General features: G+C 66.0%; 52 protein-coding genes and 1 tRNA gene (2 of these 53 only partly in view). 27 read left to right on the plus strand and 26 right to left on the minus strand.

The features are described from left to right. The 3 genes from GTK09_RS06780 to GTK09_RS06790 all read left to right on the plus strand — a co-directional run. On the plus strand, positions 1–225 hold the 3' portion of the coding sequence (locus tag GTK09_RS06780; RefSeq protein ID WP_163461992.1) for a hypothetical protein. It extends 27 nt beyond the left edge of the window; only the last 225 of its 252 coding nucleotides appear in the window; its start codon lies beyond the left edge, outside the window; it ends in the stop codon at positions 223–225. 247 nt (positions 226–472) lie between these two features. After that, positions 473–1,750, plus strand: coding sequence for a 5-aminolevulinate synthase (hemA, locus tag GTK09_RS06785; protein ID WP_163462397.1), 1,278 nt, complete (start codon positions 473–475; stop codon positions 1,748–1,750). A gap of 53 nt (positions 1,751–1,803) precedes the next feature. Further along, positions 1,804–2,181, plus strand: coding sequence for a cupin domain-containing protein (locus GTK09_RS06790; RefSeq protein ID WP_163462181.1), 378 nt, complete (start codon positions 1,804–1,806; stop codon positions 2,179–2,181). A 28-nt stretch (positions 2,182–2,209) separates the two neighbouring features. Here GTK09_RS06790 and GTK09_RS06795 read toward each other — a convergent pair whose 3' ends face one another. The 6 genes from GTK09_RS06795 to GTK09_RS06820 all read right to left on the minus strand — a co-directional run bounded on the left by GTK09_RS06795 (position 2,210) and on the right by GTK09_RS06820 (position 8,715). Then, positions 2,210–3,322 (minus strand): AbrB family protein, encoded by a 1,113-nt coding sequence (locus GTK09_RS06795; protein ID WP_163462182.1) that lies wholly within the window; start codon positions 3,320–3,322, stop codon positions 2,210–2,212. Continuing rightward, positions 3,319–4,488, minus strand: coding sequence for a pyridoxal phosphate-dependent aminotransferase (locus GTK09_RS06800; protein WP_163462183.1), 1,170 nt, complete (start codon positions 4,486–4,488; stop codon positions 3,319–3,321). The genes GTK09_RS06795 and GTK09_RS06800 overlap by 4 nt, the downstream gene beginning before the upstream one ends. A 299-nt stretch (positions 4,489–4,787) precedes the next feature. Further along, positions 4,788–6,923 carry a polyribonucleotide nucleotidyltransferase gene (gene pnp, locus GTK09_RS06805; RefSeq protein ID WP_163462184.1) on the minus strand — a complete coding sequence of 712 codons (2,136 nt, stop codon included), beginning with the start codon at positions 6,921–6,923 and terminating at the stop codon, positions 4,788–4,790. Between the two features lie 295 nt (positions 6,924–7,218). Continuing rightward, positions 7,219–7,488, minus strand: coding sequence for a 30S ribosomal protein S15 (gene rpsO, locus GTK09_RS06810; RefSeq protein ID WP_163462185.1), 270 nt, complete (start codon positions 7,486–7,488; stop codon positions 7,219–7,221). A gap of 327 nt (positions 7,489–7,815) precedes the next feature. After that, entirely contained in the window at positions 7,816–8,160 is a 345-nt protein-coding gene (locus GTK09_RS06815; RefSeq protein ID WP_163462187.1) for a DUF2147 domain-containing protein, read from the minus strand. A 216-nt stretch (positions 8,161–8,376) separates the two neighbouring features. Next, on the minus strand, positions 8,377–8,715 hold the full coding sequence (locus GTK09_RS06820) for a DUF2147 domain-containing protein (RefSeq protein WP_246217750.1): 339 nt from the start codon (positions 8,713–8,715) through the stop codon (positions 8,377–8,379). Positions 8,716–9,196: 481 nt separating this feature from the next. On the opposite strand from GTK09_RS06820, the gene GTK09_RS06825 reads away from it, so the two are divergent. After that, positions 9,197–9,469 carry a hypothetical protein gene (locus GTK09_RS06825; protein ID WP_163462191.1) on the plus strand — a complete coding sequence of 91 codons (273 nt, stop codon included), beginning with the start codon at positions 9,197–9,199 and terminating at the stop codon, positions 9,467–9,469. 55 nt (positions 9,470–9,524) lie between these two features. On the opposite strand, the gene GTK09_RS06830 is transcribed toward GTK09_RS06825, so the two are convergent. Further along, positions 9,525–10,637: a pyridoxal phosphate-dependent aminotransferase gene (locus tag GTK09_RS06830; protein ID WP_163462193.1), complete on the minus strand. Its 1,113-nt coding sequence runs from the start codon at positions 10,635–10,637 to the stop codon at positions 9,525–9,527. A gap of 253 nt (positions 10,638–10,890) precedes the next feature. Further along, a complete protein-coding gene (locus GTK09_RS06835; protein WP_163462195.1) occupies positions 10,891–11,418 on the minus strand; it encodes a gamma carbonic anhydrase family protein in 528 nt (175 codons plus the stop codon). Positions 11,419–11,668: 250 nt separating this feature from the next. Between GTK09_RS06835 and GTK09_RS06840 the strand changes: the two genes are divergently transcribed. The 3 genes from GTK09_RS06840 (at position 11,669) to GTK09_RS06850 (ending at position 17,111) form a co-directional block, all read left to right on the plus strand. Further along, complete coding sequence (locus tag GTK09_RS06840; protein WP_163462197.1) at positions 11,669–12,805, plus strand: metallophosphoesterase family protein; 1,137 nt, start codon at positions 11,669–11,671, stop codon at positions 12,803–12,805. 4 nt (positions 12,806–12,809) lie between these two features. Further along, entirely contained in the window at positions 12,810–15,479 is a 2,670-nt protein-coding gene (locus tag GTK09_RS27760; RefSeq protein WP_163462199.1) for an AAA family ATPase, read from the plus strand. A 417-nt stretch (positions 15,480–15,896) separates the two neighbouring features. Further along, positions 15,897–17,111, plus strand: a complete 1,215-nt coding sequence (locus GTK09_RS06850; RefSeq protein WP_163462201.1) for a porin — start codon at positions 15,897–15,899, stop codon at positions 17,109–17,111. A 521-nt stretch (positions 17,112–17,632) separates the two neighbouring features. On the opposite strand, the gene GTK09_RS06855 is transcribed toward GTK09_RS06850, so the two are convergent. Together GTK09_RS06855 and mepA are read right to left on the minus strand one after the other, a co-directional pair. Further along, positions 17,633–18,658 (minus strand): glucokinase, encoded by a 1,026-nt coding sequence (locus GTK09_RS06855; protein WP_163462203.1) that lies wholly within the window; start codon positions 18,656–18,658, stop codon positions 17,633–17,635. A gap of 150 nt (positions 18,659–18,808) precedes the next feature. Beyond that, the gene (gene mepA / locus GTK09_RS06860) at positions 18,809–19,804 is read right to left on the minus strand and encodes a penicillin-insensitive murein endopeptidase (RefSeq protein ID WP_163462205.1); all 996 of its coding nucleotides are present in this window, start codon (positions 19,802–19,804) and stop codon (positions 18,809–18,811) included. Between the two features lie 233 nt (positions 19,805–20,037). Between mepA and GTK09_RS06865 the strand changes: the two genes are divergently transcribed. Then, a complete protein-coding gene (locus GTK09_RS06865) occupies positions 20,038–20,769 on the plus strand; it encodes a glutathione S-transferase (RefSeq protein ID WP_163462207.1) in 732 nt (243 codons plus the stop codon). Positions 20,770–20,788: 19 nt separating this feature from the next. Here GTK09_RS06865 and GTK09_RS06870 read toward each other — a convergent pair whose 3' ends face one another. The 7 genes from GTK09_RS06870 to GTK09_RS06900 are packed head-to-tail and all read right to left on the minus strand — an operon-like array spanning position 20,789 to position 26,924. Further along, the gene (locus tag GTK09_RS06870; RefSeq protein WP_163462208.1) at positions 20,789–22,036 is read right to left on the minus strand and encodes a BatD family protein; all 1,248 of its coding nucleotides are present in this window, start codon (positions 22,034–22,036) and stop codon (positions 20,789–20,791) included. After that, entirely contained in the window at positions 22,030–22,686 is a 657-nt protein-coding gene (locus tag GTK09_RS06875) for a hypothetical protein (protein ID WP_163462209.1), read from the minus strand. The genes GTK09_RS06870 and GTK09_RS06875 overlap by 7 nt, the downstream gene beginning before the upstream one ends. Before the next feature lies 1 nt (position 22,687). After that, positions 22,688–23,614 carry a VWA domain-containing protein gene (locus tag GTK09_RS06880; protein WP_163462210.1) on the minus strand — a complete coding sequence of 309 codons (927 nt, stop codon included), beginning with the start codon at positions 23,612–23,614 and terminating at the stop codon, positions 22,688–22,690. Then, the gene (locus tag GTK09_RS06885; protein ID WP_163462211.1) at positions 23,614–24,567 is read right to left on the minus strand and encodes a VWA domain-containing protein; all 954 of its coding nucleotides are present in this window, start codon (positions 24,565–24,567) and stop codon (positions 23,614–23,616) included. The genes GTK09_RS06880 and GTK09_RS06885 overlap by 1 nt, the downstream gene beginning before the upstream one ends. Next, positions 24,564–24,992, minus strand: coding sequence for a hypothetical protein (locus GTK09_RS06890; RefSeq protein WP_163462212.1), 429 nt, complete (start codon positions 24,990–24,992; stop codon positions 24,564–24,566). The genes GTK09_RS06885 and GTK09_RS06890 overlap by 4 nt, the downstream gene beginning before the upstream one ends. Beyond that, positions 24,979–25,932 (minus strand): DUF58 domain-containing protein, encoded by a 954-nt coding sequence (locus GTK09_RS06895; protein WP_163462213.1) that lies wholly within the window; start codon positions 25,930–25,932, stop codon positions 24,979–24,981. Before GTK09_RS06895 ends, GTK09_RS06890 begins: the two co-directional genes overlap by 14 nt. Beyond that, complete coding sequence (locus GTK09_RS06900) at positions 25,932–26,924, minus strand: AAA family ATPase (protein ID WP_163462214.1); 993 nt, start codon at positions 26,922–26,924, stop codon at positions 25,932–25,934. Before GTK09_RS06900 ends, GTK09_RS06895 begins: the two co-directional genes overlap by 1 nt. A gap of 340 nt (positions 26,925–27,264) precedes the next feature. On the opposite strand from GTK09_RS06900, the gene GTK09_RS06905 reads away from it, so the two are divergent. From GTK09_RS06905 to GTK09_RS06915, 3 genes are read left to right on the plus strand one after another with little or no spacing between them, the layout of a single operon-like run. Beyond that, a complete protein-coding gene (locus GTK09_RS06905; protein ID WP_163462215.1) occupies positions 27,265–27,891 on the plus strand; it encodes a hypothetical protein in 627 nt (208 codons plus the stop codon). A gap of 17 nt (positions 27,892–27,908) precedes the next feature. Next, positions 27,909–28,538, plus strand: a complete 630-nt coding sequence (locus tag GTK09_RS06910) for a hypothetical protein (RefSeq protein ID WP_163462217.1) — start codon at positions 27,909–27,911, stop codon at positions 28,536–28,538. Positions 28,539–28,576: 38 nt separating this feature from the next. Continuing rightward, complete coding sequence (locus tag GTK09_RS06915) at positions 28,577–29,212, plus strand: HEAT repeat domain-containing protein (protein WP_163462219.1); 636 nt, start codon at positions 28,577–28,579, stop codon at positions 29,210–29,212. Positions 29,213–29,230: 18 nt separating this feature from the next. Here the strand turns inward: GTK09_RS06915 and GTK09_RS06920 are convergent, their stop codons facing one another. After that, positions 29,231–30,097 carry a hypothetical protein gene (locus GTK09_RS06920; protein ID WP_163462221.1) on the minus strand — a complete coding sequence of 289 codons (867 nt, stop codon included), beginning with the start codon at positions 30,095–30,097 and terminating at the stop codon, positions 29,231–29,233. Between the two features lie 430 nt (positions 30,098–30,527). Between GTK09_RS06920 and GTK09_RS06925 the strand changes: the two genes are divergently transcribed. Next, the gene (locus GTK09_RS06925; RefSeq protein WP_163462223.1) at positions 30,528–31,175 is read left to right on the plus strand and encodes a hypothetical protein; all 648 of its coding nucleotides are present in this window, start codon (positions 30,528–30,530) and stop codon (positions 31,173–31,175) included. Positions 31,176–31,184: 9 nt separating this feature from the next. Further along, a complete protein-coding gene (locus GTK09_RS06930; RefSeq protein WP_163462225.1) occupies positions 31,185–32,318 on the plus strand; it encodes a hypothetical protein in 1,134 nt (377 codons plus the stop codon). A gap of 45 nt (positions 32,319–32,363) precedes the next feature. Here GTK09_RS06930 and GTK09_RS28120 read toward each other — a convergent pair whose 3' ends face one another. Then, positions 32,364–32,816, minus strand: a complete 453-nt coding sequence (locus tag GTK09_RS28120; protein ID WP_163462399.1) for an Arm DNA-binding domain-containing protein — start codon at positions 32,814–32,816, stop codon at positions 32,364–32,366. Between the two features lie 281 nt (positions 32,817–33,097). Continuing rightward, positions 33,098–33,173 (minus strand) — tRNA-Thr (locus GTK09_RS06940). Positions 33,174–33,438: 265 nt separating this feature from the next. On the opposite strand from GTK09_RS06940, the gene GTK09_RS06945 reads away from it, so the two are divergent. The 3 genes from GTK09_RS06945 (at position 33,439) to GTK09_RS06955 (ending at position 36,589) form a co-directional block, all read left to right on the plus strand. After that, positions 33,439–34,239 (plus strand): exonuclease domain-containing protein, encoded by an 801-nt coding sequence (locus GTK09_RS06945; protein ID WP_163462227.1) that lies wholly within the window; start codon positions 33,439–33,441, stop codon positions 34,237–34,239. A 69-nt stretch (positions 34,240–34,308) separates the two neighbouring features. Next, positions 34,309–34,662 (plus strand): DUF2147 domain-containing protein, encoded by a 354-nt coding sequence (locus tag GTK09_RS06950; RefSeq protein ID WP_163462228.1) that lies wholly within the window; start codon positions 34,309–34,311, stop codon positions 34,660–34,662. Positions 34,663–34,762: 100 nt separating this feature from the next. Then, positions 34,763–36,589 carry a cisplatin damage response ATP-dependent DNA ligase gene (locus GTK09_RS06955; protein ID WP_163462229.1) on the plus strand — a complete coding sequence of 609 codons (1,827 nt, stop codon included), beginning with the start codon at positions 34,763–34,765 and terminating at the stop codon, positions 36,587–36,589. A 25-nt stretch (positions 36,590–36,614) separates the two neighbouring features. Here the strand turns inward: GTK09_RS06955 and GTK09_RS06960 are convergent, their stop codons facing one another. Then, a complete protein-coding gene (locus tag GTK09_RS06960; protein ID WP_203560914.1) occupies positions 36,615–37,511 on the minus strand; it encodes a LysR family transcriptional regulator in 897 nt (298 codons plus the stop codon). Between the two features lie 116 nt (positions 37,512–37,627). Here GTK09_RS06960 and GTK09_RS06965 point away from each other — a divergent pair, with 116 nt between their 5' ends. Together GTK09_RS06965 and GTK09_RS06970 are read left to right on the plus strand one after the other, a co-directional pair. Next, positions 37,628–38,287, plus strand: coding sequence for an NADPH-dependent F420 reductase (locus GTK09_RS06965; RefSeq protein ID WP_163462230.1), 660 nt, complete (start codon positions 37,628–37,630; stop codon positions 38,285–38,287). Positions 38,288–38,415: 128 nt separating this feature from the next. Continuing rightward, positions 38,416–38,685 carry a DUF6460 domain-containing protein gene (locus GTK09_RS06970; protein WP_163462231.1) on the plus strand — a complete coding sequence of 90 codons (270 nt, stop codon included), beginning with the start codon at positions 38,416–38,418 and terminating at the stop codon, positions 38,683–38,685. 92 nt (positions 38,686–38,777) lie between these two features. On the opposite strand, the gene GTK09_RS06975 is transcribed toward GTK09_RS06970, so the two are convergent. Both GTK09_RS06975 and GTK09_RS06980 read right to left on the minus strand, forming a co-directional pair. Beyond that, positions 38,778–41,093 carry an FdhF/YdeP family oxidoreductase gene (locus tag GTK09_RS06975; protein ID WP_163462232.1) on the minus strand — a complete coding sequence of 772 codons (2,316 nt, stop codon included), beginning with the start codon at positions 41,091–41,093 and terminating at the stop codon, positions 38,778–38,780. Positions 41,094–41,302: 209 nt separating this feature from the next. Continuing rightward, positions 41,303–41,863, minus strand: a complete 561-nt coding sequence (locus GTK09_RS06980; protein ID WP_203560915.1) for a L,D-transpeptidase family protein — start codon at positions 41,861–41,863, stop codon at positions 41,303–41,305. Positions 41,864–41,964: 101 nt separating this feature from the next. Here GTK09_RS06980 and GTK09_RS06985 point away from each other — a divergent pair, with 101 nt between their 5' ends. Then, a complete protein-coding gene (locus GTK09_RS06985; RefSeq protein ID WP_163462233.1) occupies positions 41,965–42,648 on the plus strand; it encodes a response regulator transcription factor in 684 nt (227 codons plus the stop codon). Between the two features lie 310 nt (positions 42,649–42,958). Next, the gene (locus GTK09_RS06990; protein ID WP_163462234.1) at positions 42,959–43,411 is read left to right on the plus strand and encodes a cyclic nucleotide-binding domain-containing protein; all 453 of its coding nucleotides are present in this window, start codon (positions 42,959–42,961) and stop codon (positions 43,409–43,411) included. Between the two features lie 37 nt (positions 43,412–43,448). Here the strand turns inward: GTK09_RS06990 and GTK09_RS06995 are convergent, their stop codons facing one another. Beyond that, complete coding sequence (locus tag GTK09_RS06995; protein ID WP_163462236.1) at positions 43,449–44,252, minus strand: exodeoxyribonuclease III; 804 nt, start codon at positions 44,250–44,252, stop codon at positions 43,449–43,451. Positions 44,253–44,520: 268 nt separating this feature from the next. Here GTK09_RS06995 and GTK09_RS07000 point away from each other — a divergent pair, with 268 nt between their 5' ends. Then, on the plus strand, positions 44,521–45,408 hold the full coding sequence (locus GTK09_RS07000) for an alpha/beta fold hydrolase (RefSeq protein ID WP_163462238.1): 888 nt from the start codon (positions 44,521–44,523) through the stop codon (positions 45,406–45,408). 31 nt (positions 45,409–45,439) lie between these two features. Here GTK09_RS07000 and GTK09_RS07005 read toward each other — a convergent pair whose 3' ends face one another. Next, complete coding sequence (locus tag GTK09_RS07005) at positions 45,440–46,087, minus strand: outer-membrane lipoprotein carrier protein LolA (RefSeq protein WP_163462240.1); 648 nt, start codon at positions 46,085–46,087, stop codon at positions 45,440–45,442. Between the two features lie 163 nt (positions 46,088–46,250). Further along, positions 46,251–47,387 carry a cystathionine beta-lyase gene (gene metC, locus GTK09_RS07010; protein ID WP_281353345.1) on the minus strand — a complete coding sequence of 379 codons (1,137 nt, stop codon included), beginning with the start codon at positions 47,385–47,387 and terminating at the stop codon, positions 46,251–46,253. A gap of 264 nt (positions 47,388–47,651) precedes the next feature. On the opposite strand from metC, the gene GTK09_RS07015 reads away from it, so the two are divergent. The 6 genes from GTK09_RS07015 to GTK09_RS07040 form a co-directional block, all read left to right on the plus strand. Next, a complete protein-coding gene (locus GTK09_RS07015) occupies positions 47,652–48,671 on the plus strand; it encodes an amino acid ABC transporter substrate-binding protein (protein ID WP_163462244.1) in 1,020 nt (339 codons plus the stop codon). A gap of 166 nt (positions 48,672–48,837) precedes the next feature. Continuing rightward, positions 48,838–50,028, plus strand: coding sequence for an amino acid ABC transporter permease (locus GTK09_RS07020; protein ID WP_163462246.1), 1,191 nt, complete (start codon positions 48,838–48,840; stop codon positions 50,026–50,028). Positions 50,029–50,038: 10 nt separating this feature from the next. Beyond that, entirely contained in the window at positions 50,039–51,538 is a 1,500-nt protein-coding gene (locus GTK09_RS07025; protein ID WP_163462248.1) for an amino acid ABC transporter permease, read from the plus strand. Between the two features lie 23 nt (positions 51,539–51,561). Continuing rightward, on the plus strand, positions 51,562–52,368 hold the full coding sequence (locus tag GTK09_RS07030; RefSeq protein ID WP_163462250.1) for an amino acid ABC transporter ATP-binding protein: 807 nt from the start codon (positions 51,562–51,564) through the stop codon (positions 52,366–52,368). Between the two features lie 208 nt (positions 52,369–52,576). Next, positions 52,577–55,564 carry a cytochrome P460 family protein gene (locus GTK09_RS07035; RefSeq protein ID WP_203560916.1) on the plus strand — a complete coding sequence of 996 codons (2,988 nt, stop codon included), beginning with the start codon at positions 52,577–52,579 and terminating at the stop codon, positions 55,562–55,564. A gap of 221 nt (positions 55,565–55,785) precedes the next feature. Beyond that, on the plus strand, positions 55,786–56,065 hold the start of the coding sequence (locus GTK09_RS07040) for an AI-2E family transporter (protein WP_246217753.1). It continues 899 nt past the right edge of the window; the window shows 280 of its 1,179 coding nt (coding positions 1–280); it begins with the start codon at positions 55,786–55,788; its stop codon lies beyond the right edge, outside the window.

A 56,065-nucleotide genomic window follows, 5' to 3' on the forward strand; every position in this document is an offset into this window, starting at 1 on the left:
AGACCCGGTCGCGAAGCGCGCCTGCAGCAGGCGCTGCGCGAGAACCTGATGCGTCGCAAGGAGCAGATGCGGGCTCGCCGCGTCACTGCCGATTCACGGGCGCAGAACCATTGCGATGACTTGTCGCAAGATCCTGTCGGCTCGCAGGACGGGGTCGGCGGCGTCGAGGACGAAGGCGGCCATCTCGCTCCCGCCCCGGCGCCCGGCGAGTTTGAGGAACGATAGGAAGGGCGCCCCGACCGATCAGGGCGGATTGCGCGACGAATTCGGAGGGCGCGATGTTGGGTTTGTTCTAAATCAAGGTTCCTGGTGCAGAATTCGGTCAAGATGGACGCGACTGTCAATTCCTGTTGTCATTCTCGCCGGAATATGTGCCATATTGTTTGGACAGTTATCGGCGGGTTCGCCGGCCGCGATTGTAGACAATCCGGTTTGGCGGACTTAGAACCGTTCCGATGAGGAGTGCACGATGATTGATTACCAGCGCCATTTCGCCTCTGCGATCGAGGCTCTCCATGCCGAGCGCCGATATCGGGTGTTTGCCGATCTCGAGCGGATCGCCGGGCAGTTTCCGAAGGCGATCTGGCGCAACCAGGGCGAGGCCCGGGAAATCACCGTCTGGTGCTCCAACGACTATCTCGGCATGGGCCAGCATCCGGACGTCATCGAGGCGATGACGCTGACGGCCGGCGCCATGGGATCGGGAGCCGGCGGCACGCGCAACATCTCGGGCACCAACCATCCGCTGGTCGAGCTGGAGCTCGAACTCGCCGACCTGCACGGCAAGGAAGCCGCCCTCGTCTTCACCTCGGGCTTCGTCTCGAACGAGGCGTCGATCTCGACCATCGCCAAGCTCCTGCCGAACTGCCTGATCCTCTCCGACGAGCTGAACCATGCCTCGATGATCGAGGGCGTTCGGAAGTCCGGCGCCAAGAAGCAGGTGTTCCGGCACAACGACGTCGGCCATCTGGAAGAGCTGCTCGCCGCCGCCGAGCCGGACCGGCCGAAGCTGATCGTCTTCGAGAGCGTCTATTCGATGGATGGCGACGTCGGGCCCATCGCGGAGATATGCGACCTCGCCGAGAAATACAACGCCATGACCTATATCGACGAGGTCCATGCCGTCGGCATGTACGGCCCCCGAGGCGGTGGCATTTCCGAGCGTGACGGTGTCGCCCATCGCATCGACGTGATCGAGGGCACGCTCGCCAAGGCCTTCGGCGTCCTCGGCGGCTACATCACCGGCTCGAAGGCGATGATCGACGCGGTGCGCTCCTATGCGCCGGGCTTCATCTTCACCACCGCCCTGCCGCCGGCGCTCGCCGCCGCTGCGACGGCCTCGATTCGCCATCTGAAGGCCAGCCAGGCCGAGCGCGACGCTCAGCAGCGCCAGGCGGCGGAGGCCAAGTCGGTCTTTGCGTCCGCGGGACTGCCGGTCATGCCGTCGGACACCCACATCGTGCCGATGCTCGTCGGCGATCCCGACCTCTGCAAGCAGGCGAGCGACAGGCTGCTGGCGCGCCACGGCATCTACATCCAGCCGATCAACTATCCGACCGTGCCGCGCGGCACGGAGCGCCTCCGGATCACCCCGACGCCGCTCCACGACGATCAGCTGATCGCCGCACTGCGCGATGCGCTGGTCGAGACCTGGCATGCCGTCGGCATCCCCTTTGCGGCGGAACGCGCGGCGAGCCCGGAGCGTTCGGAGAAGGTGACCCCGCTGGTCGTCTCGCAGGCGGGTGGCTGATCCGGCTGCCTGAAGGACGAGAAGGCGGGTCCTGTGAAGAGGATGATCCGCCGATGAAGGTTTCGCTCAAGGAACTTGCCAAGACGCTGCCGAAGCCGGCCAACGTCGAGTGGCCGGACGGTCAGTTCTTCGCCGAAGCCTTCGCCCACGGCACGATGACGCTCGAAGTCTTCGCGCCGAGCGGCGAGGACCGGCAGGGGCCGCACCATCAGGACAGGCTGTTTCTCGTCGCCTCCGGCCGCAGCGCGACGCTCCTGGGCAGCGACGCCGGCGAAGCTGTGTCCGGCGATGCGCTGCTCGTTCAGGCGGGGGAGACGGTTCGCTTCTCACAGACGAGCGACGACTTCGTCTGCTGGGTGGTCTCCTGGGGGCCGGAAGGCGGCGAGGCGGAAGCGCCGAGTCCATCGGTCTTCGCCGCGATCGACGCCTGAGGGTTTTCGACCGCAGGCAGGCGCGGGGTCATTCTCCCGGCGCTCTCGATCCGTCTTTCGCCGACCCGGCGCCGAATTCCTCGCGCGCCTCGCGGCGTGACACCCGCTTGGCCAGGAAGGGCACGATCATCGCGATGGCGAAGAAGCGCACCACGTGGTGGGAGGCGACATAGGCCGGGTCGATGTCGAACTGGAAGGCGAGCACCGTCAGCGCCTCGAGCGCGCCGGGCGCGTAGGCCAAGGCGACGTTCGGCGCCGGCAGGTCGACGAAGGTGACCGCCGCAAGGCCCGCGAGCCCGGTGCCGACGAGGCTGAGGGCGAAGCAGCCGAGGGACGGCACGAGCAGCTGCAGGAAGGCCTTCGGGCGGATGCCGTTGAGCCGGCTGCCGACGATGATGCCGAGCAGAACGAGGCTCGGCAAAGCGAGGAAGGCCGGGAGCGACACCGCGACGGCGTTCGTCCCATGCAGGACGGCGCTGCCGATCAGCGCGCCGAGCATCATCCCGCCGGGAACGTTCAGCTTCGCCGCGAGAAAGGCCGTGACCGCGCAAAGCGAGAACATCAGGGCGTATTCGGCGAGCGAGCCATCGACGGACGGGCGGATCGATGAGCCCATCACGTCGCCGCCTTCCAACGCACCGAGCAGCGGCACCAGCGCGGCGATCAGCATCAACAGCCGGATCGACTGGATGATCACCACCCGCCCCATGTCGGCCTTGGTCTCCGAGGCCGCTGCGACGACGAAAGAGAGGGCTCCGGGCAGCGAGGCAAAGAGCGCGGAAGCGTGATCCCAGCCGAGCAGGCGCCGCAGATAGGCATAGCACAGGACCACCGCGAGAAGCACGCCGACGAGCTGAATGACGAAGGACAGCGGCCAGAGGGCGATCTGACTGGCGATCTCCGGCGACACGCCCGAGCCCGCCTGGACGCCGAGAACAAAGAAGGCGAAGGTCCTCAGCGCCTCCGGCAGGCGGGTGTCGAAGCCGGAGAGGCTGAGGATCGTCGCTGCGACGACCGGGCCGAGCAGCCAGGCGACCGGCAAGCCGAGCGCATTGGCGACGACTGCGCCGACGAGGGCCGCGGCGATGGTGATACCGAGACCGCGCAGGCGAGAAAATGCCGCCCGTCCTGCGACCTTCACACCTGATATCCGATCCATTCGGCCAGCCGGTGCGCCGCCGCCTCCACCTCGTCGAGGCGGCGGTGGAAGCAGGCGCGGAAGAACGGCTTGCCCTGCGGTCCGAACGCCGTGCCCGGCGCAATCGCCACCTTCGCCTCGTCGACGATGCGAAAGGCGGCGGTCTTCGTATCGGTGATGCCGTCGATCTTGAAGAAGGCGTAGAAGGCGCCGTCCGGCGGCGACAATTCGACCTTGTTGGTCGCAGTCAATATGTCGCCGAAGATGTCGCGGGCGGTCTCGGCCCGGGCGACCTGGTTCTCGACGAACTCCTCGCCCCGCTTGAGCGCCGCTATCGCGCCCCGCTGCATGAAGGCGGCGACGCCGGAGTTGGAATACTGGATGAGGTTCTCGACCACCTGGCCGAGCGCCGGGCTCGCCTCGATCCAGCCGATGCGCCAGCCGGTCATCGCCCAGTTCTTGGAGAAGGAATTGACGAAGATGATCGCGTCATGGGACGCCATGACGTCGTGGAACGAGGGCGCGCGCTGCCCCTCGTAATAGAAGCGGGCATAGATCTCGTCGGCGATGATGACGATGCCGGCCTCACGGGCGATCTTCAGGATTCCGGAGAGCGTCTCGCGACTCGCCGTCCAGCCGGTCGGGTTCGATGGCGAGTTGACGAAGAGAACGCGCGTCTTCTCGGTGATCGCGGTCTTCAGCTTGTCGAGGTCGAGGCTCCAGCTTCCGTTTTCGGAATCGAGCGAGACCTCCCGCGTCGCCGCGCCCATCAGCCCGGCGGCGGCGGCGAAGTTCGGCCAGGTCGGGCCGATGAACACCACCTCGTCGCCGGCCCCCGCCAGCGCCATCAGCGCGATCTGGATCGCATGCATGCCCGAGCCGGTGACGAAGAAACGGTTCGGCTCGAGATTCTGGCCGTAGAGCCGGCTGGTATACTGGCTGAGTGCCTCGCGCAGCTCGGGCAATCCCCGCTGCCACGTATAGAACGTCTCGCCCGCCTTCAGGCTCTCGGCGGCGGCATCGGCGATGAATTGCGGCGTCGCAAGATCACCCTCGCCGGCCCACATGGGGATGATCCCCTCCTTGCCGCGGGCATGATTGACGACGGCAACGATGCCGCTTTCGGGCGCCTCGACGGCTTCGCGGCGCAGGCGGGTGAGGTCGAGCATGAGGGGGCTTTCGGATGACGGGTGCATTCTGCTGCCGCTGCGATCGGGTGGTGCTGGTCGCAACGTGTCATAGTCCGCTCGCCATATCACTGCAGACGCCGACGGAAAAGCACCGGTACCGCAGTGCGAGAGCTTGTGATGGGTCGACAGCCGCAACTGAACTGGTTGAACCGCTCTGCGGCGATGAGGTGATCTACCGCCGGATGCCGGTCTTGCGCGGTTATAGAAAAACGCGCCCGGGTTTCCCCGAGCGCGCCTGTCATTTCTGCTGAGGCTTCCGCCTCGACGTGCGGTGCGGCTTACGCCTGCTCGTCCATCGCTTCCTTGGACAGCTCTTCGCCCGTCTCCTGGTTCACGACCTTCATCGACAGGCGGACCTTGCCGCGCTCGTCGAAGCCCATGAGCTTGACCCAGACCTTCTGGCCTTCCTTGACGACGTCGGTCGTCTTGGCGACGCGGCCGGCGCCGAGCTGGGAGATGTGGACGAGACCGTCCTTGGAGCCGAAGAAGTTGACGAAGGCGCCGAACTCGACGGTCTTGACCACCGTGCCCTCGTAGATTTCACCGACTTCCGGCTCGGCGACGATCGAGTGGATCCACTTGCGGGCCGCCTCGATCTCCTTGCCCGAGGCAGAGGCGATCTTGATCGTGCCGTCGTCGTCGATGTTGATCTTGGCGCCGGTCTTTTCGACGATCTCGCGGATGATCTTGCCGCCCGAGCCGATGACGTCGCGGATCTTGTCGGTCGGGATCTGCATGACCTCGATGCGCGGAGCGAACTCGCCGAGTTCGGCCCGTCCTTCCGACAGCGCCTTCGACATCTCGCCGAGGATGTGCTCACGGCCGCCCTTGGCCTGGCCGAGGGCGATCTTCATGATCTCCTCGGTGATGCCCTGGATCTTGATGTCCATTTGCAGCGAGGTGATGCCCGCCGCCGTGCCGGCCACCTTGAAGTCCATGTCGCCGAGGTGATCCTCGTCGCCGAGAATGTCGGAGAGGACGGCGAAGCGCTCGCCTTCCTTGATCAGGCCCATGGCGATGCCGGCCACCGGGGACTTCAGCGGAACGCCCGCATCCATCAGCGCCAGCGAGGTGCCGCAGACCGTCGCCATTGAGGACGAGCCGTTGGATTCGGTGATCTCGGAGACGACGCGCAGGGTGTAGGGGAACTGCTCGGGCTCCGGCAGCATGGGGTGGATCGCCCGCCAGGCGAGCTTGCCATGGCCGATCTCGCGGCGGCCGGGCGAACCCATGCGGCCGGTCTCACCGACGGAGTAGGGCGGGAAGTTGTAATGGAGCAAGAAACGCTCCTTGTAGGTCCCGGTCAGGGCGTCGACGAACTGCTCGTCTTCGCCGGTGCCCAGCGTCGCGACGACCAGCGCCTGGGTCTCGCCGCGGGTGAACAGCGCCGAGCCGTGGGTGCGCGGTAGGACGCCGACCTCCGAAACGATCGCCCGGACCGTGTCGAGCGAGCGGCCGTCGATGCGCGAGGAGGTGTCGAGGATGTTCCAGCGGACGATCTTGGCCTGCAGCGACTTGAAGACCGCGCCGACCTCTTCCTTGGAATATTTGGTCTCTTCGGCGCCCTCGGGCAGGAAGTGCGCCATGACCTTCTTCTTGACGACGTCGACGGCGGCGTAGCGGGCCATCTTGTCGGTGTTCTTGTAGGCGTCGCGCAGCTCGGTCTCGGCCAGCTGCAGCATCTCGGCCTCGAGCGCCGAATGATCCGGCGCGTGGTGCTCGCGCGGCTCCTTGGCGGCGACTTCGGCCAGCTTGATGATCGCGTCGATCACCGGCTGGAAGCCGCGGTGGCCGTGCATCACGGCGCCGAGCAAGATGTCTTCGGAAAGCTCGTTGGCTTCCGACTCGACCATCAGAACGGCGGCGTCGGTGCCGGCGACGATCAGGTCGAGCGAGGATTCCGGCATTTCGTCGACATGCGGGTTCAGCTTGTACTGGCCGCCGATATAGCCGACGCGGGCGGCGCCGATCGGGCCCATGAACGGAACGCCGGACAGGGTCAGCGCGGCGGAGGCCGCGACCATCGCGACGACGTCCGGATCGTTCTCGAGGTCATGCTGCAGGACGGTGCAGACGACCTGGGTGTCGTTCTTGTAGCCGTCGGCAAAGAGCGGGCGGATCGGGCGGTCGATGAGGCGCGAGGTCAGCGTCTCCTTCTCGCTCGGCCGGCCTTCGCGCTTGAAGAATCCGCCGGGGATCTTGCCGGCGGCGAAGGTCTTTTCCTGGTAGTTGACGGTCAGCGGGAAGAAGTCGAAGCCGGCCTTTGGCTGCTTCTCCGAAACGACGGTCGCGAGAACCGCGGTCTCGCCGTAGGTCGCGAGCACGGCGCCGTCGGCCTGGCGGGCGATCTTGCCGGTTTCCAGGGTGAGCGGGCGGCCCGCCCAGTCGATTTCCACCTTGTGGGTGTTGAACATGTTCTTGCCTTTCGTTCGGCGTCGCAGCCGGGAAATCCCGATGCGGCGCTTTGGCGTTGTTCTTTTTCAAAACGCGCCATGGGCAAGACGGCGAGAGGCTTCGCGCAGCGCTTCGTCAGTGAAGCGTTCGGCCGTTTTCGGCCAGCCCGGAAGCATCCGGCAATCCTGCCCCATGACCGTTCGGTGGTCCGTCGCGGGCAGGGCCCGCGGGGGTCAGGCGACGACCGCGCACGGCGGCCGGTCGAAATGCCGGCGGGCCCCCGAAGCTGCGCTCGGGGGCCCGCCGGGATGTGGTTTAGCGGCGCAAGCCGAGACGCCCGATCAGCGTCTGGTAGCGGCTTTCCTCGCGCGACTTCAGATAGTCGAGAAGGCGCCGGCGCTGCGAGACCATCTTCAGAAGGCCGCGGCGCGAGTGGTTGTCCTTCTTGTGCGACTTGAAGTGATCGGTCAGGTTGTTGATCCGTTCGGTGAGGATCGCCACCTGCACCTCGGGCGAACCGGTGTCGCCCTCCTTGGTCGCATATTCGGTCATGAGCGCAGCCTTGCGCTCTGCGGTGATCGACATCGCGATACCCTTTCTTGTCGGTTTTTGCGGGGTCGTGACGCCCTTCGCCGGGATGTCGTCCAGCGTGGGCCGTGAAGCATCCGGCCGCTGAAAGCGGCCGACGCCTGGGCGCATATAACGGATCGCGGCGCCAATTGCTAGCCGGTGTCCGGGATCGAGACATGGGAACCCGGGCCGCTGCGCGGGCATCCCGCCTGGGCCGCGAGCCGCCCGTGCGCCGGATGCGACTGGTCTCAGCGCCGGCGCCGCTCGATCGAGCGACGCCGGCGGTTCCGCAAAGATCGGTCGCCCCCGCCGATCCGCACGGAATTTCGGTCGCGACCTGGCCTATTGACGGGTCCAACTCTGCGACCGGCAGAAGATCTTCAAGGCACAGCCCGTCAGCTTCAGCGAATTGCCGTCGACCTCCGCCGTGCCCTCGTAAGTCCTGCCATTGGCGGGATCGGTGATCCGACCGGCGTAACTCGAACCCGACCCGCTCATCTGGCCGATCCGCTTGCCCTTGTGCTCGCCGGTGAGGATCGTCGTGCAATAGGCCTTGCCGCAGGCGGAGATCTTCGCCGTCTCGCCGCTCGCCGTCCGCCAGTTGCCGACGATCGGCGCCGCAGCAGAGGCGGCGGGGATGCTGGCGGCAAAGATCGCCGCCGCGGCGAGCGCGGTGAATGTCGACATGTCGATTCCTCCCCTGTTGCCTGCGGTCGTCGTTCCCAGCCACCGCCGTTTACGTAAACGTAAACGATTTGTCGACTGCTGCAAAGCCGTTCCGTTCGATGCGGCGGAAGCGAAGAGATCACCGGCGCGAGGAAATGCCGCCTGCGGCGAAGACGGCCGATCCGGAGCGGGAACCGGCCGGATGGCGCGGGACGGGCCCGCTGCGGGAGCGCCCCGTTAGATCCGCGTCCAGACCTGGGTCTTGCAGAACACTTTCAAAGCGCAGCCCGTCAGCTCCAGCTCAGTCTTGCTGACGGTCGCCGAGCCGGAATAGGTGCGATCGTCGCGCGGATCGGTGACCTCGCCTTCGTAGGTGCCGCCCGACCCGGCCATCCGGCCGACCGCCTTGCCTTTGTGCCGGCCGGAGATGACGGTGGCGCAGTAGTTTCCGCCGCAGGTGCTGACCTGGACGATGCCGCCGCCCGGTGCGCGCCACTTGCCGCGGATCGGCTCCGCCGAGAAAGAGGGTGTTGCGAATGCGGCGGCGAGCACCGTGGCGAGAATGAGTGACTTCATCTGTGGTTTCCTCATCGGATCTTGTCGGTCTATGCCGTCAGGTCGGCACTTGTGCAAATCGTCGCCGTCGCCTGATCCCGTGCCGGCATTGCGCACGAGGCCTGCTGGTCCTGGTCGGTCGCTTGAGATCGGCCGCAGCGGCGGGAACCCTCGTCTCGACCTTCACCATCCGAAGCACCTAGCAGCACGGTTTCGCTGCTGGTCACCACCCGATGGCTCCAGGCGGAGTTCGGCGACCGATGGCGGCGGAATTATGCGTCTTCATCCCGCTGGGGAAGACCTCTCGCTCAATCGTGATGAGGACGCGACAAGTTGTGTGAGCGCGATGCAATGCGGGCATCGATCACAGAAGACCGTCGGACTCTGTTTACCGCAACGGCAGCAATCGGCATTTAGATCGAATTAAGCGAAAATCTTAAGCACCCTTTCAAGCCGAGACGCGAAGATCCTGGTCATAAGAACACGAATAGGGACAGGGACCATGGCGCATATCGACAATATCACCTTCGATCGTCCGGCCGACAATGGCGCCCGCTTCGTCGACGGCGCGATCCTCATGCAACTCGGCATGCGCGCTGCGCGCGGTGGCGACGGTGCACCAGATCTGGTCGCCGCCCACATGTATTTCAACCTCGCGGACCGTAAGGGTGTCGAGGGTGCGGCGGCCCACCGCCGGGACATCGCGGCGGACATGTCGAAGGCCGAGATCGCGGCGGCGCTGCGGGCCGCGCGCCAGTGGCTGACGCTGCACTAGCATCGCCTTTGCTGGGCCGTAGAACCCCCATCGAGGCTCGGCCTTCGTCCTGTTGTCAGCGCTCGGGTCGCCCGACCTCGTCGATGGCGCCAATCAGCGCGTCCTCGAACAGCGCCAGGTCTTCCGGCCGCCCGACCGAGACGCGGATCATCCGGTCGAGCGGCGCGACGCCGGGCATGCGAATGAAGACGCCGCGCTGCAGGATGGCCGACAGCAACGTCCGAGCGTAGGTCCCGTCGCCGCCGCAGTCGATGGCGACGAAATTGGTGGCGGAGGCGAGCGGCGTCAGGCCCGCCCGACGCGCAATCGCCGAAAGCTCCTCGCGCGCCCGCGCGATCTTCTTTATTGCCTCTGCGAGATAGGCCTGGTCCGCGAGTGCCGCGAGAGCCCCGGCCTGGGCGATGCGCGACACGCCGAAATGATTGCGCACCTTGTCGAACTGGGTGACGGACGCCGGCTCGCCGACGACATAGGCGACCCGCACGCCGGCCATGCCGTAGGCCTTCGAGAAAGTGCGGAAGCGCAGGAGGTTCGGCCGCATCAGCGCGATCTTGGGCAGGCTGCCTTCCGGGGCGAGGTCGGCATAGGCCTCGTCGAGGACGAGGATCGTCTCTTCCGGAATTGCGTCGATCAACCGTTCGACGGTGGCGGCGTCGTGCCAGCTGCCGGTCGGATTGTCGGGATTGGCGAAATAGACGAGCTTCGGGCGGAGGGCCCTGGCCCGCTCGATCAGCGCCTCGGGGTCCTCGTGGTCGTCGCCCCGGTAGGGGACGAAGTCGAGCCGCGCCCCGTGGCCGGCGACGTGATAATTGAAGGTCGGATAGGCGCCGAAGGAGGTGACCACCGTATCGCCGGGGTCGGTCGCCAGATGGACGAGGTGGCCGAGCAGGCCATCGATGCCTTCGCCGACGGCGACGTTTTCCATGCCGATGCCGTGATGGGCGGCGATCGCCTGTTTCAACTCGTATTGCTCCGGGTCGCCATAGGCCCAGCTGTCACCCGCCGCCAGTGCCATCGCCTCGACCACCTGGGGCGATGGCCCGAAGACGCTTTCATTCGCCCCGAGGCGGGCGCGGAATTTCACGCCCATGCGCCGCTCCAGCGCCTCCGGCCCGACGAAGGGAACGGTGGCGGGAAGCGAGCGGGCGAGATCGGTGAAAAGCGGCATCGAGAGGTTCCGGCGAGCGCATGGCCGTGGCAGAGCTGCCGGGCGGCGGGTTCGGGCGACGAGGGTGACGCGTCTCGGTACCAGCGGCCGAAGACGCTGATACTTGCGACCGCGGAACACATCCGGGCTTCGATGCCGTGCCGAAAGCTCGACGAGAATCCGGATGGGGAACGGACGGCCGCTTCCGACGTCGCTCCGTCTTACGCGGAGTTTCCCAACGGGAAAAGAGGCCGCGGCGAGCTGGTCGTGCCGCTCACCCGTCGATGCGCTTCAGCCCGGTCGAGAAGCGGTGGCCGTTGCGATGGTAGTGCCGGGCCGATTCGCGCAGTTTTTCCGCAGCCGCCTCGTCGAGCGTGCGGACGGCCTTGGCCGGTGCGCCGACGATCAGGGAATATTCGGAAAACTCCTTGCCTTCGGTAACGAGTGCGTTCGCCCCGACGATGGAGTTCCTGCCGATCCTGCCGCCGTTGAGCACGGTCGCGCCCATGCCGATCAGGACGTTGTCTGCGACCGTGCAGCCATGGACGATCGCCGCATGGCCGATGGTGCAGCCGGCGCCGATCGAAAGCGGCAATCCGGCGTCGCTGTGGAGGACGGCATTGTCCTGGACGTTGGTCTCCGCACCGATCTCGATCCACTCGTTGTCGCCGCGGATCACCGCGCCGAACCAGACGCTCGCCCCCTTGCCGAGCCGGACGCGGCCGATCACCTGGGCGTTCGGAGCGATGAAGACGTCCTCGCCGATGTCCGGCCGATCGTCGCCGAGTTGATAGACCGGCATCGCCGTTACTCCCGTTGGTTCGCTGTGGGGCGAACTTGCGCGATCGGCGCCGGCGGGGTCAAGCTGCCGGCAGAAGATGCGCGCCGGGCGGCCTCTCGTTCGGCCAGGATCCTCGCCCGCGCGTGAAAAGTCGTTGAAAAGCTTGACGCGGGCGGCCTGCTGCACTTGCCATCCGCGATGGCGAGGCGCGAGGGTCCCATCCTATTCTCGCCCCGACAACTCAGATTCACGACGAGAGCAAGAGCGCGGAATGATCCGGCTTCTCCATACGGCGGACTGGCAGATCGGCAAGCCCTTCGGCGGCTTCGACGAGGAGCGGCGGGTAGAACTGCGCGCGGCGCGCTTTGCGGCTGTGGGTCGGATCGCCGCCCTTGCCGCCGAGCGCCAGGTCGATGCGGTGCTCGTCGCCGGCGACGCCTTCGACGACAACGGCGTCCTCGAGCGTGACGTCAACCGCGTACTCGATCAGATGGCGCGCCATTCCGGCCCCTGGGTGTTTCTGCCGGGCAATCACGACGCGGCGGTGACCGGCAGCGTCTGGGGACGGCTGGGGAGCCTTGCCGCCCGGCGCGGGCTGGCGAATGTGATCGTCGCCGACGAGCCGTCGCCGATCGTGCTTCTGGATGGACGTCTCGCCATTTTGCCGGCGCCGCTGGCGCGCCGCCACGAGGGCGCCGATCTCACCCGCTGGTTCGACCATGCCGAGACGCCGGCGGGCGCGGTCCGCGTCGGCCTCGCCCATGGCGCCTTGGAAAACCGCCTGCCGGACGGCGCCGACGCCGGCAATCCGATCGCCGAGACCCGCGCCGAGACGGCCCGCCTCGACTATCTGGCGCTCGGCGACTGGCACGGCTTCCTGGCCGGAATCGCGCCGCGGACCGTCTATGCGGGAACGCCGGAGCCGGACCGCTATCCCGCCAACGAACCGGGCTTCGTCGCGCTGGTCGACATCGACGGGCCGGGCGAGGCGCCGCGCATCGAGCGGGCGCCGGTCGCTCATTATATATGGCAGGCGCGCGCCGAGCGCCTCGATGGCGACGTCGGCGCTCTGGAACCGCTGCTCGCCTCCTTCGACGATCCGGGGCGGACGCTGTTGAAGTTGAGCCTCGCCGGCAGCCTGCCGCTGCGCGAGCGGCTCAGGCTGGAAGAGACCCTCGGCCATTGGCGCGACCGCTTCTTTTCCCTCGACATTCGCGACGATGATCTGTTCGACGAGCCGGACGAGGACGATCTCGACCGGATCGATCTCTCCGGTTTCGTGCGCACCGCCGTCGAGACGCTGCGCGCCAAGGCCGCCGATCCGGCCGATCCCGAGCGTGAAACGGCACGGCTGGCGCTGCGCATGGCCTATGTCGAGCATCGGCGACTGTCGGGATCGGAGCGGTGACGACATGTACCTGAAATCGCTCCGTGTCAGCGAGTTCGCCGCCATCGCCGAGGCTTGTCTCGAAAACTTCGATCCCGGCCTCAACGTCGTCGTCGGCGACAACGAGGCCGGCAAGTCGACGCTGCTGAAAGCGTTGCGGGCTGCCTTCTTCCAGAAATACCGCGGCCGCGGCGAGGCGGTGGAAGCCTTCCTGCCCTATGGCGGCGACGGACGCCGCCCCACGGTGGCGGTGTCCTTCTCCCATGGCGGCGCCGACTATCGGCTGACCAAGAGTTTCCTGACCCGCCCCGCCGCCGAGCTCGAAGGCCCCTGGCAGGCCCCGGTTTCCGGCGATGCCGTCGAGGAGAAGCTCGCCGAACTCCTCGGCTTCACCCATCCAGGTCGCGGCGATTCGAAGCTCTCCGAGCATCAGGGAGCCTTCGGTCTCCTCTGGGTCGAGCAGGGGCGCTCGAACACCGGGCTCGACATCGGCGCGGGGCGCGATGCGGTGACGGCGTCTCTCGAAGGGGAGGTCGGCACGATCCTCGGCGGCGAGCGCGGGCGATCGCTGATCCTCGCCGCCAAGGCGCTGAACGACCGGCATTTTACCGCGACGGGCCGGCAGTCCGCGAATGGGCCGCTGAAGGCGATCGAGGACGAACTCGCCGCCGCGCGCAAGGACCTTGCCGAAAAGCACGCGGCGCAGGCCGATCTCGACCAGAAGCTGAGGCGGCTGGAGGATCGGCGCCGCGCGCTGAGGGGCTACGAGGCCGAACGAACTGTGGAAAAGGCCGACGAGGCCCTGCGCGCCGCGGAAACCGGCCTGCGCCGGGCCGAGGAGCGCGAGCGCGAGTGGGAGGCGGCGGAGGCTGCGCTGCGGCAGGTCGAGGCGGTCCGCGCCGGGACCGTGGAGGCGCTGCAGCGGCGCGACGATCTCGCCAAGGCCGTGGCAGCAGCCCGGCGTGCCTTCGAGACCGCAGCCGCCGACTACGCCGAGATCGACGCCGCTGCGCGTATCGCAGTCGAGGCGGTGGCCGAGGCCGCCAAGGCGCAGGAAGCCGCCCGCGCAGCTCTGCAGTCGGCCGAACGGCGCCACGAGGCGCATCGGCGGCGCTCCGATCTCGCCCGCGAAACCGCCGAGCGGGACCGCCTCGACGCTCTCGTCGCCGAGGCCGGTGCGCTGACCGAGCAGATCGCCGAGCGCGCGGCGGAGCGCGATCTCGTGACGATCGACCCGAAGATCCTGACGGCCATCGACCAGGCGGAACGCCGGCAGCGGGACTGCGAGGTGCGCCTGCAGGTAGCGGCGCCGGCCGTCGTCTTCGAGCCCGAGGCAGGCGCCGCGGTCCGAGCTGCGGGCGGCGAGACGGTCGCGCCGGGCCAGCCGCAGCGGGTGCTCTCGCGCAGCCGCTATCTGCTGGATGGCTTCGGCGCCATGACGATCGAGCCCGGGGGCGGCGCGGCCAATCTCGAAACCGAATTGCGCGAGGCGCAAACGGCGCTCGCCGGCCTGTTGAAGGGCTACGGCGCGGCGAGCGGCGACGAAGCCCGGCGGCTGTTCGCCGAGCGCCGGGAGCACGAAGCCGAATTGAAGCTTCTCTCGGCCCGCCGCGACGCCCTCGTCCCGGAGGGTCTCGACGCGGCCAAGGCGCGGCTGCGCGCCGCCGAGGCCGCCGTCGGCCGACTGGGCACTACCGTGGCGGACGACGAGCGGCGCGGTGATTCGCCGATCGCCGCCGAGGACGGTGAGGAGGTCGCCGAAGCCCTGGTGGCTGCGCTGAACGTCGCGCGTCGCGCCACCACGGCGGCAGACGAGCGCACCAAGGCCGCCTCCCGGGAGAGCGAGACGGCGACGCTGCGCCGGGCGGCAGCCGAAAGTGATCTGACGCATCTGAAGGCGCAGGCGGAACGCTTGCGCAGCGAAGCCGAAATCGCCGAAGGCGCGATGCCGCGCCCACGCCTGGTGGAGCGGTTGGCCGAGGCCGACGCGGATCTCGAGGCCAAACGCGGCCGCCTCGCCCTGCGACGCCAGCAGCGGGAGGAGGAGGGGCGGGAGGCCGCCGAAGCGAGGCTGAAGGCGGCCGAACGGACGCTCCGGCAGATCACCGCGACGGTGCAGCAATTGCGCGACGAGACCATCGGGCTGGAAGGCGAGGTGCGGGTCGCCGGCGGCAGCGGCCTCGGAGAGGCGATACAGCTTCTCGACGAGAGGATCGGCGATCTCGAAAGACGCCGGGCGCGCACCGCGCGGGAGGCCGATGCCTCACGACTGCTCTATACGACGCTTCTGGGCGCGCAGCGGGCCGCGCGGGAACGTTGGCTCGGGCCGATCAAGACGCGCGTCGCACCGTTCCTCAAGCTCATCCATCCCGAGACCGACATCGACCTCGACGAAGAGACGCTGGAACTGAAGGGTCTGACGCGCGCCGGGGTGGAAGAGCGTTTCGACCGACTGTCGGCGGGCGCCCGCGAGCAGGTCGCGGTGGTGACCCGGCTCGCCCTCGCGCAAGTCCTCAAACAGGGCGGTCATCCGGCGACGGTCATTCTCGACGATGCGCTCGTCAACACCGACGAGATCCGGCTGGAACGCATGCATCAGGTGCTGCGCGAAGCGGCCAAGGAGCTGCAGGTGATCGTGCTGACCTGCAGGGAACGTGACTTCCGCGACCTCGGAGCGCCGATGTTTCGCGTCTGATTCGCCGTTTGGGGGCCGAATCCGCCCCTGGCCGCAATGTGGGTCGATTCACGGGTTCCGACGTCGTCAAGCCACGCGCAAGCTCCCAGCCGAGGGGAAATGCGGGGCGAATGCCACCCGGCTGAGAGAACCGCGCCCCAAAAGCCCACGAAACCCCGGATCGGCGGCGTTCAGGCCTATGGTTAGCGGCCGGTGAACGAAAAAGTGGCATCAGCGCAACACGGGTGTGTCCAAAGCGTCTCAAGGGGGGGAGTGTGGCAGATATGCGATTGCATCGATTCCACGTCTCGATATTGTCGGTGTCAGAAAGATCGCAGGGGCAAACGGCTTCGGACTTTCGCACAGGGGATGGGGCAGGGAAGGCTGTCCTTCATACAAGGCCCAACCCTAACCTATTAATTGACTGGAGGTCAGGACATGAACTTTAAGAGCCTTCTTCTCGGCTCCGCTGCGGCTTTCGTCGCAGTCTCCGGCGCCCGCGCTGCGGACGTCATCGTACCGGTCGCCCCGGAACCCGCTGAATACGTCAAGGTCTGCGACGTCTACGGCACCGGCTTCTACTACATCCCGGGCACCGAGACCTGCCTGAAGATCGGTGGCTACGTCCGCTACCAGATCACCGCCAACGGCGCCATCAGCGACGACAACGGCAACGACTTCCTCATCAACAACGAGGGCGACACCTACCAGGTCGGTTCGCAGGTTCGCGTCCGTCTGAACTTCGACGCTCGTGAAGAGACCGAACTCGGCACCCTGCGCGCTTTCGCTCGCGTCCAGGCCACCAACCTTGCCGGCTCGAACAACACCTATGCGATGGATCAGGGCTATCTGCAGCTCGGCGGCCTGACCATGGGTAAGCTCGACAGCCTGTGGGCCGATGACGACGATCTTCTGACGGATACCGACCTCACGGTCGGCGACATCAGCACCAACCAGATCCGCTACACCTACGCAGCTGACGGCTTCTCGGCTGCGATCGCGATCGATGACGACTCCACGGGCGACTGGATCCCGAACGTCGTCGGCCAGCTGAAGTATGCCGGCGGCTGGGGCTTCGTCTATCTGGCCGGTTCCTACGCCGAAGACCAGGCCTTCCAGGTCGCAGGGCCGGGTCTCATCGGTGTCGAGCGGGGCAGCGACGATGCCTTCGCTTTGAAGGCCGGTCTCTCGCTCACGGATCTGATCGCCGCCGACTCCGAGTTGAAGATCGTCGGTAGCTACGCCTTCGACCCGTCCGTCTACTCGCAGATCAACGTCCTCCGCGGTTTCACCAACACCGTCGGTGCGTACGGCCTGCCGGGCAACGCTGCCTTCAACGGCAGCGACCTGTTCGACACGCTTCCGGTCGAGTGGCAGGTCGGCGCTGCTTACGCTCAGTCGTTCGGCAAGCTCGGCGTTGCGGTGTCGGGTGCTTACGGAGAGACGTTCGACATCTTCGCCAACACCACCAACATCGGCAACGGCACGTACTACAAGTTCGTCGGTAACGTCGGCTACGAAGTCACCAAGAACTTCGACGTCCTCGCCGAGGTCGCCTATGCCAACGTCGATTTCGACTCGAACATCGCTGGCCTCGACGACAACTCGCTGGATCAGACCACCGGCTTCCTCCGCTTCGTTCGCTCCTTCTAATCGAAGCAGCATCTGAGCAAGACTTGACGAAGGGCCCGGCGCGCAGCGCCGGGCCCTTCGCTTTTTTTGCGCGGTCCGCCCGTGCGTCCCATCAAAAAGGGCCCATGCGGGAGGCGCGCGGTCGACCGGCCAACCCGCGTGGAAACCGTCGGTCATTGGTGGAATGGATGTTCGGGCAGCACGGCGGAATCGCCGGCCTGTCTTTCCTCCCGTCCCGCCTCTCCGCGGCTCGTTCCGTCGACGACTGGCCTCGGTCACATACGCCGACGCCGCCCGGAACGCCGATCGATCCGAGCGACATCGAATCGCGGCGCATTCATGCGCTCGGCAGATGGAGAGTCGGCGCAGTGACCGCCGGATATGTGTCGCTTGTGGGGAGCGTCGACCTGCCTGCAGGAGACCGGCCACGCTGCAGGAGACCGAGGCGCGAAGACGCTCCGGCAACCGACGGCCCCTGCAGATCCAAATGCCGAAGAGTCTTCAGGCCGTGCGGAAGCAGGACTTCGGCCGTTGGAGGCCGATCATCCCACCCAGTGGCGGCCGGTCGTCTCCAGTCCGAAGAAGCGCGGCGTGCGGGCGAAGGTGGCGAGACCTGAGAGCGCCGCGAGCGGCTCGGTCACCACGTAGAGCGGGATCTCGCGCATCAGCTCGGTGTGCGGCGCCTTGTCTTCGAAGGCGGCGCGGACGTGATCCTTCTTGATCACCGGGATCAGCCGCTGGAAGATGCCGCCACCGATGAAGACGCCGCCGCGCGCCATGAAGATGAGCGCGATGTCGCCGGCGATGCGGCCGAGATAGGTGGCGAAGAGATCGACCGCTTCCCCGGCTTCGGCGTCCATGCGGTTGATCGCCGCCTCGGTGATCGACTGCGGCGTGTCGAGCGAAGGCTCGACGTCCTTCACCGCGCAGATCGCCCGATACAGATTGATCAGGCCGCGGCCGCACAGGATCTGCTCTCCCGAGACCCGCCCTTCGATGGTAGCGAGATGGGGCCAGATCGCATAGTCGCGGGCCGTGCGCGGCCCCATGTCGATGTGCCCGCCTTCGCCTGCCACCGGGATCCACATGTTGCGGGCCCGCACGAGGCCGGCGACACCGAGGCCGGTGCCCGGACCGAGCACGGCGCGGCTCGCGCCCTCACGGATGACGCCGCCGCCGATCTGGGTGCGGGCGTTCTCCCTCAGGGCGGAGATTGCCAGTGCCTGGGCCTCGAAGTCGTTGAGGACGATGATCTCGGAAATACCCAGGCCTTCGATCATCCCCTTCGGGCGGACCACCCAGGGACAGTTGGTCAGGTCGATTTCGTCGCCGTCGATCGGGCCGGCGACGGCCAGCACCGCTGATTTCGGCTGCAGCGACGTCTTGTCGAGGACGCTCGTCTGGATCGCCTCGTCGATGTTCTCGAAGTCGGCGGTCTGGACGACCGGAAACATCTTCGGCTCGGCATAGGCGTCGACGATGATGGCGAATCGGGCGTTCGTCCCGCCGATGTCGCCGATCAGGACCGGAAATTTCAAGGGGTCGCCGCCGTCGCGTGTCGATGCCATCTGATGCCCGCCGCTTCAATCGATTCGCATGGCGTTGAGATAGGCCATCAATGCCGCGAAGGCAAAGTCGAAGCGTCGCGGTGGCGGCCTTCGATCGAAACGAGGGCCGGGGGATTTCGGCGTGAGCGGGCGGCCGCGCCTCGGCCAGCCTCAGCGCAACGGGCGCGACGTCGGGATCGGCACCTGCGGCGCTGCAGGCGCATAGGCATCGGCATAGCCTCCGCCTGCCGGGGTTGCGGAGCTGCTGTCGGCGGCGACGGCCTCGCCCTTGTCCGGGGCGGAGAGGACCGGGCGGCAGGCCGCGGGCATGCCGGCAAGCGTCAGCGGGGGTTTCGGCTTCGGCGGCTTGGCGCCCGGCGGCGGCGGTTGGAGCGCCACGTCGAACCACCAGTCCAGCTCGTCGCAGCCGTCGCCGCGCCCCACCGCCTGCTGCGGCTTGCAGCCGGGAGAGCCGGGCTGGCAGAACAGCCGAACGTGGAAATGTTCGTCATGGCCGTAGAGCGGCCTGACCTTGGAAAGCCAGCCGCGGTCGCGGCCCGCCGTCTCGCAGAGCTTCTTCTTGATGCCAGGATTGACGAAGACCCGCTGCACCTCGGGTTGTTCGGAGGCCAGCCTGATCAGATCGCGGTAATTGTCGTCCCAGATCCGGTCGTCGACGCTGAAGGTGCCTTTCCTCAGGACCGAGCGGAACGGATAGGTCTCGCGCTGTTCGACCGTGAGGCGGGGCGAGGGCATCGGCCGCAGCCAGACGTCGAAGTCGAGCCCGACCTGATGGGAGGCGTGGCCTGACGCCATCGGGCCGCCGCGCGGCTGGGAGATGTCGCCGACGAGAAGGCCGGGCCAGATGCCGGCCCGCGCCGCCTGCCCGGCGAGGCGCTGGATCAGGCCGACGGCGGCGGGCTGGCCATAGCGCCGGTTGCGGGAAAGCCGCATCACCTGCCAGTTCGGGCCGTCCGGGCGAAGCTCGGCGGCGCCGGCCATGCAGCCGTTGGAGTAAAAGCCGATGCTCTGCGGTGCACCTGCCGAGGGCTGGCGTTCGGCCGAAAACAGAAGCTTCGCTGGCGTTTCGGCGTGGGCCAATCCGGCGGCGAGCGGGTTGGCGAGGAGGGCGGCGCCGCAGGCGAGAAGAAGCGTTCGAAGTTTCATCGCATTCCCTTAAGCGCCGCGCTTTCGCGCGCCGAATGCCTCGGCGCCCGCAGGCGAGGACGAAATCTAGTCCGGCCCGGTGACGCGAGGCTTGCGCGGGGCGCTCAGATTCGCGGCCACGGCGATATGACCGACGAATGGTCTGAAAATGCGACGGGCCCTCATCATCGGTCGGTCGCGACCTATCATCCCCTGGGAAATCGACCGCTCAACCGAAAGGACGAGGCACGATCATGACCTACGATCTCTACTACTGGCCCTCCGTCCCGGGACGCGGCGAATATGTTCGTCTCGTTCTCGAAGCCGCCGGGGCCGATTACCGCGACGTCGCCCGCCTCGATGCGTCGGAGGGCGGCGGAATCGAAGCGATGTTCGCCTTCATCGAGGGCAAGCGCGGCGCGCTTCTGCCCTTCGCGCCGCCGTTTCTCGTCGCCGGAGAGATCGTCCTGTCGCAGGCCCCGGTGATCGCCGCCTTTCTCGGCGAGCGCCATGGCCTTGCGCCGGAAGGCGAGGCCGATGTCCTGTTCGCCCGGGCGATCGCAGCGACGACGGCCGATTTCGTCGCAGAGGCCCACGACACCCACCATCCGGTCGGCGTTTCGCTCTATTACGGCGACCAGAAGGCGGAGGCGGCGCGCCGGGCAGAGGATTTCCGGAGCGGGCGGATGCCGAAATTTCTCGGCTGGTACGAGGCCCTCCTCGCCGCCAATCCGGCCGGGCACAGCTGGCTGGTCGGTGACCGGATGACCTATGCCGATCTCGGCCTGTTCCAGACGGTCGAGGGCCTGAGATACGCCTTCCCCCGCCGCATGCGGAGCTTGTCCGAATCGATTCCGCTGGTCGAAGCCTTGTGCAAACGCGTCGCATCGAGCGAGCGCATCGCCATTTATCTGGCGAGCGATCGCCGCCTCGCCTTCAACGAAGACGGCATCTTCCGGAATTATCCCGAGCTCGACGGCGAGTGAACCGAAGTCAGGCGCGTGATCAGCCTCGCGGCCTTGCCGCAATGCCCCGACCCCGCTGCCACGCGTCGATCTCGTTCGCCGCCTCAGCTCGGTGAAACACCTCTCGCAGCCGGCGGTCGAGGCTGTGCAGATCCATGACCTGCACCGGCGCGCCGCGAAACAGCGCCGCGTCGATGGCGGCGAGTTCTTGCTCCGGTGCATGGCCGTGCCGGGACAGGCGCTTCGCGGCGATGCGGCGATAGGCCCTGACGTCGCCGCGGATGCGGGCAGCGCGCATCGCGAGGGCGTCGCGCTCGGGGAGCCACCGGCGAAGCCGCGCCAGGATCTCGCGCGCGGGCAACGGCCGGCGGCGATGAAGCGCGGCGCCGACCGGCAGGAGAAGGCCGAGGGCGAGCGGCAGCAGCCAGTTCTCCAGGCGCGTCCGCGCGGCCGACCCTTCTGGCGCGGTGATCGTCGCATAGGCGAATCGGCGTGACTTCATCACGAGGTCGCGCATCTCCCGGCTTTGCGTGTCGAACCAGGGGATGTGATAGGCCGGCAGCCGGCCGGGTTCGGACCGCGAAGGCCGCATCCGCCATTGCCACTGCACCGTGCCGACCGGGCCGTCGCGGGTGATCTCGGTGGTGCGGATTTCCGGCGCGATGAAGGCGATCAGCCAGGGCGCGACGACCTTCGGCGGCGGCGGCAGCGCGGCTGCGGTCTGGCCGACGGCGGTGATCGTCACCGTCCGCGTCGCCGTCGCGCCGTCGGCAAGCCGCGCCGTGTCCATGTCCCAGTGGTCGTCGATGGTGACGTTCTTCGCCGGCAGCCACCAGCCGCCATCCGTCGCGGGCTTCGGCTTCACGGTGAGATCGAGGGCGTTCGAGGCGACGATCGTCTCGCTGCGTCGTCCGCTGCCGTCGTCGAGGGTGAGGCGATGGCGGAACGGCCCGATGGCGAGCGTGCCCGGCTTCTGCGGATAGAGCGCCAGCTTGCGCTCGACGGTGGTGTATTCGCGGCCGTTCTTGCGGCTCTTCGACCAGACGTCGCGGCCGAGCTGCAGCCAGGTGAAGTTCGCAAGCTCGATCCCCTCGAAGCGCTCCAGCGTGATGAAGGCGTCGTAGTCGCCGCGCAGCGTCAGGAGCACCATTTCGCCGACATAGGGCTCGAGGCTGTCGGCCTCGATCGTCGCCTCGAGGGTGAGATCGGGTTCGGCGGCATCTGCGGACGTCGCCGCGCCAAAGGCGAGAAATAGCCCGAAGAGGACGGCGATCAGCTTGCCTACCATGCGGTATCCTCCGGGGGATTGGCGAGGCCGAGATCCTGACGGCGCTGGTACTCGGCCTTGATCCGGCGCTTCAGATAAAGCGCCGGCTCGTCCTCCAGCGTCGCCAGCCAACCTTCCGTCGCCGTGGTCATGCTCTTCACCCGCGGATCGAGGATGCTGAGCTGGATGGCGACGCTCTTCGCCTGGATCAGGTCGCGTTCCGAGGCGCCCGCATCCGACGGACCGTCGGCCATGGCATTGGCGGCGACACCGTCGATTTCGTTGGATTCGCCAATGACATCCGGCACCAGCCTGGCGACGAGATCGCGGTTGAACCGGGCGTCGACATCGGACGGATCGACGAAGAGGACGGCGTCGAAATAGGCGACGGCCAGGGCGTATTTCCCGGTGGCGGCGAGCGACAGGCCGCGGTCGTAGGTGGCGCGGCGTCCGGCCGCGGCGAAAGCTGCGTCGGCAGCATCATATTCGCCGCTCTCGTAGAGCGCGACGCCTTTCGCATGGGGGTCGGTCAACAGCGGCAGGGCGAGGCGGGGCAGGCCGCCGGCCAGCGCCAGTCTGCCGAAGGCTGCAGGGCCAGCGACGAGCGCCGCGGCACCAGCCGCGACGATGCAGACCAGCGAGAGGGCGATCCGGGGTGACGCGCGGTCCATGTCAATGCGCCTTACGGAAGAGAAGCAGCGCCGGGATCAGCGCCAGGACGAGAAGATAGCGGCCGAAATCGGCGAAGAAGAGGGCGGCGGTGTCGCCTTTTGCCAGATCGCTCGCCGCTCGTCCGCCGATCGCGTCGGCGAGCGCGGCAGGATCGCGCGCCTCGCCGAAGCTGCCTGCGCCCTCGCCGGTCAGCCGTTCGAGGCTCTGAGCGTCCGGCGGCGGCATGTCGCCGCTCTTGGCCGACGGACGCACCAGAAACGCGTCGACATGGATGCCGCGCCCGGCGAGATCGCGCGCCGTCTCAAATGCCTCCGGAGCCAGATTGTCGCCGTCGGTGACGAGAACGACGTCGCCCTTCAGGACGTTCGCCTCGCGGAACATTCGGCTGGCCAGCGCCAGCGCCCGATCGGTTCGCGATCCGGGATTGGGCACGACCTCGCCGTCGAAGAGGGCGATCAGCGGCGAGAGGGCGGTGGCGTCGGAGGTGAAGGCGCTGGCGACATAGGCTTCCCCGGCATAGACGATCATCGCCACCGGCCGCCCCGCCGCCCGTTGCAGGACGAGCTGTGCGGCGGCCTGGGCATCGGCGAGGCCCTCGCCCTCGACGATCGAGCGGGAGAGGTCGATGGCGACGACGATGCCGTCGAGATTGCGGAAAGTCTCCGGATCCTCGATGCGCCGGGCCGGGCCGGACAGGGCCAGGGCGATCAGCGCGGCGATGGCGATCGGGACGACGAGGCGGCGGCCGCGGCCGGGCACGACCCGGCCGAAGCGCTCCATCGCCCGCATCAGCACCGGATCGACCGCCCGTTCCCAGGCGCCGAGGCCGCGGGCGCGCCGGAGCGCCACGAAGGCGAGAAGGGCGATCGCCGGCAAGGCGAGGAGCCAAGAGGGGCGCAGCAGGACGAGGGAGCCGATCTCCGCCATCACAGCGCCCTGCGGCTGACGACGAGGAAGATCGAGCAGGCGAAGGCGAGCATCGCCGGATAGATCCAGAAATCCTGGCGCACCGTCGCCGGCGGCCGGTCGAGGCCGCTCGCCTCCAGCCGGTCGATCGCCGCCGTGACCGTTTCGAGATCGGCGGTGGTCCTGACGCGGAAGCTGCTGCCGCCGCTGGTCTCGGCGATTTCCCGCAATGTCTTGGCGTCCACGGCGTCGGGATCGTTCGGGCGGGTCTCCTGGTCTTCCGGGCCGAGGGCGATGGTATAGACGGTGACGCCGAGCCGTTTCGCCAGGCCTGCCACCTCGGCCGGCAGGACGTTGCCGGAGGTGTCGGCGCCGTCCGACAAGAGCACGACGACCCGCGAGCGGGCCTCGCTCGTTTCGAGGCGCTTGAGGGCGACGCCGAGCCCGCCACCGATGGCCGTCGAGCGGCCGGAAATGCCGATCACCGCCTCGTCGATCGCTCGCGCCACGGCGGCGACGTCGAAGGTCAGCGGCGCCGCGACATAGGCCCTCTCGGCAAACAGGACGAGGCCGACCCGGTCGCCGGCGCGCCCGGCGACGAAGCGCCTGCCCACCGTCTTCACCGCATCGAGCCGCGTGACGGTCTCGCCGTCGAGGGTAAAGTCCGTCTGCTCCATCGAGCCGGAGAGGTCGATCGCGAGAACGAGGTCGCGCCCGGAAACCGGCAGGGCCTCGACCGGGGAAAGCCGCTCCGGCCCGGCGAGCGCTGTGACGAGCGCCAGCCACAGGAGGATTGGGATGGCCCGCTGCGCCCGCACCGAGACGCCGTCCCGCGCTTCGCCGGGGAGCGAGCGGCCGATGCTTTCCGGCAGGACGAGCGCGCCCGTCACCGCCTCGCGCCCCGACAGGAGCTGCATGGCGACGAGCGGCAGCGGCAGGAGCAGGAATGCGAGCGGCATGGCAAAGCCGATCATCGCCTTTCCCCCTTGCCGATGGCGCCGAGAATTGCGGCGTCCAGCGCGTCCGAATCGAGGGCCGGGTGCGGCCGGTATAGCTCGGCGTCGATGCCGGCGCGGATCGCGGCGAGCCGCGCGTAAGCCAGCTCTCCCCGCTTGCCCTTGGCCTCGGCGTCGCGCTTCAGGGCTGCGACGATCGCCGCCTGCCTGACGAAGCGCTCCGCCGGCGAAAGACCGCGCGCGGTGTCGAGCCCGTCCTTGGCCTCGGCTGCGAGCGAGCGCCGCGGAGCGGTCAGTGCCCTCAGCATGAGCGCCAGGACGAGGCCGGCGAGGAGGGCCAGCGAGAAGATCGCCAGCGCGCCGTGCCAGTCGAAAGCATCGAAGCCCGGCGGCAGACGCACCGGCCGGAGCTGCTCGACGAGGTCCGGATCAGCGGCGGCCATCGATCCCCTCCATCGTCGCCGCCATCGCCTCGAAGGTGGCGTCGGCCGCAAGCGGGCGAACCGCGACGCCTGCCCCGGCGAGCCTTTCGGCCCGCTCGTCGAGAGCCGGATCCTCGCGGCCCTCCGGCCGCTTCCCCTCCTTGGCGAAGAAGGCCCAGCCCATCGGGCCGGCGCCGTCCCTGCCGGCGAGGCGATAGGGATAGGCGCCGGTCGGCGGATCGGTTTCGAACCGGTCGCGGACGAGGAGGACGGTCATGGCGAACCTGCGGCAGGCGGCGCCGGCAAGGCGGGGGAAATCCGCGCCTTCGTCGTCGAGGCCCGTCGCCAGGATGAGCGAACTGCCGGGAAGGCCCCGCCCGACCGCCTCGTCGAGGAGTTCGGCAAGGCTCGGCTCACGGCGATGGCGGCCGGTCGTCAGGGCCTGCGCTGCCGCCTCGTGGGCGTTTTCGAGCGCGCCGGCGATCTCGGCCATCGCCCGTTCCCGCGGCCGCGGCGGCAGGAACTGCGTCGTCCCGGCGGCGGCCACCAGCAGGCCGACGCGCCCCCCCGCCTCGACGATCCGCCAGCCGGCCAGCGCCAGAGCGCCGGCCGCCGCGACCGAGCGCAGCCGCCCCCGCGTTCCGAAGAACATCGGCGCCCGGAAGTCGGCGATCAGCAGCGCCGCCCGGTCGCGCTCGTCCCGGAAAGTGCGAACATGGGTCTTGGCCGTGCGCGCCGTCGCCGCGGCGTCGACGTGGCGGATGTCGTCGCCTGCGGAAAACAGCCGGACGTCGACGATCTCGAGGCCGTTGCCGCGGCGCTTGCCGGCAAAGCCGCCGGGCCGGCCGATTGGCGCGAGGCGTCGCTCGGGAATGTTGCGGACGATGTGGCGCATGGCGAAGAGCCGCGCCGCATCGACCCGCGTCGCCTCGTCGGCGGGATCGAAGGACGGCGCCTGCATCACAGCGGCTCGACGCGCTCGACGAGCTTGGCCACGAGGCTGCGGCCGGTAACCCCTTCTGCGCTGGCTCGCCAGGTGGGAATGACGCGGTGGGAGAGGATGTCCGGGGCGAGTGCGGAGACGTCTTCGGGCACCGCGTAGTCGCGGCCGGCGAGGAAGGCGCGGGCCCGCGCCGCGGCGGCGAGGGCGAGCGACCCGCGCGGCGAGACGGCGTGCTCGATCTTGTCCTCGACGTCCGGCATCGCGCCGCTCTTGCGCGTCGCCATCACCAGGCGGACGATATAGTCCTTCATCGCGGGGGCGAGATGGATCGCCGACGCCTTGCGGCGGGCGGCAAGGATCGTTTCGGTCGGGATCGGCGCCGGGCGGGCGGGCGCCTCGCCGGCAGCTTCCCGCTCGACGAGGCCGAGGATCTCCAGCTCGGAAGTGGCATCCGGCAGCTCGACGAGGACATGCATAAGGAAACGGTCGAGCTGCGCCTCGGGCAGGGGAAAGGTGCCCTCGTGCTCGATCGAGTTCTGGGTCGCGACCACCATGAAGGGCTGCGGCAGCTCGTAGGTGACGCCGCCGGCGGTGACCTGCGCCTCGCCCATGGCTTCGAGCAGCGCCGACTGGACCTTCGGCGGGGCGCGGTTGATCTCGTCGACGAGGACGAGCGAATGAAACACCGGCCCTTCGACGAATTCGAACCGACCGGTCTCGGGACGGAACACCTGGGTGCCGGTGAGATCGGCCGGCATCAGGTCGGGGGTGCACTGGATGCGCGAGAAGGAGGCTTCGAGCCCGCCGGCCAGAAGCTTTACCGCCCGCGTCTTGGCGAGGCCCGGCGGGCCCTCGACGAGCAGGTGCCCGCTGGTCAAGAGCGCGATCATCAGCCGCTCGACCAGGCCGGAGCGGCCGATCAGCCCTGCCTCGACGCTTTGCTTGAGGCTGGCGAGCGGCGCCGCCGGGTCATTGTCCGGCGCCGGAGCAGCATCTCTTTGGCGCTGCATACGCGTCTCCGCGAGCGAACGATCCAATTATCCCTCCCCATCGCCACGTGGAAGGCGGTGCCAGACCTCCGCGCGACTGGAAGGGATTATCACGACAGGATGGCAGAAGGAAAATGGCGACGGGCAGGTCAGTGAAGTCGTGGCACTCGTTTATCGTTTTTGCGACTGTCAGGGCGCTGGCGCCAACTGAAGTGGAGCTGGTCATCACGGTGAATAGAAATTCCGTTGATGCGGCTTCCGCCGATGGTTTTCCCAGCATGTACGAGTTCACCGGTGTTCGAGGTTGCACCGGAAGAGCGCTGCATGCTTCTGTTCTTCCCGAGAGATTCAAATCGAGGTGATGCAGCTGATGAAGAGTGCCATGGTCGCGTGGAGCTTGGCCGCCATGCTGGCGTCGAGCGGGGCCGGCTTCGCGCAGACGAAGGTCAAGTCGGTCGAAGATATGATCGCCGAGATCGAAGCGAAGAGCGGGAGCTCTGCCAAGCTGGAGCCGTTCCTATCAAGTTCCGATCCCTCCGTCCGAAGGGCGGCCTTCCAGACGGCCGCTTCCAGCGGTGACCCGATGTTGCGCGCGCGGGTTCTCAGCGACGCATTGAATTCGGGCGATACGGCGCTTCGCATCGTCGCACTGCGGGAGCTGATGTTTTCACGGCCGAACTTCGTCGTGGATCTCCAGGCAGAGGACGCCGATGAGGAAGGGACTGCTTGGGCCGCAAAACGGGGAGGGCTTTTTGCGCTCAAGATCACCGGACGTTTTCCCGAGTTGAACTGTCTCAGTCTAAGCTCATCCAGTGACTGTAACCCGGCTTACGCCGTCGGTGTCGAGGGTTTGGCCGTCACCATGGTCTATAGCCTCGGCGCGGAAGTTCGCGGGCGTTTCTTACTCAACGACGAGGCAGAACTCGCCGGCACGATTTCCGACAACAGTCTCGCAAAGCCGATTCCCGCAAAAATCGTATTGTTCTGAATGGACGGAAAGACGTCATGAATGTCTTGAATGCCCTTGCCGTAGCTGGCTTTCTCGTCGGTGCGATGCTGACCGCTCACCCTGCCGGTGCCGTGACCTTCGAGGATCTCGAAGCTCATATGGATCGCAGTCAGGCCGAGCTTGCAAAATTCCGCTCCGCATTGGCCGATGACAACCCCGATCGCCGCCGGGCGGCGATGGAGTTTCTTCTCAAGAGCGACGATCCGGTTTTGGTGCGCCTGGCGAAAGAGGCGGGGCTGAACTCGCCGGACATCCAGATACAAAAGGCCGCGCTGAGGGCGATTTTCGACCGCAATCCTCGACTTCGAGTGCAGGTTCAGATGGACGGACCCGAGACCGAGCATTTGATCGGTTGGATCGAGGGGAGCCTTGAGGGATCTGTTGAGGGCAAGACAGCCTTCTTTTACTTGCTTGTCGGCGAATATAATTCGCAGCTCGAATGCTGGAGCCCTTATAAGCAAAAAGGGTGTCTCATCTATCTGGCCGATAATACGGCAACTCTTGAAGTTAGAAACGCAAAAATCCCACTCAAATTAAACGAAAATGGATTAATGACGGGACTTGTGCTTTACGAGTGGAGTGAACATCGAGCAAATTTGAAATCCATGATCGATTTAATGGAATAGATAGATAGAAAAATAGAAAAATAGAGATGGAGGCAGTATTGTATCGCATTTTTAAATATCTGATGCTGTCGATTTTCGCTCTCGCGTTCGCGGCCTCTGCAAGCGCTGTGACCCTCGAAGATCTCGATCGGCAGATTAACCGCCGCGCAACGACACTAGAAGCGTTCCGGCAGCGCCTGAATGACGACAATCCTGCCAAACGTCGCGCGGCGATGGAAATCATGATCAAGAGCGACGACCCCGCTTTGGTCCGAATGGCGAAGGAAGCCGGTCTGTTTTCCAGCGATCGGGCACTCCGATCTGCGGCACTCAAGGCGATTTTCGATAGCAAACCCCGCTTGCGAACCGAATTAACCAGCACAGACAAGGAGTCCCTTCAGGGAATTGCCAGGTTCGTGGCAGGAAACGGTGGAAGCTATGATGACAAAGGGGGAACCTTGTCGTTTCAGGTAGGGGCCTACAGCGACGAGGCGAAATGCTGGTTGGACTCACGAGGGCGCTTCTGTCTCATTGCGCTTTCCGGAGAAACCGTTTCTATATTCGGAGATAGTTTTTCAGGGTCATTGGCCGCGACGCTTACTTTGAACGACGAGGGTCTCCTCAAGGGACCGTTTCAAACGTCCATCAACGCAAAGGGGGCATCAGGCACGGCGATGATAGATCTCACCGAATGAAACGCGCCAGCGGACATTTCACTCTATCACGACGCGGTCGATGCGGATCGGCAGTCCTGTTTGCCAGGCACTGCGCAACCGCAACGTGACCGTCCGTGCCTTCGTGCCGCCGCCGATTTTGGTCTCGAACAATCCAGCGGGGCTCATGTCACCTCCCGGCAGGACACGTGGCCGGCTGCCGCTCGATGACGAATCCACTGTGATTTCGATCGCTTTCGGGATCGTTGTTTGAAGCGCGTCCTCCGCGTCGTCGCCCCCTGTTTCCGAAACGAGCTGGATCGACCGGATAATCTGTGTGTTGCTGCCGGTAAAGGTGAGCTTGAGTGTCACCGGTTCGGAGCCCGCTTGCGCGATGTAAGGCAAGGCATTTGAGCCGCCTTCGAGGTTTTTTGCGGCGAATTGCGGTTCTGCCGGCAAGGCGCTCCATTCCGTAATTTCGAAGCTGTGCCCGACGTGCGGTGCCGCTTCGAGATCTGCTGACTTGACGGGCGTTCCCTCGGCGAGATCGGCGGGGTTGCGGTCGTTGACGAAACGGTCGAGACGATTGACGATGGCATCCATGCGCAGGACCCGCGCCCCGTCGTCGCCCGCGGTCGTGACCGCCAGGCCGGCGGGAACGCCATTCACCATGAGAACCGAGCCGCTCGTGCCTTTCGCGATGCGGCCCTTCGGGGCGTCGCTCGTCGGCTCTATCTCGACATGCTCGTAAAAGACGCGGCGAAGACGCACGGCGGTCCTTTCCATGACGCCGTTGCGCTGGACGCGGACCAGTTCGCCGACACCGTTCTGTTGCAGGACCCTGCCGAGATCGCGTGGCAGGTCGCGCCAGGACGGCCCGCAGTCGCGCGTCAGCGCCCCCGTGACCGAGGCGAGTGCCAGATCCATTCCGACGCCGCCGCTTTCGGGAAAGGCGAGGCTCGTCTTCGTGCCGCGACCAAGCTGTTCCGGCAGTCCCGCAACGATATCGAAACCCGGGCGACGGACGACGTGGTCCGGCATGAGCGCATAGCAGACGCCGTTGTTCTGGGTGAGGAAGACCTGTCCGATCTCGCCTTCGCTCGTGGCGATCGCGGCAGGACGGGAAAGGGCTGAGGATGCTGCGGCACCCCAGAGGATACCGGCGGACAGAATGACGGCAATTGATTTCAGCACGAACGCTCCTCAAGGTTGCCCTTATGGCGAGGGATTGTAATGTGCCAGATGGAGAACGGTTTTGGCAAAGGGGATAAGGGTGCTGAACGGGATGTCTGCGAGAACAGCCGCTACGGTTTGCAGCCTCGTTTTTGGCGTCGCCTCAGCCTCTGCCCAGGTGTCGATGCGGGAACTGGAAGTCGTCGGCGGGCCGCATGAATGGGTGCGAAACGAGGCGACGATTTCCGGCGCGATCGTCGTCGGCGTCCTGCGGCTATCCAAGGCAGCTGACTCGACCCCCCGTCTCAGGGCCATGGTCCCCGGATGGCCCGACCGGCCGCTCTGCGCTCGTCTGATGAGCGTCGATGGGCTGTATGAGGCGGAAATGGATTTCCGTACGCCCAAGGACTGGACGGAAACGGCACTCGGCGACTTCAAGTTCGAGACCGAGTATCCCGACATCCTGGACGAGACGAACCCGAACCAGTTGACCGCCCGGATCACGCGCGGCGCCTGCAGCGAGGTTCACGACGTGGTCGAAGTCGTGCCTGCCTGGTTCAATCAGGAATCGGCTCCTTCGAACTCCGATCTTGCGATCTTCGTCAATTCGGGCCGGGCCGACCGCCTCTATGCCTTCCTCGGCGACGATCCTTCCGCGCCGGCGATCCCATGCGAACCGGTCGCGTCCGAACGTCGGACGAGCTATGACATGCGCTGCGACATTCCGGGAAGCGATCTCGAGGCCGGCGGGCAGATCGTGGAGCTGATGCCGGAGCGCGGCGGCATGGCCGATCCGTCGACGACGTTCCGCGTCTTTTTCACCGAGCAGTGATCGTCAAAAGTGGCACGGAAATACTCATCCGGCTGGCTGGGGAGCCTTCAACTCCCAGTCGTCGTCCTCGCCATCGTGATCATCGCCCTCGTTTCGATCTTCTTCTATTACGACTCGGTGCCCGAACGGACGATATCGATCCGGGCGCGCACCCAGCAGATCACGGCCCACTTCGCAGCGAGGACCGACTGGCTCTTGCCGCATGCCGCGTTGTGCGAAGCGCGCCTCCCCTCGCGGAGCACCCGGGATGGCGCATCGGCGGTGGTGGATGCGCCCTGCGGCAACACCGAGAGAAAGCTCGGTGAGGGCCAACTGTCGCTGACCTGGCCGAGCGGGGCCCGCGGCGTGATGCGTCGGCTGGGAACGGGCCCGATCGAGATCTTGCTGTCGTCGCCAATGTCAGTCGAGCCTGGCGAGGCGACGATCGGCGACGCTTCAGGATCTGCGCCGACGATATCGCTTCAGACGACGCAGCAGCGGATTGCCGGCCATGAACGACAGCGGATCGTGATTCGAGAGGATGCTCTGGCGATGATCGGCAGCCTTCGGCTTGCCGGCCCCGTCGTCATCGGCGATCAGGCGCCGTCGCCGGACATTCTTGTCGAAGGTCACTACGAGATCCGCGAGCCCCTGCGCTGGCGGGGCGACAAGCTGACGACGGACAGCGGCGCCCTCGTTCTCGGTGATACGGTCTCCATCGTCGATCGCGAGCGCAGACCCATCCCGGTATCGGGCTTCCTGACGATCGTCGATCGGGAGGTTTCCGGTTTCGATGTCGTTGCCGTCGATGCCAAGCTCGAGGGAGGCGACGAACAACTCAAATTGGCGCGCGTCGGCTATCAGGACGCCTATCTGACACCGCACTGGACGGAAAGGGCGGTCGCAGACAAGGCGTTCGTCGTGTTGGCGGCGGTCATCGCCGCGATCTCTGCAGCGTTCAGCATTGCCGGCGAGACGATCTCGATCGCGACGCAGGCGAAAGCCCGCAGGGTCAAGATCGTCTCCAGGGCCGCCTCCGAAGGCATCTTGCGCCAAGGTCAGAGTGAGACCCGAAAGGCCGAGGCCGAAGTAAGTTGGCACGAGTCGGCAGCCGGCACGCGTGCTCGCCGCGACGCCGAGCTCTTGCGCCGTTTCGTCGGCTAGAGCGCGAATTTAGGAACGCATGAATCGGCCTAAACTGGAGAGCATTCATCCCGCAAAGATGGCTGGCACCAAGCGCCATCCCGGCAAGGGTGTTAGAGAGCGATCGAAATCCGCCACAGCCTCGGCCGGATCCGATCGGCATCTCTGGCTGGTTCTGCCGCTTCGTCGACCGGTCCTGACGTTCTTCTGAAAGGTGGCCGGTGCCGGTCCCTTCTTTTCGAGCCCGTCGAGACAGATCCTCACCATGTCCCCGAAGGTGACGGCCGGCCGCTGGGGTTCCGGAGCAGGGGCGAGCTTCGGCTCGGGATCATTGCCGCGGGCGACCTGTCCCCTGATCCGATCCCGTTCCGTCCGTGCCTCGGCGAGGCCCTTGTCAGGATAGGCGCCGAGCGTCTTCGATCGTCGCTCGCCCGCAAAACCGTAGTCGAGCCGCCACGACTTCGCGCCGGCCGGAGTGACGAGGCGATACAGGCCGCCGCCACTAGTGAACTTCTGAATTTTCGCGGCGGGGGGCGATGGTGCGAAGGATCGCTCGGTTGAGTTTGCTCATGCCTGAAATCTACGCGAGGCGACCGGCTGACGTAACGAGTTCGTTACGTCATCGTTACGCCAGCGGGCACGAGATAGGCTGATCTCGGTTGAGATCGCGTGAGGCAAATTGAGACGGTAGGAGTCCCGAAAAAGCGGCGATTCTGACAGCTAGATCAATACTTTACGCGCAATTTGAGACTGCATGACGCAGCCTGAGACAGTTTGCAAAATCAACGAAAAAAGGAAAATGGTGCCCCAAGCCGGACTCGAACCAGCGACCTACGCATTACGAATGCGTTGCTCTACCAACTGAGCTATTGGGGCATCCAGAAGCGGAAACGGGTCGACGCCCGCAGCCGAGGCCCTGATACCGGCAAAAGGCCCAAGGTTCAAGGGCAAATCCGTTTTAGAATCTGCGGTCCCTCAGTCCGGAGAAAGGCGCCATGCGGCAACCGGTCACCGCTTCTCACCCGCAGTTTCAAGCGCGGCTCTCGCGGCTCCGGCTGGGGTGATCGTGGACCGACTGGCGGCGAACGCTTCCCGAAAAAGGTTCTTGTTTTGATCGCGCTGAAGCGCAATCTTAGAAGCGATGATCGATCTCTTTCCGCCCCTCCCGGCCACGCCGTCGCTTTTCGCCGAAGATCAGCCCAGCCTCGTCCGGGTGATCGACACCGAGACGGCCGGGCAGCGGCTCGAGGAGGACGCCGTCATCGAGATCGGCTCGGTCGATCTCGATCTGGCGACGGGCGAGATCCTGAATCCCATGCAGAGCTTCTGCGATCCCGCCGGCGTCCCGATCAATCCACATGCGCGAAAAGTCCATCGGATCACCGACGAGATGCTCGCCGGCGCGCCGGGCTTTGCCGAGGCGGCTTTGCCGTTCCGGGCAGCGCCGGTCTTTGCCGCCCAGAGGGCGGAATTCGACCGCTCGCGGCTGCGCTTTACCGGCCGCTGGCTGTGCACCCACAAGCTGGCACTGCGGGCCTTTCCGAACCTCAAGGCGCATGGACTCCAGAGCCTCGTCAAATACGTGCCGCTCGACCTTTCGCCGGTCGAGCCGCTGCTGGCGGGGCTGGCGCCGCATCGCGCGCTCCACGATGCGGTGTGCACGGCCGTGTTGCTGCGGAGCATCGCGGCGGTGCTGATGCCGCGCTGCCACGACCTGTCCGACTTCCTCGACCGCGCCGAGCGGGCCTCCGCCGAACCGGCGCTGCTCGGCAAGCTGCGCTTCGGCCGGTACAAGGGCATTCCGATCGGCCAGGTGCCGGAGGACTATCTCGACTGGCTGACCCGCGAGCCCGGCATGGACGCCGATGCGGTGTTCACGGCGAAGCATCATCTGAAGCTGCGTGGCATCCGCGGCGCGCGGGCCTTGCCCGCACGCGTGTGACGGCGGGTGCGACAGATTGACCGCCGCCCCTTCATCGTCTCACCATGATTGCCGGCTTGGATCGGACGCATGACGCTCCGCCATTCGACGCTTGCCGCCCTGATCTTTCTCGTTGCCGGCTCGGCGGGTGGGGCTCTCGCCGCGCCGCAGGCCATCGGCGACTGGGTGACCGAGGACGGGACGAAGGTCACCGTCGCAGGCTGCCCCGCTGGCCTCTGCGCCACCATCGCCAGCGGCCGCTACAAGGGGCAGTCAGTCGCCGAAGTCGCCGGATCGCCGCCGGAATACAAAGGCCGGGTGCGCGATCCGCGCAGTGGCGAGAGCTATGACGGCGGCTTGCGGCTGAACGGCACGAAGCTGGAGCTGCGTGGCTGTCTGGCCAAGGTGTTCTGCCGCACGGTGCAGACCTGGCAGCGGCCCTGAGGGCTTTTGCCGGAGCGTGCCGGGGCCGCATGGCCCGAAATGACGAACCGAGCGGCGGGGCCGGCTTGCCCGGACGCTCCGCCGCAGCATTTTCGGCGCAATGAAACCCTTCGCCGATCTCCTCGATGCCCTCGTCCTGCAGCCCTCGCGCAACGGCAAGCTGCGGCTCCTGGTCGAGCATTTTCGCGCCGTGCCGGACCCGGAGCGGGGGCTGGCGCTGGCGGCGATCACCGGCGACCTCGACATTCGCAGCGTCAAGCCGGCGATGCTGCGCGAACTCGTCGCGAACCGCATGGATGCGGTGCTGTTTCAATATTCCTACGACTATGTGGGCGACCTCGCCGAGACGATCTCACTGGTCTGGCCGGAAGGGGCGGGGGAGGCGATCCGCGACGATCCCATGGCCGTTGCGGCTGGCGACCCCCCTCTGCCTGCCGGCATCTCCCCCTCAAGGGGGGAGATCGACCGCCATTTGCCCCAAAGCGAGCCGATGCCGTCTCTCGTGGAGGAATCGTCACGAGGCGTTGGAGGCGAGACCGCCGCCGGCGGAGCGTCTCGAAGCCAGCCCCCGCCGACCCTGTCGGAGATCGTCTCCCGTCTCGACGCCGCCACCCGGCCGGAGGGCGTGAGGCTCGTCGAGGCCTGGCTCGACCGTCTCGACGCGTCCGGCCGCTACGCGCTCCTGAAACTCGTCACCGGGGGCCTGAGGATCGGCGTCTCGGCCAGGCTCGCCAAGCAGGCGCTGGCCGATTTCGGCGAAAAGGACATCGCCGAGATTGAGGAACTCTGGCACGGGCTCGAACCGCCCTACGGGGCGCTGTTCGCCTGGCTGGAAGGTCGGGCGGAAAAGCCCGTCTCGGCGGCGCTGGCGCCGTTCCGGCCGGTGATGCTGTCGCAGCCGCTGGAAGAGCCGGACCATGGCCTGATCACCCCGGACGTCTATGCGGCCGAATGGAAGTGGGACGGCATTCGCGTCCAGGCGAGCGCCGAGGGCGGCGTCCGCCGGCTCTATTCGCGCACCGGCGACGACATTTCCGGCGCCTTTCCCGACCTGACCGACTTCATGACCTTCGAGGGCACGCTCGACGGCGAGTTGCTCGTCGCGGAGACTGGCGAGAAGGGCGGGCCACCGCGCGTCGAGGATCGCGGGGTACGGCCCGACGACATCGTCGCGGCGACGTTTTCCGATCTGCAGCAACGGCTGAACCGCAAGACCGTCTCCGGGGCGATCCTGAAGAAGCACCCGGTGTTCCTGCGGTGCTACGATCTCCTGATCGACCGTGGCGAGGACATCCGCGCCTTGCCCTTCGCCGAGCGGCGGGACCGGCTGGCACGGTTTGTCGAGCGCCTGGAGCCGACCCGCTTCGACCTGTCGCCGCTCGTCGGTTTCGAGGATTTTGAGGCGCTCGCCGGGCTGCGGGCATCGCCGCCGCATCCTGTGATCGAGGGGCTGATGCTGAAGCGGCGGGATTCGGCCTATGTGCCGGGCCGGCCGAAGGGGCCCTGGTTCAAGTGGAAGAAGGACCCGCATCTCGTCGACGCCGTGCTGATGTACGCCCAGCGCGGCCACGGCAAGCGATCGAGCTACTATTCCGACTATACCTTCGGGGTCTGGAGCGGCCCGGCGGACGATCCGGAACTCGTGCCGGTGGGAAAGGCCTATTTCGGCTTCACAGACGAGGAGCTGAAGCAACTCGACAAATACATCCGCGACAACACGGTGCAGCGCTTCGGGCCGGTGCGCTCGGTCCGGGCCGAGCCGGAACACGGCCTCGTCATCGAGGTCGCCTTCGAGGGGCTGGCGCGATCGAGCCGGCACAAGTCCGGCGTCGCCATGCGCTTCCCGCGGGTCTCGCGGCTGAGATGGGACAAGCCGGCCTTCGAGGCCGATCGGATCGAGACGCTGGAAGCGATGCTGCCGGACTGAGGATGGCCGGCCGGAGTGCGGCGGGTCATCGCCGGGGAAACGCCTCGGCCAGCATGTCCAGGAAAGTGCGGAGCTTCGCCGTCGGCCGGCGGTCCGGGGCGTAGAGGACGTGCATCGGCCAGGATGGCGCGTCCCAGTCGGGCAGCAATCGTTCCAACCGTCCCGCGGCCAGAAGCGGTGCGATCAGCATTTCCGGTCCCATAACCACGCCGGCGCCGGCCTCGGCGGCGTGAAGCATGGCGCGCGTGTCGTTCATCCGCAGACGGCCGCCAACGCGCACCTCCTCCACTTCGCCCTGCCGCCGGAACGCCCAGATGTGGCTGCGGGTCTCGCTCGATCCGAGGAAGACGAGGCATTGGTGCTCTGCGAGATCGCGCGGATGGGCCGGCCGGCCGTGGCGGGCGAGATAGGTCGGGGCGGCGGCCGGCATGAGGCAATAGGGGCCGAGCGGCCGGGCGATCAGGGAGGAATCGGCGAGTTCGCCGATTCGGACGACCGCGTCGAACCCGTCCTCGATCAGGTCGACCCGGCGGTCGCTGAGGACGAGATCGACCTCGACCTTGGGATGGCGATCGGCATAGCTGAGGACGAGGGGCGCCAGAGACGCGCTGCCGAAGGTGACGGAGGCGTTGATCCTCAGGCGGCCGCGCGGTTCGGCGGCGACGTCCTCGGCCAGGGCGTCGGCCGCTTCCGCCTCGGCGAGGACGACGCGGCACTGGCGGTAATAGGCGCGGCCGAGCTCGGTGAGGTTCTGGCGCCGGGTCGTGCGGGCGATCAGCCGGGCACCGAGCCGGGCTTCGAGGGTCGCGACATGCTTGCCGACCATCTGAGCGGAGATGTCGAGTTCTGCCGCGGCCGCCGCGAAGGAGCCGCTGTCGGCGACTTTCACGAAGACCGACATGCTGGCCAAGCGATCGATCATTCCAAACTGCCAGTTTTTAGTGTCGCGACGAACTGCGACTTTATCAGCGGAGCGGAGATAATCAAATGGTTGGCAAGGGCGGAAAAGGCCGCCTGAATCAGCCAAGGAGACAAGACATGCGGATCGGAATGATCGGTGCCGGCTTCGTCAGCCAGAAGGTCGCAAAGCTCGCTGTTGCCAAGGGACACGAGGTGATGATCAGCAATTCGCGCGATCCGAGGACGTTGTTCAGCGTCGGCGCGATCCTCGGCGTGAAGACGGGCACGGCCGAGGAGGCCGCGGCCTTCGGCGATCTTGTGCTCGTCGCCGTGCCGCTGACCGCCTTCGATGCGCTGCCGGCGCAAGTGCTCGCGGGCCGGATCGTCATGGACGCCAACAACTACTATCCCCAGCGCGACGGCGCGATCGCCGAACTCGATGCCCATGAAGAGACGACCAGCGAGCGTCTGGCCCGCCACCTGCCGGGCGCGCGGATCGTCAAGGCCTTCAACGCCATTCGGGCCGTCGAACTGACGACCGACGCCAAGCCCGCCGGAGAGGCGGGACGACGGGCGCTGCCTGTCGCCGGCGACGACGCGGAGGCCAAGCGGGTCGTGATGGAACTCACCGACGAGCTCGGCTACGAGCCGGTCGACACTGGAAGCCTCGCCGACAGCTGGCGGTTCGAACGGGCAAAGCCCGCCTATTGCGCGCCGCTCGACCGCGAAGGGCTCGCGGCGGCGCTGGCGGCCGCCGAACGCGACGTCGAGGTGCCCGACGGCTCCTGGCGGGGCTGAGGCGCGCCACTGCGGGCTGCCCGGTTCATTCGCTCGAACCGCGTCGAGGTCGATGGAACTTGCAGTCCACCGGCATCCCGCCTACCTGCGGTGCCGAAGGACGACCCCACCGGAGAACATCGCCCGCCATGTCTGAGCGCATCAACCAGATCCTGGGAGGATCGCCGATCGGCGTCGCCATCCGGCTGATCCTGATCTCGATCCTCGTCGGCTTCATTCTCTCGTGGTTGAACTGGAACCCCAACGACATCATCGACTGGGTGATCCGCAGCGTCGAGTGGGCGTGGCGCTCGCTGTTCGGCTCGGTCGAGCGGGCGGTCTATTATTTCCTCCTCGGCGCCGCCATCGTCGTGCCGGTCTTCATCATCTCACGGCTTTTGAAGATGGGCCGCAGGTAACACCCTCGGCAGGCAGCAAACAAAAGCCCCGGCAGCGATGCCGAGGCTTTTTCGTTTCTTCTGCAGAGGCCGACCGCCGGAGAAGCCGCGGCTCAGGTCGCCTGTCGCTTCAGAATACGCACCGGCACCGACTTCGCCGCCGGGACATGGGCGCGGCGGGAGTGGTGCCAGAGGGGGATCAGCGCGTTCAGCTCCGGATAATATCCGGCGCAGTTGCCTTTCGGCAGTTGCCAGGCGTGGACACGGTAGTTTTCCACCCGCCGCGTTACGCCGTCGTCGGTATGGGTCTCGATATCGACCCGATCCTGGTCCGTCAGGCCGAGGCGGCGCATGTCCGCCTCGTTCATCAGGATTACCATGCGGGTGCCTTTGACGCCGCGCAAGCGGTCGTCATAGCCGTAGACGGTCGTGTTGAACTGGTCGTTGGAGCGGATGGTCAGAAGCTTCAGGACGTCGGGCCGCGTCGTATCGATGTCCGGGTCGACGTCGAAGCTTTCCGGCACGAGGAAGTTGGCCTTCTTCGTCTCCGTGCGCCACTCGCGTTTTGTGGCGCCGATGTCGCGGTGGAAGCCGCCGGGGGTGCCCATGCGGGCGTTGAAGTCCTTGAAGTCGGCCGGATAGGCCCGCTCGATCGCGTCGCGAACGAGCCTGTAATCGGCGGCCCACTGGTCCCACGGCACCGTCGACCTGCCGGCGACGGTCGCCTTGGCGAGTTCGGCAGTGATCTTCGGCTCCGACAGGAGTTCGCGCGAGGCCGGTTCCGTTTTGCCGTAGGAGGCGTGGATGCAGGCGGTGGAATCTTCCACCGAAACGATCTGGTCGACGCCGTTCTGGGCGTCGCGCTCCAGCCGGCCGAGGCAGGGCAGGATGTAGGTCTTCTCGCAGGTGAGAAGATGGTTGCGGTTGAGCTTGGTGGAGATCTGGACGTTGAGCCGCATCTTCCCCCAGTTTTCCTCGACCAGGCCCGTCTCCGGTACCGCGCGGGAAAAATTGCCGCCGAGGCAGACGAAGCCCTTCACCGATCCGTCGATGATGCCCTGGCAGGCCTCGACCGTGTCGAGCCCCTTCTCCTTGGGCACGGTGAAGCCGTAGAACTCCTCGAACTTCTTGTGCGGGATCAGCTCGAGCTTCTCGGTGATGCCGACGGTGCGCTGCCCTTGCACGTTGGAATGGCCGCGGATCGGCGAGATGCCGGCGCCGGTCTTGCCCATCATGCCGCGCATCAGGAGAAGGTTCACCAGCATCTGGACGTTCTCGATGCCGTGCCGGTGCTGGGTAAGACCCATGCCGTAATTGCCGATGACCTTGTCGGCCTTGGAATAGACCCGTCCCACGTGCTCAAGTTCACTACGGGGAAGGCCCGAACAGCGCTCGATCTGCTCCCAGTCGGCGGCGCGCACGAAGGCCTCGAACTCGTCGAAACCGTGGCAGTGCTCCTCGATGAAGGCGACGTCGAGCACCCGCTTGCCGCCTGTCTCCTTCGCAGCATCGTCCAGCGCGAAGACGGCCTTGGCGATTCCGGTCATCGCCGCGACGTCGCCGCCGCCGCGCACCTGATAGTAGTCGCTCGACATCTTCGTCCCCTCGCCGGGGGACAGCATCTCGACCGGGTTCTGCGGGCTCTTGAAGCGCATCAGCCCGCGTTCAAGGATCGGATTGAAGGTGATCACCGGGGCGCCGCGCTTGCGCGCCTCCTGAACCCAGTGCAGCAGCCGCGGGGCATTGGTGCCGGTGTTGTGGCCGAAGAAGAACATCATGTCGCAGACGTCGAAGTCGGCGAGCGTTACCGTGCCGACGGGCGAGCCGATCGATTCCGGCAGGCCGACCGAGGTCGATTCGTGGCACATGTTGGAGGAGTCGGGCAGGTTGTTCGAGCCGTAGATGCGGGCGAAGAGCTGCCACATGTGGGAGGCTTCGAGGGAAGCGCGGCCGGAGACGTAGAAGACCACCGATTTGGGATCGAGCGCGTTCAGCTCCTCGCCGATCTCCCGGAAGGCGTCCGACCATTTGATGGGGACGTATTGATCGAGGCTCGCATCGTATTTCATCGGGGTCGTCAGACGACCCTGTTTTTCGAGGTCGTGGTCGGTCCATTCGAGGAGTTCCGACACCCGGTGCCGCGAAAAGAACTCCCGGTCGCAGCGCTTGGGGGTAATCTCCCACATCGTCGCCTTGGCGCCGTTCTCGCAATATTCGAAGGGCTTCGGATCGGCAGGCTTGGCCCAGGAGCAGGAGACGCACTGGTAGCCGTCGGCCTTGTTCTGGTTCTGGAGCGTTGCCCAGACGGTCGAGGCAAGCAGCCCCTCCTGGCTCGACTTGGCGACGAGCGACTTGACCGACCCCCAGCCGCCCGACGGCTCGTCATAGGGTTCGATGATCGGCTTGTCGGTGTTTTCTGAGCGATCCATGGTCCGTCCTCGCAATTCGGCCGACGCAGGGCGCGGCTGGATTGTAGCTGTTCCAGAGAACGGAACTCGTCGATCAGGATCCGGTTGCAGGAGACGGCCAGCCCAGAGGCGATTTAACCTTAGGCCCGAACGAACCCGCCGCAGCCCCTGATGAAGACGCCGCACATGGCGGCCCTGTCGCCACTCGCCGCCGGCGAGAGCCGCCATGGTCAGCGCTCGACGACGAGCCGTGTCCTGCGGGACAGGAAGGGGGCAAGCTTCGCCATGTCGGCCGGCGCCACCGCGACGCAGCCCTCGGTGGGAGGATAGTCGGGCTTGGCGACATGGAAGAAGATTGCGCTGCCGCGCCCGCGGGCCCGGCGAGAAAAGTTCCAGTCGAGGACGACGACGACGTCGTAGAGCCGGTCGTCGCGCGCCAGCGTCTCGGCACTCGCCGGAAAGGGCAGGCGGACATGGCGGTTGTAGGCCGCATGTCGCGGCGCGTCGCACCAGCCGTCGACGCCTGGCCGTGTCCTGCGCGTCGGCAGGAGGCTTTTCGGCCGCGCCATGCGGCCGCCGCGATGCCAGATTTCGACGACGCCCATCACCGCCACCGGCGTTGCGCCATCACCCTCGCGTTTGCCGATCGTCGTGCTCGAACGCCCGAGCGCGCAAGGGATGCGGAGCGGTCCGGCGGTCAGGATGCCGCGCCGGAGGTCGCCCGGTTTTCGCCGTATGATGATGCGGTCGATCGTCACGGTGCAGCCCCCGCGAGCCTTGCGTTTCTGCAACAGTGTTGTCCTAGCCACGAAAACCCTATGTTACAATCAATCCGCCGACGATCCGGGCGGGCGAGCCCGCAATATTGACGACAGGCGAACTGCGGTTGGGGATGAGCGCGAGAAGCATATTGATCGTCGACGACGACGATGACCTGAGAGAGACGCTGGCCGAGCAGCTGTCCCTGCACGAGGAATTCAACGTCCTGCAGGAGGACACGGCAGCCAAGGGCATTGCTGCGGCACGAGGCGGCCTGATCGACCTCGTCGTGATGGATGTCGGCCTGCCGGACATGGACGGTCGCGAGGCTGTCAAGGTCCTGCGCAAGGGCGGCTTCAAGGCGCCGATCATCATTCTGACGGCCCAGGATGCCGATTCCGACACAATCCTCGGCCTGGAGGCCGGGGCGAACGACTACGTCACCAAGCCGTTCCGCTTCGCGGTGCTGCTGGCCCGCATCAGGGCGCAGCTTCGCCAGCACGACCAGAGCGAGGACGCGACCTTCCAGGTCGGGCCCTACGTCTTCAAGCCGAGCCAGAAGGTGCTGATCGACGAGAAGGGCGGCAAGATCCGGCTGACCGAGAAGGAGACGGCGATCATCCGCTATCTCTATCGGGCCGATCGCAAGGTGATCACCCGCGACGTCCTTCTGGAGGAAGTCTGGGGCTATAATTCCGGCGTCACCACCCACACGCTGGAGACCCACGTCTATCGGCTGCGCCAGAAGATCGAGCCGGATCCGTCCAATGCGCGGTTGCTGGTGACGGAGGCCGGAGGCTACAAGCTGGTGCCCTGACAGGCTCCGGCTTGGCCTCGGGACCCTGGTCGTCGCTGCCGTTCTGCGGCGGACGGCATGGCAGGGCGTCGGCCAAGATCTAACCTGCGGTATGAGTTCGTCCAATCGCCGCTCTGAGGCGACCGCAGGACAAGTCTTGCCCGCGCGTTCACCATTCCTCTACCAATCCCGTTCACGATAACGTCGTCGTGTCTTGGCGGCGGAGCGCCGTGAACCGGAGCTCCGGATCCGATTCGATGGTTAATGGAGAGGCCAGGCCGGCTAAGTCCCGTCGCGCCTCGGGGCAGGAAAAGATCGGTACGCCGCAACGATGAGCCTCGAGAGCGACATCGCGATCCTCCGGAACGTCCGGCTCTTCGACGGGCTTCAGACCGATCAGCTGCGGCTTCTCGCCTTCGGTGCCGAGCACCGGCGCGTGCGGACCGGCGAATTCGTGTTTCGCGAGAATGCCCGGGCCGACGCCGGTTTCGTCATCGTTTCGGGAAGCGTCGTTTTGACGCGCGGCCGCGGCGAGGACGCCAAGATCGTCTCCCGTCACGGCCCGGGGGCGCTGCTCGGCGAGATCTGCCTGATCACCGAGACCACCCGGCCGGCGAGCGCCCAGACGGAGACGGACTGCGACCTCATCCGCGTCTCGCGGACGCTGTTTCGCCGCATGCTCGAAGAGTATCCGGAATTCGCTGCCGTCCTGCACCAGCGTATCCGCTACGAACTCGAAGCGATGCTCGCCGACATCGAGCGGCTCGAAGATCGGTTCAGCTGAGGCTCGGCAGGTCTGGCGTGCTTGGCCGCCTGGATCTCTACAGCGCAAACCTTGCGATCACCGGCACATGGTCGGACGGCTTCTCCCAGCCGCGGGCCTCGGAAAGGATCTCGACCTTTTCGAGCACCGGCGCCATGTCGGCCGAGCCCCAGACATGGTCGAGCCGGCGGCCGCGGTTGGAGGCCGCCCAGTCCTTGGCGCGGTAGCTCCACCAGGTGAACAGCACCTCTTCGGGCGGGAAATGCACCCGCATCAGGTCGGTCCAGTTGCCGTCCTTCTGCGCCGTCACGAGCCCTTCGGTCTCGACCGGGGTGTGCGAGACGATCTTCAGGAGCTGCTTGTGGGACCAGACGTCGGTTTCGAGCGGCGCGATGTTGAGATCGCCGCACAGGAGCGCCGAAACGCCCGTCTCGCCGTCGGCATTCGTGCGCCGAAGCTCTTCGACGAAATCAAGCTTGTGGCGGAATTTCGGGTTGATCTCGGGGTTCGGTTCGTCGCCGCCGGCCGGAACGTAGAGATTGTGGATGCGGATTTTCCGCCCCCCTGTCTCAAGTCGCGTCGATAGGTGCCGCGCATCGCCGACGGCGCAGAAATCCTGCCGCACGATGTCCTCGAAGGGCAGCTTCGAGATCGTCGCGACGCCGTGATAGCCCTTCTGGCCGTGGATCGCCACGTGCTCGTAGCCGAGCGCCCTGAACGCCTTTTCGGGGAACTGGTCGTTCGGGCACTTGGTCTCCTGCAGGCACAGGACGTCCGGCTGGTGCTCGGTGAGGAAGCGTTCGACCAGGCCGATCCTGAGGCGCACGGAGTTGATGTTCCAGGTGGCGAGGGAGAAGGACATGGGCGCGGCGCTCTTGCTGAAAGGGGCGGGAGAGGGTCGTCCGGCTTAGGCCTGGGAGCCAGTCGACGGCAAGCGCGAGGCGATGGCTATCCCCATAGGAGTCGGTCTGCAGGCGAAGAAGAGCCGGTTCACGAGCTACCATTGTTCCGTGCTCCGGCACGGCGAGGGACGACGAAGCAAGGAGGGGAATCTTCCGAAACCTTGCGGGTGCCTTCGGCCTTCGTATCTCAACCAGCAGCCAGGACGGCCCTTGAGGCGGAGAAACATCATGTTCGAAGGCTTTTCCGAGCGCGTCATCCCGGGCGAGGGCGCCGAGATCTTCTGCCGCAACGGCGGCGACGGCCCGCCGCTGCTGCTGCTCCATGGCTATCCTGAGACCGGGGCGATGTGGGCGCCGATCGCCGGGAGGCTGGCCGAGCGGTTCAGCCTCGTCGTGCCGGATCTGCGCGGTTACGGCCGCTCGTCGGTGCCGCAGAACGACCCGGAGAATGTCGCCTACTCCAAGCGCCGCATGGGCGCCGACATGGCGGCGGTGATGCGCGCGCTTGGCCATGAGCGCTTTGCCGTCGCCGGCCACGATCGCGGCGCCCGCGTCGCCTATCGAATGGGGTTCGACATGCCGGAGCGGCTGACCCGACTCGCCGTTCTCGACATCGTGCCGGTCGCCGAAGTCTGGGATGCGATGGGGCCGAGCGAAGCGTTGAAAGTCTATCACTGGCCGTTTCTCGCGCAGCCATATCCGATGCCCGAAACGCTGATCGGCGCCGACCCGGTCTTCTATCTGAAGCACACAATGGCAAGTTGGACGGGCGCGAAATCGCTGGAGGGTTTTGCGCCCGAGGCCCTCGCCGAATATGCCAAGCACTTTGCCCGGCCCGAGCATATTCACGGCGCCTGTAACGATTATCGTGCGGGAGCGACGATCGACTGGCGGCTCGACCGGGAGGACCGGGCGGCGGGTCGCAGGATCGCCACGCCGATGCTGGCGCTCTGGGGTTCGGTCGGAATTCCTGGCTCGGGCGAGAGCCCGCTCGACATCTGGAAGCGCTGGGCCGTCGACGTCACCGGCGGGCCGATCGACGCCGGGCATTTCCTCGTCGAGGAGGCGCCGGAGGAGATGCTCGCGGCGCTGCTCGGGTTTTTCGGAAAGGGGTGAGGGCGACGCGGGTCGCCCTCGACGTGCCGGATCAGCGGTTGCCCGTCTGGCCCTGCGAGATCGCCGTATAGGGGATCTTGAAGGCCGATTCCTGGATGTTGCCGCCTTCCTGGACGTTGTAGATCATCACCGAGGTCTCCCGCCCCTGCTTGTCGCGGATCGTCCACTGCTTCAGGTCGGAACTCTTCGGATCGAACATCATGGTGATGCGGGAATTGCCGAAGACCGAACTGTCGCCCATGACGATGGTGGTGAGGTCCGGCTCTTCCTTGACGCTCTGGATGTTGGCTTGCGACAGGTTGATGCGCCGGTCGAGCAGGAGCTTCATCGGCGTCTGGGAGAGCGGATAGGTCTCCCAGGTGTTGAGCTTGCGATTGTTGATCGCGACGTTGGAGCCGTCGGAAATGACGCGCAGCGGCGCGTTGGCATAATCGAAGCGCACCTTGCCGGGGCGCTCGATGTAGAACTTGCCTTCCGACTGCCGGCCGTTCGGATCGAACTGGACGAAGTCGCCATGCATCGAGGGGATCGAGGCGAAATGGTCGGCGATCTTCTGGGCCGCAGCGGTCGCCTGGGCCTGGGCTGCGGGAACGGCGGCAGACAGGAGCATCGCCGCCCCGGCACCGGCGATCGCTGCGCGGCGCCCGGCGCTGCGGATGAATTGCATGAATTGGGCCATCTTCGTGCGGCTTCCTCTCTTGGGACCTTCGCCCTTCGACGTCGCGCCGGTTCATGCCGGCGTCGATCTTCGTTCTCTATGCTATTTTGGGAGCGTTACGTGGGGCTGCAATGGGGCCTAACCATGGCGTGAAGCGCACCGCACGGCCCACCCCTCTGCGACCTCAGGTCACGCTGCTCGCCGCGGCAAGGCCTCGTTCGAGGTCCGCCTTGAGATCGGCGACGTCCTCGAGCCCCACCTGCAGGCGGATGAAGGTTCCATCCGCCGGGCCTTTGCAGATCGTGCGATCCGAAAGGTCCACCGCCACGGCAAGGCTCTCGTGCCCACCCCAGGAATAGCCGAGACCGATGATCTCCAGCGCGTCGAGGAAGGTGGCGGCGCGGGAAAAGCTGCCGGGCAGCAGGAAGGAGAACAGGCCGGAGGAACCGGAGAACTGGCGCTCGTAGAGGTCCCGGTCGAAGAACGAGGCAAGGGCCGGATGGCGCACCTCGCCGACCCCGTCCCGGCCCTCCAGCCATGTCGCCAGTTCGAGCGCCGAGGCCTGATGGCGCTCCAGCCGCACGCCCATGGTCTTCAAGCCGCGCAGGACGAGGTAGACGTCGTCGGGCCCGGCATTGACGCCGATCTGCATCTGCGTCTCGCGCAGCCGGTGGGCGGTTTCCTTCGTGGCGGAGACGCTGCCCATCATCACGTCGGAATGCCCGCTCGGATATTTCGTCAGGGCGTGGATCGACAGGTCGACGCCGTGCTCGAGCGGGCGGAAGAACAGCGGTGTCGCCCAGGTGTTGTCGAGCATGGTGACGGCGCCGCCGGCATGGGCCGCATCGCAGACCGCCCGCACATCCATCATCTCGAAGGTGTTGGAGGCAGGCGCCTCCAGGAAAACGACCTTGGTGTTGGGCTTCATCAGATCCGCGATGCCCGCCCCGACATGGGGCTCGAAATACTCGATCTCGACGCCCATGCGCCGCAACGTGCCGTTGGCGAACTGCCGAGTGGGCGAATAGACGGAATCGACGATCAGGCAATGATCGCCGGCGCCGAGAAACGCGAGGAGGGGAATCGAGATCGCGGCGAGGCCGGAGGGCACGAGAATCGTCTCATGCGCGTTCTCGAGTTCGCTCAACGCATCTTCCAGAGCTTTCGTCGTGGGGGTGCCGCGTAGTCCATAAGTATAAGGCAGCGACTTGCGATTCTTCATCGCATCGGTCGATTCGAACAGCACCGTGGAGGCGTGAACGACCGGCGGATTGACGAATCCGTGCATGGATCGGGGATCGTAGGGCCCGTGCGCAAGCAGGGTGTTGGGGCCCGTCTGCCGGGATTTTGAGCGGTCCGTGGTCAACTGTTCGTCCTTCTGGCTACTTTGTCTGCAGAGTTGATCGTTCCACCGGTGTGCATTGCAAAAGAAAAAACCGGCAGCTTGACCTGATTAAAATTATGTCATGGAATTGCCCAGCTTGGCGGAGGTCACCGATGAAGAAGCGGTGCCGCCGCTGCCGCGCCTGTCTCCAGACGGCGCGGACAGAGTTAAAACGATAACCCAGATGGGGAAGGCTTCCTGATGAATTCCAAGCTCCTGACAGCTCTGCTCGGCATGACGATTGCAGGGCTCGCCGGCGGCGCCGCCTCTGCGCAGACGCTCGACACCGTGAAGGAGAGAGGCCAGCTTCGTTGCGGCGTCAACACCGGCCTGCCGGGCTTCGCTTCCCAGAACGACCAGGGCGCATGGCAGGGTCTCGACGTCGACTACTGCAAGGCCGTTGCCGCCGCCGTCTTCGGCGATGCGTCGAAGGTGCAGTACTCGCCGCTGTCGGCCGTCCAGCGTTTCCCGGCGCTGCAGAACAACGAAATCGACATGCTGGCCCGCAACACCACCTGGACGATGGACCGCGACACCACGCTCGGCCTCGCCTTCGCCGGCGTCAACTACTATGACGGCCAGGGCTTCATGGTGAAGAAGGACCTCGGCGTCAATTCGGCGCTCGAACTGTCCGGCGCGACCGTCTGCGTCCAGTCCGGCACGACCACCGAGCTGAACCTCGCCGACTATTTCCGCACCAACAAGATGGACTACAATCCGGTCGTCATCGAGGCCCAGTCGGACGTGAATTCGGCTTATGACTCCGGCCGCTGCGACGTCCTGACGACCGATGCTTCGGGCCTTGCGGCCTCGCGTCTCGAAATGGCGAGCCCGGAAAATCACGTCATCCTGCCGGAGATCATCTCCAAGGAGCCGCTCGGACCGGCCGTGCGCCAGGGCGACAGCCAGTGGTTCAACATCGTCAAGTGGACGCACAACGCGCTTCTCGACGCGGAAGAGCTCGGCGTCACCCAGGAGAACGTCGACGAGATGATGACCTCCGAGAACCCGGAGATCCGGCGTCTGCTCGGCCAGGACAAGGACTTCGGCGCCTCGATCGGCCTGTCCAAGGACTGGGCGGTGAACATCATCAAGGCCGTAGGCAATTACGGCGAGATCTTCGAGCGCAACATCGGCGTCAACACGCCGCTGGAGATCCAGCGCGGCCAGAACGCCCTGTGGACGAAGGGCGGCCTGCAGTACGGCATGCCGATCCGCTGATCCCGGCAAGCTCGCCACGTGTGCGGGCGCCCCTTGATCGGGGCGCCCATTTTCAGACAGTGCCGGAACTGGCGGGCCGTCGGTCGCTTGCCGGAGCGTGGGCCATCGGGCTGCGCGCGCCGCCGGCCGATCGTCGGTGCCTTGCCGGACGTGGGAGTTCGTCGCCATGAGCGTCGAGACTGAGACGATGCCACGACGCGTCAGCGGCTCGTCGATCCTCAACAATCCGACGGTGCGAAGCATCGTCATCCAGGTTTCGCTGATCGTCTTTCTCGTCGGGTTCACCTGGTGGATCATCGACAACACGGCGCGCAACCTCGCCGCAGCCAACATCGCCTCGGGCTTCGACTTCCTCTGGTCGCGCGCCGGCTTCGACATCGCCATCACGCCGATCGCCTATACGTCGAACGAGACCTACGGCGAGGCGATCGTCATCGGCATCCTCAACACGCTGATCATCTCGGCGGCGGGTATCGCGCTGGCGACGATCCTCGGCTTCGTCGTCGGCATCGGCCGGTTGTCGGGCAATTTCCTCATTCGGATGCTCTCCACCGTCTATGTGGAGATCTTCCGCAACATCCCGCCGCTGCTCGTCATCCTGTTCTGGTACTTCGGCGTCCTGTCGGTTCTCAGCGGTCCGCGCGGCCTCGAAGAAAGCCCCATCGGCATCTACCTGACCAATCGCGGCCTGCAGATCCCGAGCATCATCTTCGGGGCGCTGGCATGGGCCTCGTTCGCCGCCTTCGTCGTCGGCATCGTCGCGGCGATTGTCATCGCCCAGCGCAACAAGAAGCATCAGCTGGCGACCGGCGAGCGCAAGCCGATTCTGTGGACGGCTCTCGCGCTGATCCTCGGCCTGCCGATCCTGGTCTTCATCGTCACCGGCGTGCCGGCGGTGCTCGAATTTCCCACCGCCAATCGCTTCAATCTCGCGGGCGGTATCCAGATCCGGCCGGAATTCATCGCCTTGTGGCTGGCGCTGTCGATCTATACTGGCGCCTTCATTGCCGAAATCGTGCGCGCCGGCATCATGTCGGTCTCCAAGGGACAGAACGAGGCGGCCTCCGCCCTCGGCCTGAGACGCGGCCAGGCGCTGCGGCTCGTCGTCGTGCCGCAGGCCTTCCGGGTGATCATTCCGCCGCTCACCAGCCAGTATCTCAACCTCACCAAGAATTCCTCGCTCGGACTTGCCGTCGGTTATCCCGAACTCGTCGCCGTCGGTTCGACGGTGCTCAACCAGTCTGGCCAGTCGATCGAGATCGTCTGCATCTGGATGGCCGTCTATCTGACGATCAGCCTGTCGGTGTCGTTCTTCATGAACTGGTTCAATTCGAAGATGGCGCTGGTCGAGCGCTGAAGGACGATCGATGGAAGAGCAGGTTTTCCAATATGTGTCGAAGGACCAGAAGGCGGCGCTGCCGCCGCCGGCGAGCGAGGTCGGCGCCTTCGGCATCGTCCGCCGCAATCTCTTTGCCACGCCCGTCGATTCGATCCTTTCGATCGCGGCCGGTCTCTTCGTCCTCTGGGCGGCATGGAGCATTTTCCAATGGGCCGTCCTCGATGCGGTCTTTACCGGCGAGGACCGCGAGGCCTGCCTCGTCGAAGGCGGCGGCCATGGCGGCGCCTGCTGGGCCTTCGTCGAGGCGAAGTTCGGCCAGTTCATCTACGGCACCTATCCATTCGCCGAGCGCTGGCGCGTCGACTTCCTTTTCGTCGCACTCGTCCTTCTCGTCGCCGGTGTCGCCATTCCGAAGGTGCCCTACAAGCGGTTGAACGCCGTCCTGCTCTTCGGCGTCTTCCCGGTCCTGGCGCTCGTGCTTCTGACCGGCGGTCGCTTCGCCTTTTCCGGTGGCGAACTGGCGCTGCTCTTCCTGATCGCAGCGGCCGTCACCATCAGCGACGTCTCCTCCGAGCCGCAGGTCGGCTTTCACAGCCTGCCGGTGAAAATCGCGCTCGGTGCCACGCTGCTGGCCTTCGTGGCGATCCTGCTGTCCAACTTCGTCAGCGCCCGGTCCTTCGAGTTTCTCGACTTCCGCTTCACGCTTTTGTCGTTGATCTCCTTCCTCGCCGCGGTCGTCGCACTCGGCCTCGTCGTCTTCGTCGGCGTCATGGCGCGGCGCGGCGAGGGCAATGTCGCGCGGCTGTTCTTTCCGGCCGCCGCCGTCATCCTCTTCCTGTTTCTGATGTCGACGAATTTCGGCCTGCCCCAGGTCCCGACGAATTTCTGGGGCGGTCTGATGCTGACCCTTGTCGTGGCGCTGTCGGGCATCGGCGCGTCCCTGCCGCTCGGCATCCTGCTCGCCCTCGGCCGGCGCTCCGACATGCCGGCGGTGAAGCTCCTCTCGGTGGTTTTCATCGAGTTCTGGCGCGGCGTGCCGCTGATCACCGTGTTGTTCATGGCGAACTTCATGCTGCCGCTGTTCATGCCCGAGGGCGTGACCTTCAACCAGCTCTTGCGCGCTTGCGTCGGCGTCGCGCTGTTCTCGGCGGCCTACATGGCGGAGGTGGTCCGCGGCGGCCTGCAGGCGATCCCGAAGGGGCAGTATGAAGGCGCCGACGCCATGGCGCTGACCTATTGGCAGAAGATGCGGCTGATCATCCTGCCGCAGGCGCTGAAGCTGGTCATCCCCGGCATCGTCAACACCTTCATCGGCCTCTTCAAGGATACCAGCCTCGTCTACATCATCGGTCTCGCCGATCTTCTCGGCACGGTGCGGCGCGGCTTCAACGATCCCAACTGGATCACGCCATCGACGCCGGCGACCGGCCTGATCTTCGCCGCCTTCATCTACTGGCTGTTCTGTTTCTCGATGTCGCGCTACTCGATCTACACCGAGCGGCGTCTCGACACGGGTCACAGGAGCTGAAATCTTTTCGAGGAATTGCTGACATGAGCCTCCCCAACGAAGCCGCCGCGAAAGGCGACGCCGGGACCACCCGGCCGACGAAGATGCAGGTTTCCGATGAAGTCGCCGTCCAGATGGTGGACGTCAACAAGTGGTTCGGCGAGTTCCACGTGCTGCGCGACATCAATCTCACCGTCCATCGCGGCGAGCGCATCGTCATCTGCGGCCCGTCCGGCTCCGGCAAGTCGACCACCATCCGCTGCATAAACCGGCTGGAAGACCACCAGAAGGGCAAGATCGTCGTCGACGGCATCGAGCTCACCGACGATCTGAAGAAGATCGACGAGGTGCGCCGCGAGGTCGGCATGGTGTTCCAGCACTTCAACCTCTTCCCACACCTCACGATTCTCGAGAACTGCACGCTCGCGCCGATCTGGGTTCGCAAGATGCCCAAGAAGAAGGCCGAGGAGATCGCCATGCACTATCTGACGCGGGTCAAGATCCCCGAGCAGGCGAACAAATATCCGGGCCAGCTCTCCGGCGGTCAGCAGCAGCGCGTGGCGATCGCCCGCTCGCTCTGCATGAACCCCAAGGTGATGCTGTTCGACGAGCCGACCTCGGCGCTCGATCCGGAGATGATCAAGGAAGTGCTCGACGTCATGGTCGGTCTCGCAGAAGAGGGGATGACGATGATCTGCGTCACCCACGAGATGGGCTTCGCCCGGCAGGTGGCGAACCGTGTGATCTTCATGGATGCCGGCCAGATCGTCGAACAGAACGAGCCGCACGCCTTCTTCACCGACCCGCAGCACGAGCGCACCAAGCTGTTCCTCTCGCAGATCCTACACTGACGGCGAACGATCATCGTCGTCGCGAGTATGCGGGGGCCATTCGGCCCCCGCTTTCGTTCGGGCCGTGAACTCTTGGGGAAGCATTCTTCATCGTTCCGAAACTATGGCTGGCTTTTGAACGATGAATTCAACTTCTCATATTTCCAAATTGCTGTACCCTTCGGGAAAGGACGATCAGGCCGGGAGGCCGGACGGGAGGGGTGACGCCATGTCGGGCAGGATGACGCGATGGCTGGTCGCTCTGACATTCACGCTGATGGCGGTAAATTCTGCCGATGCCGCCTGCGTCGCCTTGCAGAAGTCGGCGCAGGTTCCGGACGATCTTGCCCTGTGCAAGCGCCTCGATCCGATCGTCCGCAAGCCGGCCGCCCTGCCGCTGAATGAGTATGAGGAAGCCCTCAACCAGTATTTCTCGCATTTCTGCCACAGGGATACGACTGCCGGCTGGGTGCGCGACAAATATGTGCGCGACACCGGCCCCTATGTCGCCAGCTTGATCAACGGCGCCTGGGTCGGCGGCGATCGCGGCACGCACGCGCCCGTCGTGATCTGGTATTCCCCGGAAATGCATGCCTGGCTGAAGACGGCGCGCCCCTCCGACGAAGCCGCGCGCCCGGCCGAGGAGCCACCGGTTCCCGACGGCGCGATGATCGTCAAGGAGATGTATCCGGCACCGGCGGCGCTTTGCGCCAAGGAAGACCCGGCGATGCTGAAGCCGACCAGTGGCGCCGCCTTCATGGTGCGTGACGCCAAGGCTTCCCATGATGGCTGGTACTGGGGCTGGTATGGCTGGAGCGACGATCCCAAGGCCAATATCGACTGGCCGCCGCGCCCTTCCAACGGACTGCCCTATCAGGGCTTCGGCCAGTACTGCCTGAACTGCCATGCTTCGGCGGCGAACAACTCGACCTTCTCCAGCCTGTCCAACATCGAGGGTGAGCCGGGCCGTCCGATCGCCTTCCTGTCGCAGGATTTCGCCCTCGATCTGGGCTCCGAACCGCATCACGAGGCGTTGACCGACATCGCGCCGGCGGTCGACGATCCGAAGCCCGCGCCGAAGGAGCTCAATCCGGACGTCGCCGCGCTCTTCGACTATGTCTTCGCGCAGCTGCCGAAAGACGTCGCCACGCTGCAGATGCCGTCGGCGAGCTACGACACGGTCTGGGTCAAGGAACACGCCAAGACCACTGAGAAGAGCCAGTATCTCACCTCCGACCAGTGCGTCGGCTGCCACGATGCCGGCAGCACCGGGCTGCAGTTCGACATGACCAAACCCGCGCCGCTCGACAAGGTGCACAATCCGGACGGCTCGAAGCTGATCAACATGTCGCCCTACGGCACCTGGCGCAATTCGCCGATGGGCCTTGCCGGCCGCGACCCGATCTTCTTCTCCCAGCTGGCGAGCGAGACCCAGACCTTTCATCCCGAGGTCTCGCCGCAGGTCCAGTCGATCTGCCTCGGCTGCCACGGCATCCAGGGCCAGCGGCAGTTCCAGCTCGACGGTGCGGCGCAAGGCGAGAGCTGCCCGAATTTCGAGCGGTCGATGGCCGATGCCGTGCCCTATCCGCCCGACAATCCGACGGCCGAGCACGCCGATTTCGGCGCGCTCGCCCGCGACGGCATTTCCTGCACCGCCTGCCACCACGCCATCTTCAAGGATGCCGACGTCGCCGCGGCAAAGGACAGCGAGGCCAATCGCTGCATCATCGCCCGGCAGGATCAGCTGAATCCGACGGAACTCGCGGAAGGCTTCGCCCGCACCTTCACCGGCAGCTATTTCGTCGGCGCGGCCGATCAGCTGAAAGGCCCGTTCGAAAATCCCAAACAGGTGCCGATGAAGAACGCCCTCGGCATCCAGCCCGGGCATGACGAGACGTTCCTGAAGTCCGACCTCTGCGGCAGCTGCCACACGGTGCATCTGCCGGTGCTGGATGAGGGCAAGACGCTCGGCTACACCTTCGAGCAGACCACCTATCCCGAATGGGCCTTCAGCGATTACCGCACCGGGGTGACAGCCAATGGCACTCTTCCCGAAGGGGCGGGCCCGAAGGCCCAGAGCTGCCAGGCCTGCCACATGAAGAGCCACGACGAGGCCGGCCAGCCGCTGGTCTCGAAGATCGCCAGCATTCAGGAGCACAGCAACTTCCCCGAGGCGGAAAATGCCCTCGGTCCGGACGCGATCGATCTGGAGCGCCGTGTCGGCTTCGCGCTCCACACCCTCGTCGGCCTCAACGTCTTCCTGATCGAGATGGCCGATCAGTTCCCGGATTTCCTCGGCATCCCCGTCCAGGATCCGATGCTGGTCTCCAAGGGTGTCGACAACATCGTGACAACCCGCAACAAGATGCTGGAGAACGCCGAGAAGCTGTCGGCGTCGATCGCGGTCACCGATGTGACGAGCGATGCCGGGCGCTTGACCGCCAAGGTGCGCGTCGCGTCCGACGTCGGGCACAAGTTCCCCTCGGGCGTCGGCTTCCGCCGGGCCTTCGTCGAGTTCCGGGCGCTCGATGCGGACGGCAAGCCGCTGTGGACCTCCGGCGGCACCAATGAAGCCGGCGTCATCGTTGACGCCAAGGGCGAGCCGCTGCCGGGCGAACTGTGGTGGGAGCGCGACTGTTCGGCCCGCATCGCGCCGCTGGAGCGGCGGCATCAACCGCACTACCAGAGAATCAGCAGCGAAGGCGAGGCGCAGATCTATCAGGAGCTGGTCTCGACGCCGCCGCCTTCGGGCGAGGCAATGTGCGGCCACGACGCGGCGCCCGCCGGGCAGCTGACGACGAGCTTCCTGTCGATCTGCAGCCATGTGAAGGACAACCGCATCCTTCCGTCGGGCTATCTGCCCTTCGAGGACCGTGTGACGATCGCCAATGCCCTCGGCTCCAAGGGCACGGCCCTCGCCGAGGACACGGGCTCCGTCGCCGTCGGCGACGACCCGGACTACGTCACCGGCGGCGGTGACACGCTGAGCTACGAGATCGACCTCGCATCGTTGTCCGGCGACGTGGCGAGTGTCGAGGCGACGCTCTACTACCAGGCGATCCCGCCCTTCTATCTGCAGGATCGCTTCTGCACGGCGAAGGGCACCGACCGCGACCGGCTGGCCTATCTCACCAGCCAGCTGAAGCTCGACGACACCGCGGCGGCGGGCTGGAAGCTGAAGATGGTCTCCTCGGGCCCCGTCGCAATCGGCGACTGAGCCACCCCGGTCCGCCGGCCGGACGCAGCAGAGAGGCATAGCGTCGTCGGGTAAAGGTGCGGCGGTTGGCTTCATACGACCCGAGCCGCTGGAATGGAGAGAACCGGGGCGCCGCAATCCAGACGGGCTTTTGGGTTTGGCTAAGTGTCCGGTCCGCCCGCTCGCGGAACTTTGAAGATCACCCGCCGTTTAGGATGGAACTTTTGCATTCGGGGGGTGAATTGTCGTCGGAAAAAGAAGCCAGCAGGCGGAGCGATCAGCGCTCCACGACGATCTCCCCGACCATCGGACTCGTCAACACCCAGAACTTCGAGACAGGCCCGCGCTGGGCCGTCATCGGCATCTTCTTCATCCTCCTCTTCGGCGCGCTCTATCTGACGGCAAGCTTTTTGCTGCCGGTAATTTTGGCACTGCTTTTCGCGCTGGTGATGAGCCCGATCGTCCGGTTCCTGCGGCGCCGGCTGAAGATCTGGGAGCCGCTCTCCGCCCTGGTGCTGGTGG

The organism is Jiella pacifica, from assembly GCF_010500815.1.
Taxonomy (GTDB): domain Bacteria; phylum Pseudomonadota; class Alphaproteobacteria; order Rhizobiales; family Rhizobiaceae; genus Jiella; species Jiella pacifica.

Bases quoted from the DNA above. Each gene is read 5' to 3' on its own strand.
- GTK09_RS06790 (WP_163462181.1), top strand. From the start codon at position 1,804: ATGAAGGTTTCGCTCAAGGAACTTGCCAAGACGCTGCCGAAGCCGGCC.
- GTK09_RS06800 (WP_163462183.1), bottom strand. From the start codon at position 4,488: ATGCTCGACCTCACCCGCCTGCGCCGCGAAGCCGTCGAGGCGCCCGAA.
- pnp (WP_163462184.1), bottom strand. From the start codon at position 6,923: ATGTTCAACACCCACAAGGTGGAAATCGACTGGGCGGGCCGCCCGCTC.
- rpsO (WP_163462185.1), bottom strand. From the start codon at position 7,488: ATGTCGATCACCGCAGAGCGCAAGGCTGCGCTCATGACCGAATATGCG.
- GTK09_RS06815 (WP_163462187.1), bottom strand. From the start codon at position 8,160: ATGTCGACATTCACCGCGCTCGCCGCGGCGGCGATCTTTGCCGCCAGC.
- GTK09_RS06820 (WP_246217750.1), bottom strand. From the start codon at position 8,715: ATGAAGTCACTCATTCTCGCCACGGTGCTCGCCGCCGCATTCGCAACA.
- GTK09_RS06825 (WP_163462191.1), top strand. From the start codon at position 9,197: ATGGCGCATATCGACAATATCACCTTCGATCGTCCGGCCGACAATGGC.
- GTK09_RS06830 (WP_163462193.1), bottom strand. From the start codon at position 10,637: ATGCCGCTTTTCACCGATCTCGCCCGCTCGCTTCCCGCCACCGTTCCC.
- GTK09_RS06835 (WP_163462195.1), bottom strand. From the start codon at position 11,418: ATGCCGGTCTATCAACTCGGCGACGATCGGCCGGACATCGGCGAGGAC.
- GTK09_RS06840 (WP_163462197.1), top strand. From the start codon at position 11,669: ATGATCCGGCTTCTCCATACGGCGGACTGGCAGATCGGCAAGCCCTTC.
- GTK09_RS27760 (WP_163462199.1), top strand. From the start codon at position 12,810: ATGTACCTGAAATCGCTCCGTGTCAGCGAGTTCGCCGCCATCGCCGAG.
- GTK09_RS06850 (WP_163462201.1), top strand. From the start codon at position 15,897: ATGAACTTTAAGAGCCTTCTTCTCGGCTCCGCTGCGGCTTTCGTCGCA.
- GTK09_RS06855 (WP_163462203.1), bottom strand. From the start codon at position 18,658: ATGGCATCGACACGCGACGGCGGCGACCCCTTGAAATTTCCGGTCCTG.
- mepA (WP_163462205.1), bottom strand. From the start codon at position 19,804: ATGAAACTTCGAACGCTTCTTCTCGCCTGCGGCGCCGCCCTCCTCGCC.
- GTK09_RS06865 (WP_163462207.1), top strand. From the start codon at position 20,038: ATGACCTACGATCTCTACTACTGGCCCTCCGTCCCGGGACGCGGCGAA.
- GTK09_RS06870 (WP_163462208.1), bottom strand. From the start codon at position 22,036: ATGGTAGGCAAGCTGATCGCCGTCCTCTTCGGGCTATTTCTCGCCTTT.
- GTK09_RS06875 (WP_163462209.1), bottom strand. From the start codon at position 22,686: ATGGACCGCGCGTCACCCCGGATCGCCCTCTCGCTGGTCTGCATCGTC.
- GTK09_RS06880 (WP_163462210.1), bottom strand. From the start codon at position 23,614: ATGGCGGAGATCGGCTCCCTCGTCCTGCTGCGCCCCTCTTGGCTCCTC.
- GTK09_RS06885 (WP_163462211.1), bottom strand. From the start codon at position 24,567: ATGATCGGCTTTGCCATGCCGCTCGCATTCCTGCTCCTGCCGCTGCCG.
- GTK09_RS06890 (WP_163462212.1), bottom strand. From the start codon at position 24,992: ATGGCCGCCGCTGATCCGGACCTCGTCGAGCAGCTCCGGCCGGTGCGT.
- GTK09_RS06895 (WP_163462213.1), bottom strand. From the start codon at position 25,932: ATGCAGGCGCCGTCCTTCGATCCCGCCGACGAGGCGACGCGGGTCGAT.
- GTK09_RS06900 (WP_163462214.1), bottom strand. From the start codon at position 26,924: ATGCAGCGCCAAAGAGATGCTGCTCCGGCGCCGGACAATGACCCGGCG.
- GTK09_RS06905 (WP_163462215.1), top strand. From the start codon at position 27,265: ATGCAGCTGATGAAGAGTGCCATGGTCGCGTGGAGCTTGGCCGCCATG.
- GTK09_RS06910 (WP_163462217.1), top strand. From the start codon at position 27,909: ATGAATGTCTTGAATGCCCTTGCCGTAGCTGGCTTTCTCGTCGGTGCG.
- GTK09_RS06920 (WP_163462221.1), bottom strand. From the start codon at position 30,097: ATGGATCTGGCACTCGCCTCGGTCACGGGGGCGCTGACGCGCGACTGC.
- GTK09_RS06925 (WP_163462223.1), top strand. From the start codon at position 30,528: ATGCGGGAACTGGAAGTCGTCGGCGGGCCGCATGAATGGGTGCGAAAC.
- GTK09_RS06945 (WP_163462227.1), top strand. From the start codon at position 33,439: ATGATCGATCTCTTTCCGCCCCTCCCGGCCACGCCGTCGCTTTTCGCC.
- GTK09_RS06950 (WP_163462228.1), top strand. From the start codon at position 34,309: ATGACGCTCCGCCATTCGACGCTTGCCGCCCTGATCTTTCTCGTTGCC.
- GTK09_RS06955 (WP_163462229.1), top strand. From the start codon at position 34,763: ATGAAACCCTTCGCCGATCTCCTCGATGCCCTCGTCCTGCAGCCCTCG.
- GTK09_RS06960 (WP_203560914.1), bottom strand. From the start codon at position 37,511: ATGATCGATCGCTTGGCCAGCATGTCGGTCTTCGTGAAAGTCGCCGAC.
- GTK09_RS06965 (WP_163462230.1), top strand. From the start codon at position 37,628: ATGCGGATCGGAATGATCGGTGCCGGCTTCGTCAGCCAGAAGGTCGCA.
- GTK09_RS06970 (WP_163462231.1), top strand. From the start codon at position 38,416: ATGTCTGAGCGCATCAACCAGATCCTGGGAGGATCGCCGATCGGCGTC.
- GTK09_RS06975 (WP_163462232.1), bottom strand. From the start codon at position 41,093: ATGGATCGCTCAGAAAACACCGACAAGCCGATCATCGAACCCTATGAC.
- GTK09_RS06985 (WP_163462233.1), top strand. From the start codon at position 41,965: ATGAGCGCGAGAAGCATATTGATCGTCGACGACGACGATGACCTGAGA.
- GTK09_RS06990 (WP_163462234.1), top strand. From the start codon at position 42,959: ATGAGCCTCGAGAGCGACATCGCGATCCTCCGGAACGTCCGGCTCTTC.
- GTK09_RS06995 (WP_163462236.1), bottom strand. From the start codon at position 44,252: ATGTCCTTCTCCCTCGCCACCTGGAACATCAACTCCGTGCGCCTCAGG.
- GTK09_RS07000 (WP_163462238.1), top strand. From the start codon at position 44,521: ATGTTCGAAGGCTTTTCCGAGCGCGTCATCCCGGGCGAGGGCGCCGAG.
- GTK09_RS07005 (WP_163462240.1), bottom strand. From the start codon at position 46,087: ATGGCCCAATTCATGCAATTCATCCGCAGCGCCGGGCGCCGCGCAGCG.
- GTK09_RS07015 (WP_163462244.1), top strand. From the start codon at position 47,652: ATGAATTCCAAGCTCCTGACAGCTCTGCTCGGCATGACGATTGCAGGG.
- GTK09_RS07020 (WP_163462246.1), top strand. From the start codon at position 48,838: ATGAGCGTCGAGACTGAGACGATGCCACGACGCGTCAGCGGCTCGTCG.
- GTK09_RS07025 (WP_163462248.1), top strand. From the start codon at position 50,039: ATGGAAGAGCAGGTTTTCCAATATGTGTCGAAGGACCAGAAGGCGGCG.
- GTK09_RS07030 (WP_163462250.1), top strand. From the start codon at position 51,562: ATGAGCCTCCCCAACGAAGCCGCCGCGAAAGGCGACGCCGGGACCACC.
- GTK09_RS07035 (WP_203560916.1), top strand. From the start codon at position 52,577: ATGTCGGGCAGGATGACGCGATGGCTGGTCGCTCTGACATTCACGCTG.